Below are 57,671 nucleotides of genomic sequence, written 5' to 3'. Positions count from 1 at the left end.
CTGCTGGTGGGACTGTTCTGCGGGGCGCTGACGCTGCCGGTCGCGCGGCAACTCGAACTCGGCTTCGGTGACGGTTTCGCCGAGGCCGTCGCCGCCGCGGTCGGCATCTCCCTCTCGTTGTCGCTGGTGTTCCTGTTCGCCGCGATCTTCGGCGCGGTGGCGACGGGCAGCGAGTTCGCGCACCGAACGATCGTGACGACCTTCCTCACCGCGCGGGGACGCGACCGGGTCGTCGGCGTGAAGTTCGCGACCGTCGCCGTGATCGGGCTGCTGTACTGCATCGTCACGGAAGTCGCGGCGGCCGCGACGCTCGTGTTGTTCGGTGGGGGCTTCGACGGTGCCGACCTCGGATCGGTCGCAAAGGTGATGGGCATCGGTCTGTTCTGCGCGCTGATGTGGTCGCTCATCGGAGCGGGGCTGGGTCTGCTCACACGGTCGACGACGGGCAGTGTGCTCGCGATCTGCGCGTGGGTGCCGTTCGGGGAGCTGATGGTCTCGGTCGTCCTGCACGGTCTCGGTCTCGGCGCGATCGCGTCGTACCTGCCGGCGCAGGTGACCTGGTACGTGCTGTTCTCCGCGGTGTCGATGCCCGAGGACGTGACACTCGAGATGACGTGGCCGGCGGCCCCGCTGCTCCTGCTCCTCTGGACCGTGGTGCTGGGCGGCCTCGGCTGGTGGCGCGCCCGCACCGCCGACGTCGTCTGACACGTTCGATCACCTGCGCCTCCGGCCCTCCCCGAGCGGCTTCGACGTGCCCTGTCGTCGCTCGGCGCTAATGTCGGTTCGATGGCACACGACCCGATTCCGCGCTCGCCGGGATGGATTTCCCGGCTCGTCGCCGAATGCCTGAAACACCGCAGAACAGCCGTCGGGGCGCTGGCCGTCACCGTCGTCGCCGCCCTGATCGACATCGCCTTCCCACTGCTGACGAAGGTCGCGGTCGACAGCGCGACCGGGCAGGGCGACGTGCCCGCCGACGACCTGCGCCTGATCGGGCTGGCCGCGGCTGCGATCGCGGCAGGTGCGGTGATCCGGTTCGGCTGCCAGTACGGGCGCCGCATGCTCGCCGGACGCCTGTCGCTCGACGTGCAGCACGACCTGCGGTTGCGCCTGCTCGGCTCACTCCAACGTCTCGACGGCCACGGTCAGGACCGCATCCGCACGGGTCAGGTGGTCTCGCGGTCCATCACCGACCTGCAGCTCGTGCAAGGGCTGCTCGCGATGGTGCCGATGTCGGCAGGTGCGCTGCTGCAATTCGTGCTCGCGCTGGTGATCATGACGACCCTCTCGCCGCTGCTCACGCTGGTCGCGGTGGTCATCGTCCCGATCATCGCGGGTCTCGTGCGGGTCGTGCGCCCGAGGCTGTTCGCCGCGACCTGGTCGGCGCAGCAGCGCGCGGCCGATCTCGCCCAGCACGTCGAGGAGACGGTCACGGGCGTGCGGGTCGTGAAGGGATTCGGGCAGGAATCGCACGCGGTCGACCAACTCGAGGAGCACGGTCGCAGGCTGTACGCGGAGCGTCTGCGTGCCGCCCGGATCAACGCGTGGTTCTCGGCGCCGATGGGTGCGATCCCGCAGTTCGGGCTCGTCGCCACCATCGCTCTCGGCGGCTGGCTCGCCCTCGAGGGCGGAATCACCGTGGGCACCTTCGTGGCGTTCACCGCCTATGTGGCGACGATGACGGGGACGACCCGCACCCTCTCGCAGGTCGTGATCATGGCGCAGCTGTCCCGCGCCGCCGTCGAGCGGGTGTACGAGGTGATCGACACCGAACCCGACGTCGCCGATCCCCCGCATCCCGTCGAACTGCCCGACGGTCCGCTCGGGGTGCACCTGGAGGACGTGACGTTCGGCTTCGACGACGACCGGGACGTACTGCGCGGCCTCGACCTGGAGATCGCGCCCGGCGAGACCGTCGCGATCGTCGGCCCGGCCGGGTCGGGCAAGACCGTGCTGTCGCTGCTGCTCCCCCGCTTCTACGCGCCACACCGCGGGTCGGTGTGCCTGACCGCGGACGGCCGCGACATCGACGTCGCCACGCTCCGCGCCGACGATCTGCGCGGGGCGGTCGGCCTCGTCTTCGACGAGCCGTTCCTGTTCTCCGACACGGTCGCGTCCAACATCGCGCTCGGCCGGCCCGACGCGTCGGACGACGAGATCCGCACCGCGGCCGCGGCGGCACGCGCCGACGACTTCGTCGAGGCCCTCCCCGAGGGTTACGACACGGTCGTCGGTGAACGCGGCCTGACACTGTCCGGTGGGCAGCGGCAGCGGGTCGCGCTGGCGCGGGCACTGCTCGTCGATCCGCGGGTGCTGATCCTCGACGACGCGACCTCTGCGGTCGACGCCGAGACCGAGGCTGCGATCTACGGCGCGTTGCGGGCGGGTCGGCGCCGCACGACCCTCGTGCTCGCCCATCGGCGGTCGACGCTCGCACTCGCCGACCGGGTCGCCGTGCTCGACGAGGGACGCATCGTCGACATCGGGACGGTCGACGAACTCGAGGAGCGCAGTCCCGTCTTCCGGCGTCTGCTCTCGACCGACGACGACGCCGCACCGGCACCGGAACGCCCGGTTCCCGCCGGTGAGTTGTGGCCCGAGGAACCGGACGACGATGAGCCGTCCGGTACCGTTCGGAATCCTCCGGCGGTCGGTGGAGGTCGCGGCGGACCGGCGGGCAGTGGTGGCCGCGGCGGGCCGGTGTCCGGGGCGCTCGGCGCGGTGGCCCCGACCCCGGAACTGCGCGCGGCCGTCGACGCGCTTCCCCCGGCCACCGAGACCCCCGGACGCGATCCGGCCCTGCGGTCCGAGGCCCTGCGCCTGCCCGACCCGCAGTTCCGATTGTGGACGACGCTGCGCCCGGTGCGCGCACTGCTGGCGGTCGTCGTGCTGTGCCTGGCGGTGGAGTCGCTGACGAGCATCGCGTTCCCGTCGCTGGTGCGGTACGCCGTCGACCGCGGGGTGACCCCGGGCGATCCGTCCCGGCTGTGGCAGGCGACCGCCGCGGGTGTGGTGCTCGCGCTGCTCGGCTGGTTCGTGGTCGCGATCCTCACGGTGCTCACCGCGCGGGCGGGCGAACGGGTGTTGTTCGGGCTGCGCGTGCGCTCGTACGCGCACCTGCAACGGCTCGGGCTCGACTACTACGAACGCGAACTGTCGGGCCGGATCATGACGCGGATGACGACCGATGTGGACGCGCTGTCGCAGTTCATCCAGACCGGCCTGTCCACCGCGGTCGTGGCGGTGCTGACGCTCACCGGTATCTCGATCGCGCTGATCGCCACCGATCTGTCGCTGGCCCTGGTAGTGCTGGCGGTACTGCCCGTGCTGGTCGGCGCGACCCTGTGGTTCCGGAAGGTCTCCGGGACGGCGTACGCGCAGTCCCGCGAACGCATCTCCCTGGTGAACGCGGATTTCCAGGAGAACGTCACGGGTCTGCGCGCCGCCCAGGCCTACCGCAGGGAGGAGACCGCGGCGCGGCGGTTCGCCGAGCGCGCGGAGGCCTATCGGCGCAGTCGCCTGCGGTCGCAGCGGGCCATCTCGCTGTACTTCCCGTTCATCACTTTCCTGTCCGATCTGGCGCTCGCGGCGGTCGTCTTCGTCGGCGCCCGCGAGGTGGCGTCGGGCGCGGTCGGCCCCGGTGTGCTGATCGCGTTCGTGCTGTATCTGAACCTGTTGTTCGCACCCATCCAGCAGTTGTCGCAGGTCTTCGACGGTTACCAGCAGGCGCGCGTCGGTCTGCGCCGGATCGGCGACCTGCTGCGGACCGAGAGCTCGCTCGAGTCTGCCGAGGAGGGCACGGTCGCCATCACCGGGCACCTCCGCGGCGACGTCGACCTGCGGCAGGTGGGCTTCCGGTACAGCGAGGCCGACCGTGACGCGTTGAGCGATGTGGACCTGTCGATCCCGGCCGGGTCGACGGTCGCCCTGGTGGGCCGCACCGGTGCCGGGAAGTCGACGGTCGTCAAACTGCTCGCCCGGTTCTACGACCCGACCTCCGGTTCGGTGCGGGTGGACGACACCGATCTGCGCCGTTACCGTCTGCGCGACTATCGGGGCCGGCTCGGGGTGGTGCCGCAGGAGGCGCACCTGTTCACGGGCACGGTGGCGACCAACATCGCCTACGGCCGGCCCGAGGCGACGCGCGAGGAGATCGAATCGTCCGCGCGCGCCGTGGGGGCGCTGGACATGATCGCGGGACTCGCCGGCGGCATGAACCATCCGGTGGGTGAGCGCGGTCAGGGTCTGTCGGCAGGGCAGCGTCAGCTCATCGCACTCGCGCGCGCCGAACTGGTGGACCCCGATCTTCTGTTGCTCGACGAGGCCACCGCGACCCTCGATCCCGCCACCGAGAAGGCGGTGCTCGAGGCGGGTGCGCGGGTGGCCCGCTCGCGGACGGCCGTGGTGGTGGCGCACCGTCTCGCGACCGCCGCACGCGCCGATCTCGTGGTGGTCGTCGACGACGGCCGTATCGTCGAGTGCGGGCCCCACGACGAGCTCCGCCGAGCGGGAGGTCTGTACACCACTTTGTGGCAACTCGCTACCGGTGGTCTCGTTCCGGAGGAGCCCGAGGTCCTGCTCACTTCGACGACGGAAGGATCGAACATGAGATCGTCCTCACGTTTGTAACGGGGTGCGCGCTGCGCCGATGCACCTTAGAGGGAATAATCGGCTCTCGAGAACCGTCATCGATGGAGACCCCATCGCACCAGATTGTGAGGTAGCCCACCGACATGCGCGGTCAGTTCGGATCGTCACATGCCACGGGCTAGCCTCATATTCACAGGCGCTCCGATCGGGTACCGAAGAAAGAAACGAGGCGAACAACTGCCGTGAGCAGCAGCTCTACATCACAGTTCGGACAGAACCAGTGGTTGGTTGACGAGATGTACCAGCGCTTCCAGGACGACCCTTCGTCCGTGGACGCGAGTTGGCACGAATTCCTCACCGACTATTCGCCGGAAGCCGCGGTGGCCGGAGGCACCAACGGCTCCGACACCGCCACGACCGAGAAGCCCGCGCCGCGCACAGCATCTGCGCCGAGTTCCTCCGCTTCGGCCCCCACCAAGCCTGCACCGAAAACCGAGACCGCGTCGGCGAAGCCCGCACCGCAGGCCGAGGCCGCGCCGGCCAAGCCTGCACCGAAGGCGGAGACCAAGCCTGCGACGCAGCCGAAGGCCCAGGCAGCGCCCGCGAAGCCGGCTCCCAAGCCCGCCGCGGCCCCGTCGGGCCAGGCCACCGAGGAGAAGAAGGTTCTGCGCGGCGCCGCTGCTGCCGTTGCGAAGAACATGAACGCCTCGCTGTCGATCCCGACGGCCACCAGTGTTCGCGCGGTGCCCGCGAAGTTGATGTTCGACAACCGCATCGTCATCAACAACCACCTCGCCCGCACCCGGGGCGGCAAGGTCTCGTTCACCCACATCCTCGGTTACGCGATCGTCCAGGCGGTCAAGGCGTTCCCGAACATGAACAACCACTTCGCCGAGGTCGACGGCAAGCCGAACCTCGTCGTGCCCGCGCACACGAACCTCGGTCTCGCGATCGACCTGCCCGGCAAGAACGGCCAGCGTTCGCTGGTCGTGGCGGCCATCAAGAACTGCGAGACGATGAACTTCGCGCAGTTCTACTCGGCCTACGAGGACATCGTGCGCCGCGCCCGCGACGGCAAGCTCACCGGCGACGACTTCTCCGGCGTCACGATCTCGCTGACCAACCCGGGCGGTATCGGCACCGTGCACTCTGTCCCGCGTCTGATGCAGGGCCAGGGCGCGATCATCGGCGCCGGCGCCATGGAGTACCCGGCCGAGTTCCAGGGTGCGTCCGACGCGCGGCTCGCCGAGATCGGCATAGGCAAGCTGCTGACGCTCACCTCCACCTACGACCACCGCGTGATCCAGGGCGCGGAGTCGGGTGAGTTCCTGAAGAAGATCCACGAGCTGCTCATCAGCGACGACTTCTACGACGGCATCTTCCACACCCTGCACATCCCCTACGAGCCGGTCCGCTGGCGCAAGGACGTGCCGGAAGGTCTCGTCGACAAGCACACCCGTGTGCTCGAGCTCATCGCCGCCTACCGCAGCCGCGGCCACCTCATGGCCGACACCGATCCGCTGCAGTTCGTGCGCGACAAGTTCCGGTCGCATCCCGACCTCGACGTCACGACCCACGACCTGACGCTGTGGGATCTCGATCGCGAGTTCAATGTCGGTGGCTTCCACGGCCGCCAGAAGATGAAGCTGCGCGACGTGCTGTCGGTGCTACGCGACGCGTACTGCCGCCACGTCGGTGTCGAGTACACCCACATCCTCGAGCCCGAGCAGCAGCAGTGGCTGCAGGAGCGGGTCGAGGCGCACCACGTCAAGCCGACGGTCGCCCAGCAGAAGTACATCCTGAGCCGCCTCAACGCCGCCGAGGCGTTCGAGACGTTCCTGCAGACCAAGTACGTCGGTCAGAAGCGCTTCTCGCTCGAGGGCGCCGAGTCCGTCATCCCGATGATGGACGCGATCATCGACCAGGCCGCCGAGCACACGCTCGACGAGGTCGCCATCGCGATGCCGCACCGCGGTCGCCTGAACGTGCTCGCGAACATCGTCGGCAAGCCGTACTCGCAGATCTTCTCGGAGTTCGAGGGCAACCTGAACCCGGCCGCTGCGCACGGTTCCGGCGACGTGAAGTACCACCTCGGCGCCGAGGGCACCTACATCCAGATGTTCGGCGACAACGACATCAAGGTCTCGCTCACCGCGAACCCCTCGCACCTCGAGGCGGTCAACCCGGTGCTCGAGGGCCTCGTCCGCGCCAAGCAGGACATCCTCGACAAGGGCGAGGACGGCTTCACCGTCCTGCCCTTGCTCCTGCACGGCGACGCTGCGTTCGCCGGTCAGGGCGTCGTCGCGGAGACCCTCAACCTCGCGCTGCTGCGCGGCTACCGCACCGGCGGCACCGTGCACATCGTCGTCAACAACCAGGTCGGCTTCACCACCGCGCCGGAGCACTCGCGTTCGTCCGAGTACTGCACCGACGTGGCGAAGATGATCGGCGCGCCGATCTTCCACGTCAACGGCGACGACCCCGAGGCCTGCGTGTGGGTCGCGAAGCTCGCCGTGGACTTCCGCGAGAAGTTCCACAAGGACGTCGTCATCGACATGATCTGCTACCGCCGCCGCGGTCACAACGAGGGCGACGACCCGTCGATGACCCAGCCGGCGATGTACGACGTGATCGACACCAAGCGCAGCGTCCGCAAGAGCTACACCGAGGCCCTGATCGGCCGCGGCGACATCTCGCTCAAGGAAGCGGAAGACGCCCTGCGCGACTACCAGGGACAGCTCGAACGGGTCTTCAACGAGGTCCGCGAACTCGAGAAGTACCCGCCGGAGCCGTCGGAGTCGGTCGAGCTCGACCAGACCCCGCCGAAGCGTCTCGACACCTCCGTCGACCGGCCGGTGCTCGAGCGAATCGGCGACGCCTTCGCCGAGGCGCCCGAGGGCTTCACCGTCCACCCGCGCGTCAAGCCGGTGCTCGAGAAGCGTCGTGAGATGTCACGCAACGGCAAGATCGACTGGGCGTTCGCCGAGCTGCTCGCGTTCGGTTCGCTGGCCGAGGAAGGTGCCCTGGTGCGCCTGGCCGGTCAGGACTCGCGTCGCGGCACGTTCACGCAGCGCCACTCGGTCATCATCGACCGCAAGACGGGCGACGAGTACAACCCGCTCGCCTCGCTGGCCAACCAGGCCGGCAACGGCGGCCGCTTCATGGTCTACGACTCGGCGCTGACCGAGTTCGCGGGTCTGGGCTTCGAGTACGGCTACTCGGTGGGCAACCCCGACGCGCTCGTGCTGTGGGAGGCGCAGTTCGGCGACTTCGTCAACGGCGCGCAGCCCATCATCGACGAGTTCATCTCGTCCGGTGAGGCCAAGTGGGGTCAGCTTTCCGACGTCGTGCTGCTGCTGCCGCACGGCCACGAGGGCCAGGGTCCCGACCACACCTCGGGCCGCATCGAGCGCTGGCTGCAGCTGTGCGCCGAGGGTTCGATGACGGTCGCGGTTCCGTCGACCCCGGCGAGCTACTTCCACCTGCTGCGCCGCCATCACCTCGACGGCATCCGCCGCCCGCTGGTGGTGTTCACGCCCAAGTCGATGCTGCGCAACAAGGCCGCGGTCAGCAACATCGAGGACTTCACGCAGGGCAAGTTCCGCTCGCTGCTCGAAGAGGTTCCTTACGAGGAGGGCACGGCCGACCGGTCGAAGGCCACTCGTGTGCTGCTCACCTCCGGCAAGATCTACTGGGAACTGCTGGCGAAGAAGCAGAAGGAAGGTCGTGACGACGTCGCGATCGTGCGCATCGAGCAGCTGTACCCGGTGCCGCGTCGCCGCATCGCCGAGACGCTCGAGCAGTACCCGAACGCCACCGAGTTCTTCTGGGTCCAGGAGGAGCCGGCGAACCAGGGTGCCTGGCCGTTCCTCGGCCTCGCGCTGCCGGAACTGCTGCCCGACAAGCTCAGCGGTATCAAGCGCGTGTCGCGTCGCGCGATGTCGGCACCGTCGTCCGGCTCGAGCAAGGTCCACGCTGTCGAGCAGCAGGAGATCATCGAGAAGGCCTTCGGTCGCTAGAAGCTCCGTTTCGGATCCTTCGGGTCCTTGACGGTTCTCATGTGAGCCGGGTCGGTTCGTCCCCGCGAGGGGCGATCGACCCGGCTCACGCCTTTTTCCGGTGTGTTTCGGACCGGGCACGACGGGCACCCTCCGGAGGACCCCCGATCGTGTCCTGCGAGGAGCTACCGATGGCAAATCCGACCGTGGCCGACTACCTGTTGCACCGCCTGCGCGCGTGGGGGGTGGACCACGTCTTCGGATATCCCGGCGACGGCATCAACGGGATCCTCGCCGCCTGGACGCGCACCGGCAACGATCCGGTCTTCGTGCAGTCCCGGCACGAGGAGATGAGCGCCTTCGAAGCCGTGGGCTATGCGAAGTTCACGGGCCGGCCCGGGGTGTGCATGGCGACCTCCGGCCCGGGCGCGATCCATCTGCTCAACGGCCTGTACGACGCGAAACTCGACCACGTTCCGGTGGTGGCGATCGTGGGCCAGACCGACCGTTCAGCGATGGGCGGGTCGTACCAGCAGGAAGTAGACCTGCACACGCTGTACAAGGATGTGGCGTCGGCGTTCGTGGAGACGGTGACGGTGCCCGAGCAGTTGCCGAACGTCCTCGACCGGGCGATGCGCACCGCCATCGCGTACCGCACTCCCACGGCAGTCATCATCCACGGCGACGTGCAGGAACTCGAGTACTCCCCGCCTGGCCACGAGTTCAAGATGGTGCCGTCGAGCGTCGGCTTCGACCGTCCCCGGATCGCACCGGACGACGACGCGATCCGGCGGGCCGCGGAGATCCTCAACGCCGGGGACAAGGTGGCGATGCTCGTCGGCAGCGGCGCCCGCGGTGCGCGGGCGCAACTCGAGCAGGTCGCGGATCTGCTCGGCGCCGGGGTGGCGAAAGCCCTGCTGGGCAAGGACGTGCTGTCGGACGAGTTGCCGTGGGTCACCGGATCGATCGGGTTGCTGGGCACGCGGCCCACCCACGAGATGATGACCGGCTGCGACACGCTGCTCATCGTCGGTTCGTCCCTCCCCTACAGCCAGTTCCTGCCCGAATACGGCCAGGCCCGCTGCGTGCAGATCGACATCGACCCGAACATGATCGGGATGCGCTATCCGAACGAGGTCAACCTCGTCGCGGATGCCGCCGCCGCGCTCGACGCGCTCGTCCCGCTGCTGCAGCGCAAGGAGGACCGGTCGTGGCGTGAGGGCATCGAGCAGAACGTGCAGCGCTGGTGGCAGACCATGGGACAGCAGGCGGAGGTCGAGACGGAGTTCGTCAATCCGCTGCGGATGTTCGCCGAGGCCTCACCGCGACTGCCGGACGATGCGATCGTCACCGCCGACTCGGGTTCGGCCGCCAATTGGTATGCGCGCCAATTGCAGTTCCGCGGTGACATGCGCGGTTCGCTGTCGGGCACCCTCGCGACGATGGGTCCGGCGGTGCCGTACGGGATCGGCGCGAAGTTCGCGCATCCGGGTCGTCCGGTGGTCGCGTTCGCCGGCGACGGGGCGATGCAGATGAACGGCATGGCCGAGCTGATCACCATCCAGCGGTACTGGCAGCAGTGGACCGATCCGCGGCTCGTCGTCGCGATCATCCACAACAACGATCTCAACCAGGTCACCTGGGAGATGCGTGCGATGGGTGGGGCACCGAAATTCGCGGAGTCCCAGTCGCTTCCGGACGTCGACTACGCTGCCTTCGCGCGCAGTCTCGGGCTGGGCGGCGAAACCGTGAAGTCCTCGGACGAGATGGGCTCGGCCTGGGATCGCGCGCTGGCCGCGGACCGTCCGACGGTGCTCGACGTGTACACCGATCCGGACATGCCGCCGATCCCGCCGCACGCGACGTGGGAGCAGTTCACCGATGTCGCCAAGGCCGTGCTCGCCGGTGACGAGAACCGTTGGGGCTTCGTGAAACAGGGCGTCAAGACGAAGCTGCAGGAGTACCTTCCCGGAAACGATCGCTGAGAAACCCACCGGCCGGAGCAGCGTCACCGGCCGATGAGTGGAGCGAATGTGCCGCCAGCGCAACGCCGGACAGCGCCGCGATGGCCAGTTCGACGAACTCGTCGCGGGTGAGTTCGGGATCGCGTAGCCACGCGATGGTCGTGTCCTCGACGAAGGCCACCCAGCCGCGCACGGCGAGCCGCACGGCGGGCGTCGGCTCGATCCCGATGGCGGGCAGGTGCGCGACGGTCCGGTCGACGAGCGCTGTGCGGGTGTCCTCGAAGGCCGCCCGCATGTCGGGGTCGCCGCTGGTGGCGCCGCGCAGGATCGAGACGTACATGTCGCGGCGCCGGGTGACGTAGTCGACGTACGCGACGAGCGTGCCGCGCAGCATCTCGATCGGTTCGAGACCTTCGTCCGGTGCGGTGTACTCGACGAGATCCTGGCCGACGCATCGCACGAGCTCGACGTGGTAGTCGTGCTTCGAGGCGAAGTAGTGGAACAGCAGCCCCTTCGAGACCCCGGCCCGGTCGGCGACCTCGTCGACGGAGATCTGCTCGAGGGGCCGGTCGGCGAGCAGTTCGAGACCCTGTTCGATCAGCTGGGCCCGGCGTTGGGCGGGACCGAGGCGGGTCCGGCGGGGTCCGGGACTGTCGTCTGTCACGTCCACCATGCAAACACCGTTATTGAATTATGGTCAACAAGTGTTGACCAGGTCACTGGAACGCTCTAACCTCAAGTACATGAGTCTTCCGGTTACAGATACCGTCGCCGACGCGGAGATCCGTCAGGTCGACACGCTGATCATCGGCAGCGGGTTCGCCGGGCTCGGTGCGGCCATCCGACTGTCGCAGGCGGGCAAGGACTTCCTCGTGCTCGAACGCGCCTCCGAGGTGGGCGGCACCTGGCGCGACAACACCTACCCCGGCGCGGCGTGCGACGTGCCGTCGAACCTGTACTCCTACTCGTTCGCCCTCAACCCCGGCTGGACGCGCTCGTTCTCGCCGCAGCCGGAGATCCAGGAGTACATCCGCTCGGTCGCCGACCGGTACGACGTGCGGCGACGCACTGTCTTCGAGTGCGACGTGCAGACGGCCCGCTGGAACACCGCGACGCACCGCTGGGACGTGGCCACCACGCGCGGGAAGTACAGCGCCAAGGTCGTGATCTCCGCGGTGGGCGCCCTGTGCGAGCCGTCGCTCCCCGACATCGAGGGCATCTCCGGTTTCGAGGGCGAGATCTTCCACTCGGCACGGTGGAACCACGACGCCGACCTCGCCGGCAAGCGCGTCGCGGTCATCGGCACCGGCGCCTCCGCCATCCAGATCGTGCCGGCCATCGCCGGCACCGTGGGCCATCTCGACGTCTACCAGCGCACGGCACCGTGGATCCTCCCCCGCTTCGATCGCGAGTACACCGCTCCCGAGCGGTTCGCCTTCCGGTTCATCCCCGGCTTCCAGCGCCTTTCACGCGCCCTGCAGTACACCGCCCGCGAGACGCAGGTCGTGGGTCTGGCCAAGGCGCAGGCCTTCATGAAGCCGCTCGAGCTCGCCGCGCGTATCCAGGTCCGGCGGCAGATCCGCGACAAGGAACTGCGCCGGAAGGTCACGCCGAACTACGGTATCGGCTGCAAGCGCATGCTGATCTCGAACAACTACTACCCCGCGCTCGACCGGCCGAACGTCGACCTCGTCACCGACGGCATCGCCCGCGTCACCCCGCGCGGCATCGTCACGAAGGACGGCACCGAACGCGAGGTCGACGCGATCGTCGTCGCGACGGGCTTCCACGTCACCGACTCGCCGACCTTCGCCGGCATCTTCGGCAAGGAAGGCCGTTCGCTCGCCGAGGTCTTCGACGAGACCGGCATGCGGGGGTACAAGGGCAGCTCGGTCGCCGGATTCCCGAACCTGTTCTTCCTCGTCGGCCCGAACACCGGACTCGGGCACACCTCGATGGTGTACATGATCGAGTCGCAGCTCGAATACGTCGTCGACGCCATTCGCACGATCGATCGCAACCGCATCGGCACGGTCGAGGTCCGCGAGGACGTGCAGGACGAGTACAACCGCGACCTGCAGCGCGCGATGCGGTCGAGCGTGTGGAACAACGGCGGGTGCGCGAGCTGGTATCTCGACAAGCACGGCAACAACACCACGCTGTGGCCGGGATTCACCTTCGAATTCCGCCGTATCACCCGCAGGTTCGACCTCGAGGCGTACCGTAGCGTCGCCGAATCGGATCTCCCCGTCGCCACCGACCGTCCCGCGCAGGAGCGCACGTCCCGAGAGGCAGCAGTTCGATGAGTGATGTCGCAGGCCGGGTCGTCGTCGTCACGGGCGCGGGTTCCGGGATCGGCCGGGCCCTCGTCCTCGCCCTCGCGGCTCGAGGCGCCCGCCTGGCGATCTCGGATGTCGACACCACAGGGCTCGAGGAGACCGCGCGTCGCGCACGGGAACTCGGCGCCGAGGTGAAGGCCGACCATCTCGACGTCACCCAGCGCGAGAAGGTCCTCGAGTACGCTGAGCAGGTCGCCGCCCACTTCGGCGCGGTCCACCAGGTGTACAACAACGCGGGCATCGCCTATCACGGCGACCTCGAGCGCACCGAGTTCAAGGACATCGAGCGCGTGATGGACGTCGACTTCTGGGGAGTCGTCAACGGCACCAAGGCTTTCCTGCCGTATCTCATCGCGTCGGGCGAGGGCCACCTGATCAATGTCTCGAGCCTGTTCGGTCTGCTGAGCATCCCGGGTCAGGCGGCGTACAACTCGGCGAAGTTCGCCGTGCGCGGCTTCACCGAGGCGGTGCGGCAGGAGATGCTCGTCGCGCGGCATCCCGTACAGGTCACGTGCGTGCATCCCGGTGGTATCAAGACCGCGATCGCGCGCAACGCCGCCGTCCCCGACGGCGACGACCAGGCGACCTTCGCGGAGTTCTTCGACCGCAAGCTCGCACGCACGACCCCCGAGGACGCGGCGAAGACCATCCTCACCGGTGTGCGGAAGAACAAGGCGCGTGTACTGATCGGCGCCGATGCGAAGCTGCTCGACGCCTTCGTCCGCGTTGCCGGACCGGCCTATCAGCGTGTCGTCGCCACCGTGACCTCCCGGGTCGTGCCGAGGGGATAGGCTGCGGCATGCCTCCGACACCGCAGTTGTCACCGCGGGTGGCGCGTACCGCCCTGCGTCCTCTCTTCCGTGCCCTGCTGTCGCCGCGCTGGTCGTTCGCCACGCAGCGCCGGTTGCTCGACCTCGCGGCGCCGTTGCAGTTCCTCCCGAAGGACACCGTGGTGCGCCCGATCCGTCTGGCGGGACGCCCCGCCGAGCGGATCACGGTGGGCGCCACCGAGCGGACCACGGCGATCCTGTACCTGCACGGCGGGGCGTACACCGGCGGGTCGCTCGCCACGCACCGCTCGCTCGCGGCGCATCTCGCCGCCGCGTCCGGAGCGGCCGTGTACGTCCTCGACTACCGGCTCGCGCCCGAGCATCCCTATCCTGCGGCGTTGAACGACGCCGAGGCGGCCTATCTCGAACTCGTCAGCGAGCACGGCTTCGAGGTGTCGAGCATCGCGGTCGCCGGCGACTCGGCCGGCGGTGGCCTCGCCGCGGCCACCACACACCGGCTCGTCGACCGTCACGGGATCACCCCGCCGGCGCTCGGATTGTTGTCGCCGTGGACCGATCCGGCCGCCCGCGACCTGCCCGACGTGAACGACGTCGTTCTGAACAAGGGATGGGTGTATTCCTCGGCCGAGGCGTATCTCGCCGGAGGCGATCCCACCGATCCCGGTTACGCGCCCATCCACGCCGATCCCACGGGTCTGCCGCCGACGCTCATCCAGGTGGGCACCGCGGAGATGTTCCACCCACAGGTGCGGCAGTACGCCGAGAAGCTCCGGGAGGCGGGCGTCGAGGTCACCCTCGTCGAACAACCCGAGCTGTGGCACGTCGCGCCGTTGCAGGCGTCGCTCGTTCCCGAGGCCGCCGCGGCGATCTCCGACTTCGGTGTGTTCCTCCGCGACCGGATGGGCACCCGCGCGGGCTGAGTACTCGCGGGGTGCCGTTCACGCTCCGGCGTGTTCGTCGATCCATTCGCGGGCCACGGTCTCGGGATCATCTCCCTCCTCGACACGCGCACGCAGTTCGGTGAGATCGCTCGTGGTCAGTTCACCCGCGATGGTCCGCAACGCGTCGAGTTGTGCCTCGTCGAGGGTGCCCTTGCGGAAGACCGGGACGACGTTCTGGGCCGGCAGGACCGGGGCGGGCGCATCGTCGGCGTTCGTGTCGTCCTGCGGGCTGCGGTCGGGTGCGTCGGGCACGGTGCTCACGGGCGAATCCGCGTCGATCTCCGCGAGGGCGGACGACGTCGTGGTGGTTCCGACGACCGTGTCGGGTTCCGACGCGACGGCGACGGACTGTGCATCCTCGATCCGTCGCACCTCGCGCGGGCGGCAGTCGGCGCGTTCGAGGGCGGTGAGTCCACCGGCGGTGTCGAAGTCCTCGGTCACCGCGAAGGTCAGGTCGGCGCAGCGGCCGGCGAGGTCGGCCACGCGGCTCACCGACCATTGCGTGAGCCGTTCGCGGTCGGCGAGCAGCACCGCGCGGTCCTGCGCCGAGGCGTAATCGGAGATGGTCAGTTCGTCGGGCAGTGCGCGCGCCAGCGCTTCGAAGACGTCCTCGGCGTCGGTCGCGTCGGCACCGGGATCGTAGGACGCGAGCAGCCGTCCCGTGTAGCCGGGGATCAGTGTGAGATCGGCGGCGTCGAGCGCTGGGGTCGGATCGGCGACGCCGGAGCGGACCTGCACGTCGATCCCGCTACTGCGCAGCGCTCCCGCGTACAGCTGCGCGAGCAGTTCCTCGTCGGGCCGCTCCCCCGCCCCGACGATCACTGTCGTCGACGGTGCCGCCTCGTCGAGAACGGGCGACGCACACCCCTGGAGCACGGCCGCCGCCGCGCATGCGGTGAGCACCGTCGCCGCGACCGGCCGGATCCGTCTCGCTTCGTTCGCCACGGCGGTCATTGTCGCCCACCGGTGCGCCACGGTCCGCACGTGCCCGACCGTCCGGCCCGCCGAGGCGCCGAACGCCCCGGTCCGGAACCCTTGTGCGGTTCGGATCGGGGCGTTCGGTGCGATCTCGCCGGGAGCGAATCCCTAGTCGGTGACGCCTTCGGCCTTCGCCGCGGCCGCGACGGCCTCGGCGACGGCGGGCGCCACGCGCGGATCGAGCGGGCTCGGGACGATCTTGTCCGCGGCCAGTTCGTCACCGACGACCGAGAGGATGGCCTCGGCGGCGGCGAGCTTCATGCCCTCGGTGATGCGGCGGGCACCTGCGTCGAGAGCGCCCTTGAACACACCGGGGAAGGCCAGCACGTTGTTGATCTGGTTCGGGAAGTCGCTGCGACCGGTCGCCACGATCGCGGCGTGCTTGTGGGCGATGTCGGGGTGGATCTCCGGATCCGGGTTCGACATCGCGAAGATGATGGCGTCGTCGGCCATTGTCGCGACGATCTCCTCGGGCACGGTGCCCGACGACACGCCGAGGTAGACGTCGGCGCCGTCGAGCGCCTCGGCGATGCCGCCCTTGCGGCCCTCCGGGTTGGTGCGGGAGGCCAGATCGGCCTTGATCTCACCGAGGTCGGTGCGGTCGGAGGAGATGATGCCCTTCGAATCGAGCACCACCACATCGCGCGCACCGGCGGCGAGCAGGATGTTCGCGCACGCCACGCCGGCAGCTCCGGCGCCGGAGATCACGATACGCAGGTCGGCGATGTCGCGGCCCTGCACCTTCACCGCACCCTTGAGGGCGGCCAGGGCGACGATGGCGGTGCCGTGCTGGTCGTCGTGCATGACCGGGCAGTCGAGCGCCTCGATGACGCGCTTCTCGATCTCGAAGCAGCGCGGAGCCGAGATGTCCTCGAGGTTGACGGCGCCGAAGGACGGACGCAGCCGGATGAGGGTCTCGACGATCGCGTCGGGATCGGTGGTGTCGAGCACCAGCGGGATGGAGTTCAGGCCCGCGAACTTCTTGAACAGCGCGGACTTGCCCTCCATCACCGGCAGCGAGGCACGTGCGCCGATGTTGCCGAGACCGAGGACCGCGGTGCCGTCGGAGACGACGACGACCAGGCGGTTGGTCCAGGTGTAACGGTCGACGAGGGTCTCGTCGGCGGCGATGGCCCGGCAGACCTGGGCGACACCGGGGGTGTATGCAATGGACAGATCGCGCTGGTTCTCGAGCGGCGCGGTCAGTTCGACCGACAGCTTGCCGTCGACGTGACTCGAGAAGATCTCCTCGTCCGTCAACTCGAGCTTCTGAGGGGTAGGTGCATCAGACACAATTGACACGATGACACTCCTGCGTGTTCCGAGTCGACCTCTGGACTCGGTTGCTGCGAAAACACCGCAGTTCGATGCATCTCACACACGTGCATGCATCGAGTTGCAGCGCTTCGCCAAGGACATTGGATTGAAGCTTCCGGGCGCGATCACGACTGCCGCTGTACAACGCTGTACGGCTTCCGGAACGTGATGGAGCCGGGGCGGGTGGCCCTGGCATCGAGCCCTGGGTGATCTAGCCCTGGGTGGGTCTGCCATCCTTCGTCCGATTCCGGGGTATTCCGGCTTTCGGATTGCCGCAAGTTTGCCACCTTCGCAGACGAACAATCAAATCGGCATCGATTGCGAAGGTCTCACGGTTTTGTCGCCTCACCTGTGAGTTTACGTGCCGTGAACACCGCGCCGCGGGCGCACCGCGATGAATTTCCGCAGTTACACGATGGCTACCGACGGGTAGCCGAGATGGCACTCGAGGCCGTCATCCCCACCACTGAGTGATCATCAGAATCGATGCAGTGAAGATCACCACAAGGCTCGACAGGAGTGCTGTGCCACCCGAGCGTCGATCCGCCGTCACCTGGGCGATCACGGCCACGAGCGCGGCGACGACGTGCGCGGCGACCGAGGTGGCGCCCGGGCCGGGGAAACCGCGGTCGCCGGCGAGGTACTGGGCCCCGCACACCACGAACGTCAGGACCAGCACCGCCCCGCACACCACACCGGAGAGAGCGCGGAGGGCGCGGACGGGCAGACTCGCGCGGCGCGATGCGGGTTCGTACGGATCGGCGTAGTACCCCTCGTCCGGGTAATACGGTTCGTTGTAGTACTCACTGTCGTAGTAGTTTTCGTCGTTCGGCGACCCGTACTCCTCGTCCGGATACCGCGCACCCCGTCGCCTCATCCCTCGAGCACCTCCACACCGGTCGCGCAGTCGAGCAACGCCTCGTACGCCGCCGGAGCCGTGGTGAAGCTGCCGAGCCTGATGGTCTTGTTGTCGCCGTGATAGTCGGACGATCCCGTGACGACGACCCCGAGCGACCGCGCGAGATCGCGCATCGTCCGCACATCCTGCTCGTCGTGATCGGGATGATCGGCCTCGACACCGCCGAGTCCGAGTTCGGCGAGTTCCTCGATGTGGTCGAGGGCGAGGAGCCGCCCACGCGCACGTGCCCGGGCGTGCGCCACCACCGGCACACCGCCCGCGGCCGTCACCATCTTCACGGCGTCGGCGAGCGGGGTATCAGCCTTCGGTACGTAGTAACGGCCGCGCGGCGACAGCAGCTCGGTGAAGGCGTCGGCCACCGTGGGCACCACACCGGCGGCGACGAGCGCCCGCGCCAGATGGGGCCGGCCCGCGGCGGGGCCCGCCTCGGCGAGCACTGCGTCGATGTCGATCGGCAGACCGTCGTCCGCCATCCGCACACCCATCGCCCGGATCCGCGACACCCGTTCACCACGGAGCCGCTCGAGTTCGGCGACGAAGACCGGATCGTGCGGGTCGAACAGATAGGCCAGCAGGTGCACGGCGACCGGGGCGCCGTCCTCCCCGCGTCCCGTGCAGGACATCTCCATTCCCCGGACGAGACGCAGGCCCGTCGGCAGGGCCGCTGCGGCCTCGTCCCATCCCGCGGTCGTGTCGTGGTCGGTCAGGGCCACGACGTCGAGACCCGCCCGGGCAGCGGCACGGACCAGTTCCGCGGGACGGTCGGTGCCGTCCGATGCGGACGAGTGGGTGTGGAGATCGATACGCACGCCACCAGTCTGTCAGGTCGGCGGGCTAGCATGATTGGAGCTGCCCCGCCCGGTCCCCGTCGACGGGCGACCGCCGCGCCGCGGGCCTGCGACCGGGCCGCGTCCCAGCGGCATGCCGTGAGGAAGGACAACATGCCGCACCAGCCTTCTCGTGCCACCCGTCGCGGCCCCACTAGCCCGGTCCCCACCGAGCAAGCGGTGGTCGACTGCGCGGTCTACGTCGACGGGCACCGCCTGCCCGGCCGCTACAGCCACACCGAGGCGGTGGCAGAGGTCCGTCGGCGCGGTGCGGGATTCGTGTGGCTCGGGCTGCACCACCCCGACGAGAAGCAGATGACGAACGTCTCGCACACCTTCGGACTCCACGAGCTGATGGTCGAGGACGCCGTCCACGCCCACCAGCGCCCGAAGCTCGAGCGCTACGACGACGTGCTGTTCCTGGTGCTGCGCACCGTCAGTTACATCGAGCACGAGTCGGTGACGACCACCAAGGACATCGTCGAGACCGGCGAGATCATGTTGTTCACCGGCCCCGACTTCATCGTGAGCGTGCGGCACGGCGACCACTCCGAGCTCTCGCACGTGCGCAAGCGCCTCGAACGCGACCCCGATCATCTGTCCCGCGGTCCGGCGGCCGTGCTCCACGCGATCGCCGACCACGTGGTCGACTCCTATCTCGCCGTCACCACGGCCGTGCAACCCGACGTCGACGACATCGAGGAACTCGTGTTCACCCCCGACACGCGGATCGCGGTCGACCAGATCTACATGCTCAAGCGCGAGATCGTGCAGTTGCGCCGCGCCGTCGTGCCGCTCGCCGAACCACTGCAGCAACTCATCCGGGCGCCGGGCAACCCGATCCCGAAGGACGTCCGGCGCTACTTCCGCGACGTCGCCGACCACCACACCACGGTGTCCGACCGCATCGCGGCCTTCGACGAGACGCTCGGCACGCTGCTCGACGCGGCGATCGCGAAGGTCACCGTGCAGCAGAACACCGACATGCGCAAGATCTCCGCGTGGGTCGCGATCGCCGCCGTGCCGACGATGATCGCCGGGATCTACGGCATGAACTTCGATCGCATGCCCGAACTGCATTGGCAATACGGCTATTACGTCGTGCTCTCCGCGATCGTCGCGATCACCGTGGGATTGTTCGTCACCTTCAGGCGCAACAACTGGTTGTGACCACCGAACTCGACCGCCCCTCGACACGCGCTGCGCAGGCTGCGCGATCTCCTCGGCGCCACGTGCTCGCCGTCGCCCTCGCGCTGATCCTGCTGCAGACGATCCTCCGGACCGTGGTGGCCGCGACCGGCGAGTTCTACTGGGACGACCTGATCCTCGTCGGGCGCGCGGGGTCGTATCCGCTGCTGTCCGACGCCTTCCTGCGGTACGACCACGACGGTCACCTGATGCCCGCCGCCTTCCTCGTGGCGGGGATCGCCACGGCGATCGCGCCGCTGGAATGGTGGCCGGCGGCGGCCTCGCTCGTGATCGGTCAGTTGCTCGCCTCGCTGGCGGTGCTGCGGGTGCTCTGGTTGCTGCTCGGCCCGCGACGCGCTCTGTGGGGACCGTTGCTGTTCTATCTCCTCACGCCGCTGACGCTTCCGGCCTTCGCGTGGTGGTCGGCCGCGCTCAACGCGTTGCCGCTGCAGGCCGCACTGGCCTGGGTGGCGGGAGATGCGCTGCAGTACAGCAGGACCGGTCGGCGCCGTCATATCGTGAGCGCCCTCGTCGTCACCGCTGTGGCGCTGGTGTTCTTCGAGAAGTCGGTCCTCGTTCCGTTCGCCGCGTTCGCGACGGTCGCCCTCGCACACCACGTCGACGGACTCGTTCGGCCGATCCGCAGCACGTGGGCGCAGGCCCGGCCGTTGTGGCTCGGCTCGGCGGCCGTGCTGGTCGTGTGGGCGGTCTGTTACTCGACGATCGTCGAATCCCGGTTCGGGATCCCGCCGTGGTCGATGGTGGCCGGGTTGACCCATCACGGCATCTCCTACGGGCTGTTGCCGTCGCTGCTCGGGGGTCCCTGGGAATGGGAGCGGTGGAATCCGAGCCCGCCCTGGGCCGATCCCCCGCTCGTGCTCGTCGTGGTCGCGTGGCTCGCTGTCGCGGGCGCCGCAGCGTGGACGGTGCGCCGGCGACGGCGGACGGGGCCCGTGTGGTTCGCTGTGATCGCCTACATCCTGGCCTCGCTCGCGGCGATGATCAGCACCCGCTTCGGTCCGGAGACCACCTACGAACTCGCGCGCACTCTGCGCTACTTCGCCGACTCCGCCGTGGTCGTCGCGATCGCCGCGGCGCTGATCCTGCGCGCCCCGCGACGAGGCACGACGTCCCGTCCTCGTGCCGTGCGTGCGGCCGCCTGGACCTGCGCGGCCGTGTTCACCGTCGGCTCCCTGTGGTCGACCGTGACGTTCGCGCGCAGCTGGTCGGACAATCCGACGGGCGATTATCTCGGGGCGGCGAAGGCGGCGCTCACGGCCCGGCCCGACGAGCCCGTGCTCGATCACCCGGTGTCGGTATGGATCCTGCTGCCCGTCACCTACCCGCACAACCTGGTGGGGTCCGTCTTCTCCGCGCTGCCCGTCCGGTCCGACATCCGCGACCACGCGACCGACCTGTGGGTCCTCGACGATCTCGGTCACCGCACTCCTGCCGACCTGCTGCCGCTGCGCCTCGTCCCGCCCGGCCCCGAGCCCGACTGTGGCCATCGCGTCACCACCGACGCCGTCACGGCCGTGCCGCTCGATTCCCCCGCGGGCGACTGGGAGTGGACCGTGCAGGTGAACTACCGGGCCTCCGCCGACGGCACGATCGACCTCGGCTTCCCCGGCCGCGCATCCGTTCCGGTCCCCGTCACCGAAGGACTCGGGACGGTGTACGTCCGCGTCTCCGGGGACGGGTCGGCGTTGCAGGCGCGCTCGTCCACCCCCGGCACGACCGTGTGCCTCGGTGCCGGATCGCTCGGAGTGGTCGTGCCGCGGGGGTGACGGCGGGCCAGCGTGGCGCGTCCGAGCGCGCGGTCCGTGAGAACCGGGACGGTCACAGACGTGCTTGCGCCCGGCGCGGGTCGCTCAGGTCGATGCCCGCTTCCTCCCACGCCTCGCGCAGCGCTTCGGTTCCCTTCAGCCGCTTCCAGGCCGCTTCGGTACCGGTGATCGGGCGGGCCTCGAAGAAGTGGACCGGATCGGAGGGCTCGGGCAGTTCCAGCGACGGCACGTCGGCCGTCTCGAGCAACACCGCCGTGAACGGAGCGCCCGGCCACAGCGGCTCCCCGAGATCGAGCAGGGCGTCGTCGGTGAGGACCACGCCCTCCACGGCGGGCAGCGCAGCGAGCACCGCGAGGGTGCGGTGGACACCGGCGGTGACGCCCTCGTTGTCGCGCAGGCTGAGGACCAGTTCGGCCCGCGGCCCGCGCGTCGGGTCGGCCACCATGTCGGTCGGATCGCCCATCGGATGCCGTGAGCACCCCAGAGTGGCGTACCGCAGGAGCTCTGCACCACGGAAGCGGAGGACCTCGATCGGTTCGAGACCGAGGAAGGTCACCGACGCCGATTCCGGCTCCGGATCCCCCGGCACGGTCAGATGCTCGGTGAGGTGGCTGCGGACGGTGGCGAGAACTGCGTCGGTCACCCCTGCAATGTAGTCCCCGTCCCCGCACGTGCGGTTCACACCCGGACCTGTGCACCGCGCGGTACCGTCGAAGCGTGGCTCGCGACACCGGTTTTCCGGTCTCCGATGCCGGCGACGATTTCGCCCGGCAACGCCGGCGCGCCGAGTACGCCCGGCTGATCGCATGGCTGCGCCGCGAACCGGCCGACGTCAACACGGTGCTGCCCTTCGACGACGTCGTCGCAGCCCTCGGACGCCTCGGTGAACGGCGACTCGGGTTGCAGATCATCGAGGTCGCCTCGATCGTCGGCAGCGTCGACCGTGCCGACGACTTCGACCGCCGTTTCCGCCCCACCTCGGCACGCCTGCGCGCCAGGTGGGAACGCATCGCGGCCGCGCGGCGGCGCGGCGAGGCCATGCCCCCGATCTCCGTGTACCGGGTGGGACCGATGCATTTCGTGCAGGACGGGCACCACCGTGTGTCCATCGCCTACGCGCAGGGCGACCGCACCATCGACGCCTACGTCACCGAGATCACCACGAAGGTGCCCGCGGAGGGAATCAGGGCCCGTCCCGATCTCGTGCGCAAGGACCACTTCAGGATGTTTCTCGGCCGCGTTCCCCTGCACGGCGCGGCCCAGGACACGATCCGCGTGTCCGACCCGTGGGGATACGCCGAACTGGCCGAGGCCGTCGAGGCGTGGGGTTTCCGCTTGATGCAGGATCTCGGCGAGTACCTCACCCGCGAGGAGGTCGCGCGGCGCTGGTACGAGGAGGAATTCGTCCCCGTCGTCGCGATGGCCCGCGAAGCGGGGATGTTGCGCTCACGCACCGACGCCGAGGTGTATCTGTGGATCGCGAGCGAGCGGTACCGGCTCGTGCGGCGGCACGTGTGGAGCGAGGAGATCGTCGACGAGCTCCGTAGCCGCGCACCCCGCTGACGGCTTCGGTGGATCCGGACCCGTTTTCCGGGGTCGGATCCACCGAAGCCGGTTTGTCAGAGGGTGACGTTCGCGCCGGTCTCCTGATCGAACAAGGCGATCTTCGCCCTGTCGAACCACAACTGCACGGTCCCGCCCTTGGTGGCCTGCGATTCCACCGACAATCGCGCGACCAGCGATTCGGCCGACATGTCGGCGCCGGCGTCGGCGGCGAGTTCGTCGAGGTCCTTCGAGTGCACGCCCGGCCCCTCGGCCGTGAAGTACGCGAACTTGTCGGAGCCCATCGACTCGAGCACGTCGACCTCGGCGGAGAAGGTCACGCCCGTCTCCCGTTGGGTCGGGTCGAGCAGGTCGGTGTCCTCGAAGTGCTCCGGACGGATACCGACGACCACCTCGCGCGACGGATTGTTGCGACGCACGGTCTCCCACCGCTCGTCGGGCAACCGGAACTCGCCGAACGAGGTGCGGATCGAACCGTTCTCGATCTGCCCCGGAACGAAGTTCATCGACGGCGATCCGATGAAGCCGGCGACGAACAGGTTCCGCGGATGGTCGTACAACTCCTGCGGCGCCCCGACCTGCTGCACGATCCCACCGCGCATCACGACGACGCGGTCGCCGAGCGTCATCGCCTCGGTCTGGTCGTGCGTGACGTACACCGTCGTGGTCCCGAGACGCTTCTGCAGGCGCGCGATCTCGGTGCGCATCTGCACGCGCAGCTTCGCGTCGAGATTCGACAGCGGCTCGTCCATGAGGAACGCCTTGGGGCTGCGCACGATCGCACGACCCATGGCCACGCGTTGCCGCTGACCGCCCGACAGGTTGGCGGGCTTGCGGTCGAGATGCTGTGTGAGATCGAGGATCCGGGCCGCCTCGTCGACCTTGCGGGCGATCTCGTCCTTGGACACCTTCGCGAGGGTGAGCGGGAACGCGATGTTGTCGCGCACCGACATGTGCGGGTACAGCGCGTAGGACTGGAAGACCATCGCGATGTCGCGGTCCTTCGGTGCCCGCTCGTTGACACGCTCACCCGCGATGCGCAGCTCGCCGTCGGAGATGTCCTCGAGACCGGCGATCATGTTGAGCGTCGTGGATTTTCCGCACCCGGACGGGCCGACGAGGATGATGAACTCGCCGTCGGCGATCTCGAGATCCACGTCGCTGACGGCCTTCGCTCCGTCCGGATACTCCTTCGTCACCTTGTCGAGCACGATCTCGGCCACGATAGTTATCCCTTCACTGCGCCGGAGGTCAGTCCGGCGACGATTCGACGTTGGAAGATCAGGACGAACACGATGATCGGGATCGTGATGACGACGGCCGCCGCCGCGATCGAGCCGGTCGGTTCCTCGAACTGCGATGCACCCGTGAAGTTCGCGATCGCGGCGGGTGCGGTGATGGACCGCTCGGTGGAGGTCAGCGAGATCGCGAACAGCAGGTCGTTCCAGCAGAAGATGAACACCAGGATCGCCGCCGTGATGATGCCGGGAGCGGCGAGTGGGGCCACGACCTTCCGGAACGCCTGACCCGGTGTCGCGCCGTCCATCTTCGCGGCCTTCTCGAGTTCCCACGGGATCTCCTTGAAGAAGGCCGACAGGGTGTAGATCGCGAGCGGTAGCGAGAAGGTGATGTACGGCAGGATCAGCGCCGCCCACGTGTCGAACAGTCCGAGGCCGCGCATGATCTCGAACAGCGGGCTGACGAGGGAGATCTGGGGGAACATCGCGATGAGCAGCGCCACGCCCACCAGAATCTTCTTACCGGGGAAGTCGAGCCGGGCGATCGCGTAGGCGGCCATCGTCCCGAGGATCACCGCGATGACCGTGGCGATCAGGCCGATGCCGATGGAGTTGATCAGCGCGCTCGTGAACGCGTCGGTGCGGAAGATGCCGCGGTAGTTGTCGAGCGTCCACTGCTGCGGGATGAACCGGCCGTCCTGGATGGTGCCGGGCGGCTTGAACGACAGGCTCGCGATCCACAGCACCGGGACGAGTGCGTAGAGCAGGACGATCAGGTTCACCGCCGACCACGACAGGGTCCGTTTCCTGGTCTCGGCCATCATCGGCCCCCTTCGTCCGAGCCGGGCGCGGATGCACCGAACAACTTGATGAACACGAACGCGATGACCGCGACGCACAGGAAGATCAGGACGCTGATCGCCGACCCGATGCCGAGGTTGAAGGCCCGGAACAGATTGTCGTAACCGAGGATCGACACCGATCCGGTGCCGTTGGCACCGCGGGTGAGGACATAGATGTTGTCGAAGATGCGGAAGGCGTCGAGCGTGCGGAAGAGCAGGGCGACGAGGATCGCCGGTTTCATCAGCGGCACGATGATCCGCACCAGACGTGTCCACGCTCCGGCGCCGTCGACCTGCGCCGCCTTGAGCAGATCGTCGGGGACGAGTGCGAGGCCGGCGAGGAGCAGCAGCGCCATGAACGGCGTGGTCTTCCACACCTCGGCGAGCACGATGATCGCCAGGGACGGGATCTGGTCGGTGAGCGGGGCGCTGCCGTCGGGCAGCAGGTTCGCGAGATAGCCCGTGCCCGGGGTCCACGCGTAGTACCAGCTGTAGGCGGCGGCGACGGTGACGATGCCGTACGGGATCAGCACCACCGTGCGCACGATGCCCTTGCCGACGATGGTGCGGTGCATGACGAGTGCGATCGCAAGGCCGAGCACGAACTCGATCGCGACGGAGACCAGGGTGACGAGCGAGGTGACGATGAAGGCCTGCCACCAGAATCCGTCGCTGAGCACCGCGACATAGTTCGACAGTCCGACGAAGCGCCGTTCGTCGGGGAAGCGCAGATCGTAACGCTGCAGACTGAGCCAGACGGCGTATCCCACCGGATAGGCCGTGACGGCGAGCATCACGATCGCGGCGGGTGCGACGAGCAGCAGACCGAGTCGCCGTTCGGCCTTCTTCCCCTCGGACAGCGCTGCTTTCGTCTTCGTCGACGGTTCCTTCGGGGTCTCGTCGGTCGGTGTCGATTCGACGGCGGTCACGGGATCAGTCCTTCCGAATTGACCGCCTTGCGCACCTGCTCGGCGAGTTCCTCGACGGTGCGGGGCGGATCGATCTGGTCGACCGGGTTGAGGGTGGCCGTCACCAGTGTCGAAATGCTCTGGTAGGCCGGTGAAGCGGGACGCACCGCGGCGTTCTCGAGACCGGCGCGGACCTCACGCCAGGCCGGATAGGCCTCCTGGAAATCGGGGTCGTCGTACAGCGCCGCGAGCGTCGGCGGCACGCCGCCACCGATGGCGTTGTTGCGCTGGTTCTCCTCGTTGCGCAGGCACTGCATCGCTTCGAACGCGAGATCCGGGTGGGTGCTCGTGCGGGCGACGGCGATGTTGAACCCGCCGATGGTGACCTGGGCGGGCTCGCCGGGGATCACCGAGGGGTATGGCGCGGGAAGGAAATTCTGCTCACCGTCGACGGTGAGGACCGTGTTGCCGGTGTTCTCCGAGGTGACGTTGCCGTTTTCGTCGATGAAGGGCAGGGCCCCCTCGTTCTCCATGATGCCCGGCAGGACGAACGGCCAGTTGACCTGGAACGCGGTGCGCCCGCTCTCCATACCGAGACGGACGGCCGCCTCGTCGGCCTGGTTCAGGGAGGGATCGGCGCCGGGCGCGGTCGCAACGCGCTTCATGATGTCGAGCGCGGTCACCGCCGCGTCGTTGTCGGTGAGGGTGACGGTGACACCGTCCTCCCCCACCACCGAGCCTCCGGCGCTCGAGAGCAAGGTGTTGAACCACACCATCAGCCCCTCGTACTGCCGGCCCTGCACACCGATCCACGACGGCCGGCCCTCCTCGGCGAGGCCGCTCGCAATCTCGATCATCTCGTCCCAGGTCTCCGGAGGTTGCCCGTCCGGCATGAGATCCTTTCGGTACCAGAGCAACTGGGTGTTGGTGTTGAGCGGTGCGGCGTACAGCCGGTCCTGCCAGGTCGCCGATTCGAGGGGACCTTCGAGGGTGCCCTCGGAGACCGCGGCTGCAACATCGTCGGGCAGCGGCAGCGCCCACCCGGCCTCGGCGAACTCGGCCGTCCACACGACGTCGAGGGTCATGAGGTCGAGCCCCGGGTCGTTACCCGTCAGCCGCCGCGCCAACTGCAGTCGCTGGTCGTCGGCGTTCTTCGGAAGTGTCCTCTGCTGCACGCGATATCGGCCGCCCGCCTCCGCGGTGCACACCTCCGCGGCCTGCGCGTACTGCTCGGCACCGTCGGCGGCCGTGTAGAAGGACAGGACGACACCCTCGTCGTCGCTGCCGCACGCGGCCAGCCCCGACGCCAAGAGCACAGCAGCCGCGGAAGCTGTGACCGCTCGGCTCGTCCGCCGACTCTTGCCCGACCGTCTCATGCGCGACTCCGCTCGCATCGGGGACCTCGTGATCCGACGATAACGCCCGTACCGGCCAGCCGTAGCAAAACGAGCAGGGCGTACATCCGGAACGGAATCGGCACGACGACGAGGTCAGAAGGAGGTCCCCGAGAAGGGCGCCTGGGGCCAGGAGAACAGCAGGTCAGCGGTGTCGACGGCCTCGGGCCGGTGCACCCGGGCGCGCCCCGCGTCGACCATCCGGTGCCAGCCCTGCCGGCCGAGCAGGAGCGCACCGAGGTCGGCGATGTCGATCGTCAGGTCGGCCGGTCCCGCGGTGCGCGCCACGCCGTCGGCGGAGATCTCGAAGACACCGGCGTTGTCGGTCAGCACCGGATCGGTCACCTCCACGGTCACCGAGCCGAAGCCTCGGTAACTCCGCGCCGACAGCGCCCGATCGAGGTCGAGGATGCGCAACCACGTCTCGTCCGAGACCGAGCGGAAGTGCACGGCACGCGCGTCGCCGAGCATGAGCGGGAGTTGGTCGTCCTGCGGAAGTGCCGCGAACCGCAAGGTGTCGACCAGGTCGAGGTCGAGCAGGAACCGGATCAGGCCGGCGTACGCCGCGGGCGAGGGGGCGAAGAAGTCGTCGACCACGACGGTGCGGTTGCGACTGGTGAACCACCCCTGCGTGTCGACGGGGTGGTACCGGACGAAACCGTCCTCCTGTCCCGGTTCGCCGTGCACCGCCACGTACATCGGATCGGTGAGCGAGTCGGCCCGCCACCGGCGTGAGTTCCACCAGTACTCCGACCGATCGATCATGCCGGGGCGCGGCGGCAGATGACGGGAATGGATCTGCGCCAGCACGTCCCACGCCTCCGGATAGGTCAGCAGACGCACCGCTCCGGACTCGGGCACGTCGGGACGCAGTGCGGCACCACGCACGTCGACGTCGACGGACACCGAAGTCGAGGCGACGCCGTAGCCGAACCGGCCGTAGATGGTCGCTTCGGAGGCACGCAGCGTCGCGAGGATCTCACCGCGGTCGCGCGCGTCGCTCAACTGCCGGTGCACGAGTCCGGAGATCACGCCGCGACGCGTGTGGGTGGGCAGCACACCGATGTGGGTGACCGCCGCGTGCGGCACCCGGGCGCCGCCGGGCAGGGTGAGATTTCCGCTCGTGGCGTCGACTGTCCCGACGAGCATGCCGTCGAGGAAAGCACCCCACGTGCGGCCGGCCTCGAGGTAGCGGCTCACCGTCCCGTCGGGAACCTCGGGCCACGAGGGCAGACCCACCATCGCCGTGCGGAACAGCGCGGACGCCTCCCGCAGTTCGGCTTCCGACTCCAGAACTCTGATCTCCGGTTCCGTTCGCTCACCCATGGAACGACACTATCGACCGCGAACTTGCACCGCGGGTGAACGGCCGTGACGTTCGGTACACCGGCTCCGGGCGGGTAGGTTTCCAGCGTGCGACGCGAGTGGGATCCAGCAGACACCGGGGTGCTGCAGCTGCCCTCCGGCCGACTCGTGCGGGGACGCGGGATGCGCAGACCGGTGTTCGACGAGCCGTTTCCCGACTTCGGGGTGTATCTCCTCGGCCGCCCCCCGGCAGCACCGTTCGAGTGGGAGTCGCGGTGGATCCACTGGCCCGACTTCCGCACGCCACGCGACCCGGAGGACGCTCTCGCCATCCTGTACGAGGCGTGGATCCGCGCGGGAAGACAGCGGGTGGAGATCGCGTGCGGGCGTGGACGCGGCCGCACCGGCACCGCACTGGCGTGCCTCGCCGTCCTCGACGGGCTCTCCCCGGAGGAGGCGGTCGACTTCGTTCGGCGGCACTACCATCCGCGCGCGGTCGAGACGCCCTGGCAGCGCAAATTCGTCGCGCACGCGAAGGCGCATACCTGACAGCTCAGTTCTTCGTCCGGGCGAGGTCGACCTCGGCGGCCGAGACGGCACGTTCGGCGGCGACCACCCGCTTCTTCGCCTCGGCGGCGGCGCGGCGCGCGAAGGTGCGTTGCTGCTCTGCGTGTTCGAGCTTCGCCCGCAGCTCGGCGACCTCCTCCTCGTGACGGGCCAGCTCCTGCTCTGCCGCCGACGCGGCTTCGCGCGCTTCCTCGGCCGCGCTGTGCGCCGAGTCGAGAGCGGCAGCGGCCTCGTCGATCTCCGCCTCGCGAGCCGCCTGGTCCGCCTTCTCGCGCTCCGTGGGTTCGCGCTCGCCCTTGCTCTTGCGTGCAGACTTGTCCGCTGCCGTCCGGTCGTCCTCGTCGTCCTCCTCCGACCCTCCGCGGACGACGGTGAGCGGCATGGCCGACAGGTCGCCGAAACCGTCGGACTCGACGATCGCGTCGAGCCGGCCCTGCCGGACCTGCTCCCCGATGTCGGGATCCGACAACGCGGCGTTGAGGGTGCGCCCCACCTCTCGCAGTGCGCTCTCCGAGACGGTGCGGCCGCGGTCGGCGGCGAGCCGACCCGCGTCGCGCTCGAGCGCGGCGACCACCCGGCGACGCTGCTCCGACAGTTTCCGCATCTCGCTGCCGGACAGTCGTCGTTGCGCGGTGCGCAGGGCGGATCCGATGTCGAGCAACGCCGCGAATTCGTCGGCCCGTTCGCGGGCGAGCAGGTTGACCATCCAGGCCGCGACCGTCGGTTTGCGCAGTCTGCCGATGGCCGCCGTCAGCTCGCGGTCGCCCGCTTCGCGTGCCTGCGCCGCGAATTCGGAGCGGGCCGCCACGAAGTCTCCTGGGTCGAGGCCGTAGAGGGCATCGGCCACCGAATCGAGGTCGGGCATGGGATCGACAGTAGTGGCGCGAGGCCGATCACGACGAGTGCCGTTCTCGGCGAACGCGCGACCGCGAGACGATCAGATGGCGAGCTTGGCGAGGATGTCGCGCGCCTTCTCGGCGGTGGGCGGCTGGCACAGCACGTCGTAGCGGCCGGCGACGAGCTGCATGGTGGACGAGAAGTCGCGCTGACCGCGGGTCGCGGCGTACGGGATGCTCGCCGAGATGAGGCCGAAGATGATGCCGCCGACGAGGCCGACGAGCAGCGGGCCGAGGAAGTCGGTGGAGAAGATGCCGAGCAGGAGACCGAAGAACACGCCGAGCCATGCGCCCGAGACGATGCCGCCGCCGATCACCTTCGGCCACGTGAGCCGACCGGTGACCCGTTCGACCTGCATGAGATCGACACCGACGATGGTGACGTCCTCGACGGAGAAGTTCTGATCGGCCAGGTGGTCGACCGCCCGTTGCGCCTCGGCGTAGGTCGGGTACGAACCGACGGGCCAGCCCGTGGGAGGTGTCGGCAGACCGGGTACCTGGCGACCGGGTCCGAGGGGATTCGTCATGTCGTTTCGGCTCCTTCGCGATGCGCGCCGACGGTCGCGGCGCCGGTCTCCATTCTGCCTCGACGGGGACCGGCACGCCGCGACGGTTCGCCCGATATGTTCTTTTTCCTGGTCGTTCCCATCAGGAGGCCGGCGGCTCGAACCTCTGGGTGCGCTGCAACCCCGCGGCCCGGCCCTTCGCGGAGATCACGAGGGCCATCTTCCGGCTCGCCTCGTCGATCATCTCGTCGCCGAGCATCGCGGCACCGCGGGCGCCGCCCTCGGCCGAGGTGTGCCACTCGTAGGCGTCGAGGATCATCTCGGCCTTGTCGTAGTCCTCCTGCCGGGGGCTGAAGACCTCGTTGGCCGCGTCGATCTGGCTCGGGTGCAGCACCCACTTGCCGTCGAAGCCCAGGGCGGCGGTGCGCTGCGCCGACCGGCGGAAGGCGTCGACGTCGCGGATCTGGAGGTAGGGACCGTCGATGGCCTGCAGCCCGTGCGCACGCGCAGCCATGAGGATCGTCATGAGGATGTGGTGGTAGGCGTCGCCGACGTCGTAACCCTCGGGCTGCTCACCGACGACGAGGGTGCGCATGTTGATGCTCGCCATGAAGTCTGCCGGACCGAACACGAGCGTCTGCACGCGCGGGCTCGCCGTCGCGATCTCGTTGATGTTCGTCAACCCGATGGCGTTCTCGATCTGCGGTTCGATACCGATCCGTCCCACCTCGAGACCGTGGGCCTTCTCGACCTGCGTGAGGAGCAGGTCGAGCGCCTTCACGTGGCTCGCGTCGGGCACCTTCGGCAGCAGGATCGCGTCGAGATTCGCGCCGGCACCACCGACGACCGTCGCGACGTCGAGATAGGTCGCGTCCGTGGTCCAGTCGTTGACGCGCACGACCTTGATCTGGTCGCCCCAGCCGTCCTCGTTCAGAGCTTCGACGATGGTGCTGCGGGCCTGCTCCTTGGCCAGCGGCGACACCGCGTCCTCGAGATCGAGGAAGATCTCGTCGGCGGGAAGGCCCTTGGCCTTGTCGATCATCTTCCGGCTGCTGCCGGGAACCGCGAGTACCGATCTTCGGGGCCTGAACGAAAACGACATGACCTGACCAGACCTCCGAGTTCCGGGAACAGCGCGGGCACGCTCTAGCCTGGCAATCATGGCAGCAGTGAGCAAGGTCTTCGTCGCGCGGCTGGCCGGACTGGTCGTTCTCGGCCCCGACGGCGAGTCCATCGGCCGCGTCCGCGATGTCGTGCTGACCATACGAGTGGGACGTCAGCCGCCTCGTGCGCTGGGGCTCGTCGTCGAACTGCCCACCCGCAAGCGGATCTTCGTCCCGATGCTGCGCGTGACCGCGATCGAACCCGGCGCGGTCACCCTCGTCACCGGCAACGTCAGTCTGCGCCGGTTCACGCAGCGACCCTCGGAGGTGCTCGCCCTCGGTCAGGTCCTCGATTCGCGTGTGCGCGTCGACGACCCGGAGCTGCCGGACCTGATGGGTGTCGACGCCGTCGTGGTGGATCTGGGGCTCGAGCTCATGCGCACCCGCGACTGGGTCGTCGCCCGCGTGGCGGTGCGTCGCCATCGCGGCCGGCTCGCGCGCCGCTCCCCCATCCACATCGTGGAATGGCCGCACGTGCACGGACTCACCCAGCAGGCACTGTCGATGCCCGGACAGGGTGTCGCGCAGTTGCTCCTGCAGTTCGAGGACATGCGCCCGCCGGACGTCGCGAACGCCCTGCGCGACCTGCCGATCAAGAGACGCACCGAGGTCGCCGCGGCGCTCGACGACGAACGCCTCGCCGACATCGTGCAGGAGCTACCCTCCGACGACCAGACCGACCTGCTCACCCAGCTCGGCCTCGACCGGGCGGTCGCGGTGCTCGAGGCGATGGATCCCGACGACGTCGCCGACCTCCTCGGTGAGCTGCCCGCAACGGACGCCGAGTCGTTCCTGCAACGCATGGACCCCGAGGACTCCGAGCCGGTGCGCCGCCTGCTCGAGCACTCCCCCGACACCGCCGGCGGTCTGATGACCCCCGAGCCGGTCGTGCTGACGCCGGCGACCACGGTGGCCGAAGCGCTCGCCCGCGCCCGCAATCCGGATCTGAGTCCGGCCCTGGCGTCGATGGTCTTCGTCGTGCGGCCGCCCACCGCGACACCCACCGGCAAGTACCTCGGCTGTGTCCATCTGCAACGATTGCTCCGGGAACCGCCTGCGAGCCTGGTGGGAGGGGTCGTCGACGACGACCTGCCGCGCCTGGCCCCCGACGACGCCCTGACCACCGTCACCCGGTACTTCGCGACGTACAACCTGGTCTGCGGTCCGGTGGTGGACGACGAGGGGCACCTGCTCGGCGCGGTGAGCGTCGACGACGTGCTCGACCATCTGCTGCCGGAGGACTGGCGCGAGGAGGACATCGAGGATGAGTGACCGCAGCACGCAGGGCCGCTCGCGCCTCGAGACCCCACAGGCGTCGAGGTTCCGCTTCAACTTCGACGCCGAGGCGGTGGGCCGGGTCAGCGAGTCGATCGCCCGGTTCCTCGGAACGGGCCGTTATCTCGCCATCCAGACGATCGTCGTCATCGTGTGGATCGCCCTCAACATCGCCGCGGTCGGACTGCAGTGGGATCCCTATCCCTTCATCCTTCTCAACCTGGCCTTCTCGACGCAGGCCGCCTATGCGGCGCCGTTGATCCTGCTGGCGCAGAACCGGCAGGAGAACCGCGACCGCGTGTCGCTCGAGGAGGATCGCGCCCGCGCCGAGCAGACCAAGGCCGACACCGAGTTCCTGGCACGCGAACTCGCGGCTCTGCGACTCGCGGTGGGTGAGGTCGCGACCCGCGACTATCTGCGTCGCGAACTCGACGATCTGCGCGCCCTGCTGATCGACGACGAGAACGAGGACGACGCCGGCACTCCGCGCACCCGCGGGCCCCGTCGCTGAGGGACCCCGTCCTGTTGTCCGGCACGCCCGGTTGCACACAACCCGACATCCTTCTGTAACCTTCGTCACATCAGTCGGACGGACGATCGGAGGAGGGTGATCGCGTGCGGTGGAGGGTCGCGCTGGCGATGCCGGTGATCGTCGCTGCCGGACTCGCGGCGACAGCGTCGTCGGCGACGGTGGTGGCGGAGACGACGTCCGCCGAGACCGAGCCGAGCGCCGCTCCGGCGGTGGGCGTGCTCCCCGGCGAGGTGCGCGAGGCGCAACCGCTGCGCAGCCCGAGCGACCCGCTCACCCAGCTTCCGCCCGAAGCCGTGGCCGCGGCAGGGGGTGCGGCGGCCCTCGGCGACGGGCCGCTCGCGATCCCCGAACTCGTCTTCTACGCCTATCGCGCGGCCGAGATGCAGCTGGCCATCGACTCTCCCGAGTGCGGCCTGCCGTGGAATCTGCTCGCCGCCGTCGGGCGCCTGAACTCCGGACACGCGGACGGGGGACGCACCGACATCCTGGGCACGCTGACCGCGCCGGTCGTCACCCCGGAGGGGCTGCTCGGGCCGATGCGCCTGGCCCCCGCGGTGTGGGAGCAGTACTCGGCGGACGGCAACGCGGACGGCACCGCCGATCCACAGAACATCTTCGACGCGACCCTGGCCGCCGGCGCCCGGATGTGCGCGGAGGGCGGAAACCTGCGCGAGCCGGACGGGGAGGCGCGGGCGGTGGCGTCGGTCGATCCGTCACCGGACTATCTGGCGAATGTCCGGCACTGGTCCGGTGCGTATTCGAAGGCCGCCGAGGTGGCTCCCGCCGATCTCGCTCCGATCCCGGCGCGGCCCGTTCCGAACGCCGCGGATGTCGCGGCCCCCGCGCCGGCTCCGGCGGTCACCGCGCCCGCTCCGGAGGCGACACATCAGCCGGCCCAGCAAGCGCCCGCCGACACTCCGGCTCAGCAGGCACCCGAACAGAACATCCCGGCTCCGCCGCCGATGCCGGAGTTGCCCGAACTCCCCTGCCTGGTGCCCGCCTTCTGCGAATAACTCCCGGCACACACGTGAGGTGACGCCACGCGCGACACGCGTGTCGTCATCTTTTTCTTTCACCCCACCCGACCCACCGGACCAGCACGGACGGGCCACAGCAGTACGCATACACCCCCGTTACATCACGTTTGAGTAACGGAAAGGCATCGAATGCTGTAGCCTCGGCCCGGCACGTAACGAAGGTGTCTCGTTCCGAGGCACCCGAGGGAGGGTTATCCATTGGGCCGCCACGCCAAACCGTCGGATTCGAAGCTTCGGCGAAATTCCGTCATCGCGATGACCGGACTCGTTCCGGTCGGACTGGTCGCCGCAGCCGCGACCACCGCGGGTGCGTCGCCGCGAGCGCTGATGGGTGCAGCTCACCACGAGACCGAGCCGACGGCGTCGTCGACCGACTCGGCCGACCTCGCGAACGCGATTCCCGAAGCGGTCGCCGCCGTGCAGACGATCATGCTCGAGCCCGAACCGGCACCCGTGCGCACCTTCAAGGCCGCCCCCCAGCCGGAACCCGAGCCCGAGGTCCTCCACGAGGGCCCCCTCGGCATCCCCGGCATCAACTACGCCGCCTACCGCAACGCCGAGCGCATCCTCGCCGAGGAGAATCCCGCCTGCGGCATGCACTGGACGCTCCTCGCCGGCATCGGCCGCGTCGAGTCCGGACACGCCAACGGTGGTCATGCCGACGCCAAGGGCAACCTGCTCGAGCCCGTCATCGGACTGCCGCTCAACGGCAGCCTGCCCGGCCAGGCCGTCATCCACGACACCGACGGCGGCGCCCTCGACGGCGACACCGTCTACGACCGCGCGGTCGGGCCGATGCAATTCATCCCCACCACGTGGAACCAGTACGCGGGCGACGGCAACGGCGACGGGGTCTCCGATCCCCAGAACCTGTACGATTCGACGCTCACCACCGCGAAGTACCTGTGCGACGGTGGCCTCGACATGCGCAACCTCGCGCACTCGACGAAGGCGATCCACCGCTACAACAACTCGATGGCCTACGTGGCGAACGTGCTCGCCTGGTCGACGGCCTACTCCACCGGCATCGACCCGAGCCCCGCGGATCTCCCCCGCATCCACTGAGGTCCGGAGAGGGTCGTCGGGTCACCCCGGACCGAAGGCCGTCGTCGGGTCACCCCGGACCGGAGGCCGTCGTCGGGTCACCGTCGACCCGTATCCGGTCGCGAGCGGCGTGCCGCCTACCATGGGCGTCATGGCAGTCAGTGAGTCCGACGTCCGCAGTGCGCTCGCACGGGTCCAGGACCCGGAGATCCGCAAGCCCATCACCGATCTCGGAATGGTCAAGAGCATCGAGATCGGCGCCGACAGCAGCGTCGATGTGGCGATCTATCTGACCACCGCCGGGTGCCCCATGCGCACCGAGATCTCGGAGCGCGTCACCAAGGCCGTCGCCGACGTCGCCGGCGTGGGCGAGGTCCGGGTGACCCTCGACGTGATGAGCGACGAGCAGCGCACCGAGCTCCGCAAGTCGCTGCGCGGCGACTCCACCGAGCCCGTCATCCCGTTCGCCCAGCCCGGTTCGCTCACGCGCGTCTACGCGGTGGCCTCCGGCAAGGGTGGTGTCGGCAAGTCGTCGGTCACCGTCAATCTCGCCGCGGCGATGGCCGCGCGCGGACTGTCGGTGGGTGTGCTCGACGCCGACATCTACGGTCACTCGATCCCCCGCATGCTCGGCACGTCCGCCAAGCCCACGCAGGTCGAGCGGATGATCATGCCGCCGATCGCGCACGACGTGAAGACGATCTCCATCGCCCAGTTCACCGAGGGCAACACCCCGGTGGTGTGGCGTGGCCCGATGCTGCACCGCGCGCTGCAGCAGTTCCTCGCCGACGTCTTCTGGGGCGACCTCGACGTCCTGCTCCTCGACCTGCCGCCCGGCACGGGTGACGTCGCCATCTCCGTCGCGCAGCTGATCCCCAACGCCGAGATCCTCGTCGTGACGACGCCGCAGCAGGCAGCCGCCGAGGTCGCCGAGCGCGCCGGTTCCATCGCGCTGCAGACGCGTCAGCGCATCGCCGGCGTGGTGGAGAACATGTCGTGGCTCGAGCTGCCCGACGGCACCCGAATGGACGTCTTCGGCAGCGGCGGCGGTCAGGCCGTCGCCGAGCGGCTCACCCGCGCGGTGGGCGCGACGGTGCCGCTGCTCGGCCAGATCCCGCTCGACCCGGCAGTGCGCGAGGCCGGCGACTCCGGTACCCCGATCGTCCTCGCGGCGCCCGACTCGGCGCCCGCGGTGGCGCTCGAGGAGATCTCCGACAAGCTCGCCGTGCGCAGGCGCGGACTGGCCGGCATGTCGCTGGGAATCGACACCACGCGTCACCTGTAAGAACCCGATATCGATCGAGCCCCCGCCGTGCTTCACGGCGGGGGCTCGATCGTAGGAAAGCTGTCAGGTGGCGTCGGGATCGATCGGCGGCTTCTCGTCCGGAGCGAGCGGCTTCGACAGGTTCGGCCGGGCCGCGCCGTTGGTGGGCGTTCCCGGAGCCGCCGAGGACGGCTTGTCGAAATTGCCGGTGAGAATCGAGTCGTCGCCGTCGAGCAGATGCTTCGTGATCACGGCCCGCGGTGTCATGCCGCGCAGCTGGTTCAGCTCGGACAGCGGTTGCCGCAGGTCGTCGAACTCCGGTCCGAATTCCTGCTCGAGCTGGTCGCGCGCACCCGTGGCGTAGTCGCGTACCTGACGCAGCGACTTGGCCACCCACGAGACGGCGCCGGGGAGGCGCTCCGGGCCGAGGACCACGAGGGCCGCCACGATGAGTACCAGGAACTCGCCCCAACCGATGTTGCCGAACACGCATCCAGGGTACGTGGTCTCGTCCGGATCGCAGCACCTACGTGGAAGGTCACATCACACGGCTGGGACGTTCTGTCCGAGACAGGGGCCGCTCAGTCGGAGACGGGGGTGACCTCGACGTCGACGAGGCGGCCGTTGCGCACGAGCTGGACGGTGATCGGTTCGTCGATCTCCTGCTGCTGGACCGCCACGACGAGCTCGTCGGCGCTGGTGACTTCGCGGGCGCCGACCTTGACGATGACGTCGCCCTCGACGATGCCGGCGCGCTGGGCCGGGCTGTCCTGACGAACGTTGGCGACCTCCGCGCCGCTCGCGACGTCGTTGACCACCGAGCGTGCGTTCACGCCGATGTCCGGGTGCCGCATCTCGCCGGTGCGGATCAGCTCCTGCGCCACCTCGGTGACGTCGTCGATGGGGATCGCGAAGCCCAGGCCCACCGAACCGCCGGTCTCCGACTTGATCGCGGAATTGATACCGATCACGCGACCCTCCATGTCGATGAGGGGGCCGCCGGAGTTGCCGGGGTTGATCGAGGCGTCGGTCTGGACGGCGTCGATCACCGCGTCGGTGTCGGTGCCCTGCCCGCTGAGCCGCATGGGCCGGTGCAGCGCGCTGACGATGCCGCGGGTGACGGTCTTGCTCAGGCCGAGCGGCGAACCGACCGCGACGACGTCCTCGCCCACCTGGACGTCCTCGGAGCGGCCCAGCTCGGCGACGACCAGGTTGTCGACGTTCTCGACGGCGAGCACGGCCAAGTCGGTCTTGATGTCGCGTCCGACGATCGAGGCGGGCACCTTCGTGCCGTCATCGAAGGTGACCTGTACCTTCGCATCGGGATTGCCGGCGGCCATCGAAACGACGTGGTTGTTGGTGACGATGTAACCGGCACCGTCGATCACCACGCCCGAGCCGGTGCCGGCGTCGCCGCCGACGGTGGTCTGGATGGAGACGACCGCGGGCAGCACGGTGTCGGCGACACGCGCGACCGCGCCGGTGGGCAGTTCCTCGTCGGGACCCGACTGGCTCAGCGTCACTCCGCGACTGGTCAGCGAACCGTTGTCGGCGGTCGCGAGCGCGACGACGAGTCCGCCGACCATGCCGATCACGACAGCCACAGCGGCCAGGGTCGCGAGTGCGCGGGGTTGGACGCGGCGGTCGAACAACACCTCACGCAGGGTCAGTCCGGGAGCCGGAGGAAGTTCCTTCTCCTCGGTCTGCCCGGCCAGGGGCGGACCGAGCCGCACCGCTGAGTCGGGGTCGCGCCAGGGATCGGGTTCGGTGTCGTCCTCGGTCTCGGCCGCGGGCTGCGAAGGGGGACGCTGGAGCGTCTCGTCGACGTCGGACGGCCGTCCGTAGGCCTCGGCCAGGATCGCATCGGTCGGAGGTGCCTGCTGGACGCGCGGGTCGACGACGCGGGGATGGGCCGAGGAGTCGAACGATCCCTCGGCGCCGGCCGGGCGCCCGAAGACACGGGCCGATACCGGGTCGACGGTGGGCCGGTAGACGGGCCGCGGTTCGAGACGGGGAGCGTCGTCGGGGCGCGCGATCGCTCCGTCGGGGAGACCCGACGAGGCGTTGCCGGACGAGCCTCTGCCGGACGAGTCTTCGCCCGAGGAGTCCTTACCCGACGAGGCATGGGGCAGCTCGTCGTCGCGACGACGATCGTCGCCGCCCCGCCGTCCGGTGTGCTGCGCAGATTCGGCCGTCACGCGTGCCCGTCTCCCCCGTCTAGGTCCGTCACGCAGCCCAGTATCACCGATGGCATCGGATCACCTGTTACCGCCCGTCCGGTCACCGGCGCCGGAGAATCGACCAGCGGCGCGCGGCGAAGCCTTCCTCCGCCTGAGGGCGGGGGGTCGGGTCGCACAGGTGGGACGGGATGTTGCTGAGCGTACCGCGCAGTGAACTCGGCATACGCGGTATGTGATCGGCAGCGGACCGCAGTGCGTGGCGGGCCTGCTGCTGGGCTTCGACCTCGGCGGCACACTCCGGACACATCGACAGATGCTGGGCGGCCCGCATGTAGGCCGCCATGCGCAGTTCGCCGTCGACGAATGCGGCAATTGCCTCGCTGGCGAGGTGTTCCGTGGAGCCGAACCTGCGAGGTGGTTGCACCATCGTCATCACTACCTCCCGGCGGCTACCCCGCATCGACGCGACCGTTTTCGACCTTTCCATGCTCGCGCAGGTACTCGCGGAGTGCCTGGCGGCCTCGGTGGATACGACTACGCACCGTACCGAGTTTCACCCCCAGTGTGGCACCGATCTCCTCGTAGGACAGACCTTCGATGTCACAGAGCACCACCGCGGCACGGTACTCGGGTCCGAGCGAGTCCAGAGCGGACTGCAGGTCGGCGCCGAGACGCGCGTCGTGGTAGATCTCCTCGGGGTTCGGCCCTGCGGCCGGTACACGATCGTAGTCCTCCGGGAGCGCTTCCATCCGGATGCGGTTCCGGCGGCGCACCATGTCCAGGAAGAGGTTCGTGGTGATGCGATGCAACCAACCCTCGAAAGTGCCGGGCTGGTAGTTCTGCAACGACCGGAAGACGCGGATGAAGGTCTCCTGCGTGAGATCCTCGGCGTCCTGGGCGTTGCCGGAAAGACGGTAGGCGAGGCGGTAGACGCGGTCGCCGTGCTCACGAACGAGTTCGTCCCACGACGGCATGGCCGCGTGGTCCCCGGTGGCGTCGAACGCCGCGGTGCCGCTCAGGTCCGCCTCGAGCGCCGCGGTGCCGCTCAGGTCCGCCTCGAGCGCCGAGGCGTCGTTCTCGGGAACAGTGTGGGCTCGGGTCATGTGGATCGGTGGATCCTCCTCGTCGGGACCGCAGTGGTACTGGCTTCGGGGCCTACAACACTCGATCTGCAGGGAATATTCCTTCACAGGAGCGTTCCCCGAGAGCGGTGCGTCCTCGAAGTCGTGAACCGGTGCGATCGTCCGGTTCGCCGATTGTCAGTTTTCCTCGCGGCGATGTGGCCGCCGTATGAGTAACCTGAAACGTCCCTGAGAAAATCGGTTCGGGCGTGGTCATCCGCCTGAATCACACAACTGGCGGCACCACTCCGTGCGCGCCTGCCTGCGCGAACGAATCGCCGAGGATAGCCTCAGTGAGGTGCAGACCAACGCCGATCGCATCCTGACCCACGCCGAGAACATCGTCGTCGAGGACGACGAGCTCGCCGCGGCGCGTGACCGTGCCGAAGATCTGGGCGCCGACCCGGTGTCCCCCTCCGTCGGAGCCGCCCTCGCGATGTTCGCCCGCATGCTCGACGCCAGGACGGTAGTGGAGATCGGGACCGGTGCGGGTGTGAGCGGACTGTGGTTGCTGCACGGCCTCCGCGAGGACGGCGTGCTCACCACCATCGACAGCGAGCCGGAGCATCAGCGGGCCGCGAAGATCGCCTTCCGCGAGGCGGGTGTCGTGGCGTCGCGCACCCGGCTCATCAACGGCCGCGCGCTGGACGTGCTGCCGCGACTCGCCGACTCCGGCTACGACATGGTCTTCGTCGATGCGACCCCGGCCGACCATCCGCACTTCGTGCGCGAAGGGGTGCGTCTGCTCCGGCCGGGTGGGGTGATCGTGCTGCACAACGCCCTGCTCGACGGACGCGTCGCCGACCCCGCTGCCCGCGACGCAACGGTGCTCGCGGTGCGCGAGGCGACCCGCGCGGTGTCCGACGACGAGCGTCTCGCTCCGGTGGTCCTGCCGCTCGGCGACGGCCTGCTCTGCGCGGTGCGCCTCAACTGATCCGCGCAGCCGCCTCCGGGCGGGCAGCACGCTCTCAGATCCAGATGCCCTTGCCGATGGCGACGACACCGCCGTTGCTCACCGCGAACCGCTGACGGTCGCGCTCGAGGTCGACGCCGATGATCTCGCCGTCGCCGACGACGACGTTCTTGTCGAGGATCGCGCGTCGCACGACCGCACCCTTGCCGATGCGCACACCGGGCATGAGCACGCTGCCCTCGACGGTCGCGCCGTCGTCGACCATGACGTTCGAGCTGAGCACCGAGTTGCGGACCGTGGCGGCCGACAGGATGCTGCCGGCGCCGACGATCGACTCCTGCGCCAGACCGCCCTGCACGAACTTCGCGGGCGGCAGGTTCTCGGCGGCACCGCGGATGGGCCAGCGCCGGTTGTAGAGATTGAAGATCGGGTGGACCGACACGAGGTCCATGTGAGCGTCGTAGAAGGCGTCGAGCGTACCGACGTCGCGCCAGTAGGCACGATCGCGTTCGGTCGCGCCCGGGACGACGTTGTCGTTGAAGTCGTAGACGTGAGCCTCGCCCCGCTCGACGAGCGCGGGGATGATGTCGCCCCCCATGTCGTGGTCGGAGTCGGGATTCTCCGAGTCGGCCCGCAGCGCCTCGACGAGGACCTTCGTGGTGAAGACGTAGTTACCCATGGACGCGAACGTGACGTTGGGGTCGTCGGGTGTCCCGGGCGGATGAGCGGGCTTCTCGAGGAACTGGGTGATCCTGCCGCTCTCGTCGCTGTCGATGCAGCCGAACGCGAATGCCTCGCTGCGCGGGACGCGGATACCGGCGACGGTGACACCGGCGCCCGACTCGATGTGCTGGCGCACCATCTGCTCGGGGTCCATCCGGTACACGTGGTCGGCGCCGAAGACCACGATGTACTCGGGATCCTCGTCGTAGACCAGGTTGAGCGACTGCAGGATCGCGTCGGCGCTGCCGGTGTACCAGCGTGGACCGAGCCGCTGCTGGGCCGGCACCGGGGTGATGTACTCACCGGTGAAGCCGGAGAGGCGCCAGGTCTGCGAGATGTGCCGGTCGAGGGAGTGCGACTTGTACTGCGTGAGAACGCAGATGCGCAGGTAACCGGCATTCACGAGATTGCTGAGCACGAAATCGATGAGGCGGTATGCGCCCCCGAACGGCACTGCCGGCTTGGCTCTGTCCGCGGTCAGCGGATACAGACGTTTGCCCTCGCCGCCGGCGAGAACGATTCCAAGCACATGGGGCTGGCTCCTCACACGCTTCAACCTATCCCCCGACCCAGGCCGCCGCCAGCGAAGCGCGATCTCGACGCCCTTCGGAGTGTCGGGGCCGGGTGGCCGGAACCTGCGCGGCCCGCTACTTTGAGGCGGTGAGGGTGGCAATGATGACGCGGGAGTATCCGCCTGAGGTGTACGGCGGGGCCGGGGTCCACGTCACCGAACTCGTCGAACAACTGCGTCGACTGGTCGAGGTCGACGTGCACTGCACGGGCGCACCGCGCGATACCGCGTTCGTGCACTCCCCCGACCCGGCACTGCGCGATGCCAATCCTGCCCTGACGACCCTGTCGGCCGGGTTGCGCATGGCGCACGCCGCGGCCGGAGTCGACGTGGTGCACTCGCACACCTGGTACACCGGGCTGGCCGGTCATCTGGCCGCCGAACTCCACGACGTCCCGCACATCCTCACCGCGCACTCCCTCGAGCCCCGACGGCCGTGGAAGGCCGAGCAGCTCGGGGGCGGTTATCGCATCTCCTCCTGGTCCGAGCGCAACGCCGTCCGGTACGCCGACGCGATCATCGCGGTCAGCGACGGGATGCGCCTCGACGTGCTCGACGCCTATCCGTTCGTCGATCCCGCTCGGGTCCACGTGGTGCGCAACGGGATCGACACCACCGTCTGGCATCCGGGCCCGGCCGAGCCCGGCCACGAGTCCGTCGTCACCCGCATCGGTCTCGATCCGGATCGTCCGATCGTCGTGTTCGTCGGCCGCATCACCCGGCAGAAGGGCGTCGGGCACCTGATCGCCGCGGCGCACCATCTCGACCCCGACATCCAGCTCGTCCTGTGTGCCGGCGCGCCCGACACCCCCGAGATCGCCGCGGAGACCGAACGGGCGGTGACCGCCCTGCAGGACGCCCGTGACGGGGTGCACTGGGTACGCGAGATGCTGCCCACCGAATCGGTCCGCGAACTGCTCTCGGCGGCGACGGTTTTCGTCTGTCCGTCGGTGTACGAGCCGCTGGGGATCGTCAACCTCGAGGCGATGGCCTGCGAGACCGCCGTGGTGGCGTCCGACGTCGGAGGCATCCCGGAGGTCGTGCAGGACGGGGTCACCGGGCGACTGGTGCACTACGACGCCTTCGACACCGAGACCTACGAGCGTGCGCTCGCCGATGCGATCGACGACGTCGCGCGCGACCGCGACCGTGCCGCCCGGTGGGGCCGGGCCGGACGCGACCGCGCTGTCAACGAGTTCTCGTGGGCGCAGATCGCCCGCCAGACCGTCGCCGTCTACCAGCAGGTGCTCACGACGCGCTAGGTTCGTCGGCCGTCTCGACCCGTCGCCACGAGGTGACGGTGACCGAGACCGTCACCTCGAACGGATCGGGCAGGGGGGCCAGCAACTCCGCACGCCGGTCGGACGTCACATGATGGGCGGACGGTCCCATCCCCGCGACGAGACCGAGCGCCTCGCACGGGAGTGCGGCCGTGAAGCGCACGTCCGTCCGTCCCGTTCGCTCGAAACGTCCCGACAGCGCGGACGAGAGCCGCTCCGTCTTCCGGTCGTCCACACTCACCATGCCGGGCAACGTGACCAGTTCGCGCAGATGCTCCGAGGTGGGTGTAGCAACGACGAGCGTGCCTCCGGGGACGAGCACGCGATGACTCTCGGCGGCGTTGCGGGGCGCGAACACCGACAGCACGTGGGTGAGCGATGCCGACTTCACAGGCAGTCGTTGCCACGCATCGGCGAGGATCGCTCCGGTCCGGGGATGACTGCGGGCGATGCGCCGCACCGCGGGCTTGGAGACGTCGAGCCCGATGCCGCGCGCCGCCGGCAGGGCGTCGAGCACGGACGCGAGGTACTGCCCCGTACCGGCCCCGACCTCGAGGATCGCAGCGTCGGCGGCTGCGACTACCGCATCGGTGTCCACCGTATCGGCGGTGTCGAGGCATGCGTCGGCCACCGCGCGCCGGATCGGGTCGTAGTGCCCGGCACCGAGGAAATCGGCGCGGGCCGCGATCATGTCGGCGGTGTCGCCGGTGAACGGCGTCGAACCGCCGGCGAGCAGCGACACGTAGCCCTGGCGTGCGACGTCGAAGCTGTGCCCGCGATCGCACACCACGACGTTGTCGTCGAGGTCGAGCGCGGACTCGCAGTGAGGGCACGCGAGAAGATCGATCACGTCGGCGAGCATCGCGCCTCCGATCCTGCTCTCAGGACGACACCGGGCCCCGCGCGCCGAGGAGCGCGGGGCCCGGAGTGCCCTGAGAGGGGCCGATCAGCTGGTGACACTCTTGAGTTCGTCGCCGAGTGCCGCAGCCTCTTCCGGCGTGAGCTCGACGACCAGACGTCCGCCGCCCTCGAGTGGAACCCTCATGACGATTCCTCGTCCCTCTTTGGTTGCTTCGAGGGGACCGTCCCCGGTCCGGGGCTTCATGGCCGCCATCCTCTGCTCCCTCCAAATCTGCACCCGACCGCCGGGCGCGTGGGTTACCGTGTGGTTGCATCGCCGGTCGCGGCGACGCGCACCTTCTCATTCTTCCCTATCCGGAATACGTGCGCGTAGCTGACTCCTGGGTAAGACACTCCTCCGGGTTCTACGAGTCGAGTGACACCCAGCACGATTCGAGGTGATCGTCGACCATTCCGGTAGCTTGCATCAGCGCATACGCAGTGGTAGGGCCCACAAAACGGAAGCCGTGGCGCTTCAGCTCACGGGCCATCGCCGTGGACTCCGGCGTCACCGCCGGAATCTCCTCGACCGTTACCGAACGTCGCGCGCGTCGCGGCGGTGCGAACGACCACAGCAGCTCGTCGAGATCGGTGGACAGTTCGAGCACGGCCCGCGCGTTGGCGATCACCGCCTCGATCTTGCGGCGGTTGCGCACGATGCCGGAGTCGGCAAGCAACCTCTCGACGTCGGCCTCCGTGAAGCGGGCGACCGCCTCGACGTCGAAGCCGTGGAAAGCCGCGCGGAAGGCCTCCCGCTTGCGCAGGATCGTCAGCCACGACAGTCCCGACTGGAATGCCTCGAGGGAGAGCCGCTCGAACATCTCGTCGCGGCCGTGGAGCGGCCGACCCCACTCGTAGTCGTGATAGTCGCGGTAGAGCGACGAACCGGGACCGTCGACGGCCCACGGGCACCGCACGCGGTCGTCGGTATCGGTTACGGGCCCCTGCCCGTCGGTATCGACCACGGGACCCTGCCCGTCGGTATCGACCACGGGACCCTGCCCGTCTGCCGTCATCGTGACTCCCCCGTCGACTCCGACGAAGCCCGCTCGGCGACGTTCTCCCCATCGACGTCGGCTGCTCCGACGTCCTCTGCTCCGACGTCTTCTGCCCCGCCGCCCTTTCCGGTGCCGTCGACCTTTCCGGTGCCGTCGACCGGCGGCTCCTCTGCGCGGGCCTCGGCGTCGGCGAGGCGGACCCGCAGATCGTCGACCTCGCGGGCGAGACGATCGAGCGCCCAGTCGACCTCGCTCATCTTGTAACCCCGCACGGTCTGTTGGAACCGCAGGTCGCGGATGTCGGTGCCGGTGACGTCGGTGGCCGGCAACACCGTGACGGTGGTGCCCGGAGGCAGCGGCGCCAACGTCTCGCCCCGGCCGAAGACGGCGCTCGCGACGAAGAACAGCACCGCGGCGACGCCCGCCATCACGAGCACGTACAGCAGAACCGTGAGCATGCTCCGATCTTGGCACGAGCGGCCGACACCGGCCGGGACCGGTGCCGGACGGTCGGGTCAGCCGGTGACCGTCACCATCGGGGGGCGGTCGGTGAGATCGACGGAGGTGTCGAACGGCACGAACGCATCGCCCTCCACCAGGAACTGGGTGAGCGGCGCACCCGAATCGGGGATCCCGCAGCGCGCGAGCATCGTGCCCACGATCTGCCGGCTCATCGCCCCGAGTTCGGACAGCGGCCGGTTGCGGTGCTTGCGGACCCCGAGGTTGACCTGCGCGATCGCGTGGAGACCGAACCGGTCGTAGGTGTCGAGCAGCAACCCGATCTCCACCCCGTAACCCGGTGCGAACGGGACCGACTCGAGCAGTTCCCGCGTCCCCGCGTACTCACCGCCGAGCGGTTGCAGCACGCAGGTCAGCTCCGGTCGCAGTGCCGCGAGCAGCGGCCGTGCGACAAGCTCGGTGACGCGGCCACCGCCGTGGGCGTCCTCGCCCCCACCGGTGCGCAGCGGGCGCCGGTAGTACCCCTTGACGAGGTGCACACCGTCGCCGAGCAGCAGGGGTCCGAGCAGTTTCGGCACGAAGGCCGGATCGGGATCGATCAGATCGGAGTCGACGAAGGCGATGATGTCGCCGGAGGTCGCCGCGAGCGACCGCCACAGCACCTCCCCCTTGCCGGGGACCGGTTCGATGCCCGGCACCGCTTCCTCCCTGGACATGACACGGGCACCCGCCGCCCGCGCCCGGGTGGCGGTCTCGTCGGTGGAACCCGAATCGAGGACCACCAGTTCGTCCACGAGACCACCGAGCAGCGGGTGGATCGTGTCGATCACACTCGCGACGGTCTCCTCCTCGTTGAGGGCGGGCAGCACCACGGTCACTGTGCGGCCGGCCTTGGCCGCGATCAGCTCGTCGATCGCCCAGGCGGGCCGATCCCAGCTGTTGGCTTCGTTCCACGTGCGTGCAGGTGCACTCATGCCAACCCCCTCACCGTGCGCGCCGGCGGGCGTGTGCCCGCGATCGCCGCGACCATGTCGACCACCCGACGTGTGGCTGCCACCTCGTGTACCCGGAACATTCGTGCGCCGGCCGCTGCCGCCAGAGCTGTCGCTGCCAATGTGCCCTCCAACCGGTCGGCGAGTTCGACTCCCAGAGTCTCCCCCACGAAGTCCTTGTTGCTCAGCGCCATAAGCACAGGCCACCCGGTTTTTACAAGAACGTCCACGTGCCGCAACAGAGCGAGTCCGTGATGGGTGTTCTTTCCGAAATCGTGGGTCGGGTCGATGAGGATCGAGTCGCTCGCGACGCCGGCGCGAGCGGCGGCATCCGCGGCCGCGACGACCTCCCGCACCACCTCCCCGACGACGTCGGTGTACCGCACACGGTGCGGGCGGGTGCGCGGGACGGCGCCGCCCGTGTGGGAGCAGACGATGCCGGCCCCGAGTTCCGCGGCGACCGCGACGAGCTCGGGATCGGCACCGGCCCACGTGTCGTTGATCAGATCGGCGCCTTCGCCCACAGCGCGACGCGCGACCTCGCTGCGCCAGGTGTCGACGCTGATGAGCACATCCGGATAGCGCTCGCGGATCGCGGCGACGAACGGCACGACGCGCCGGATCTCCTCGTCGCTGTCGACGACCTCACCCGGCCCGGCCTTCACCCCGCCGATGTCGACGAGGTCGGCACCCTCGGCCACTGCGCGGTCGACGGCCGCGAGCGCCATGTCGTCCTCGAAGGTCGCTCCCCGGTCGTAGAACGAGTCCGGGGTGCGGTTGACGATCGCCATGACGAGCGCCCTGTCGGTGGCGACGGGGCGCCCGCACAGGGTGGACGGTGCCGGACCGGGACGGGTCACGGGGGTCTGCTCGTCGACATCGGTCGCGGGGCCGCTCATGATCCCATCCTGACATGCTCAGCGACCGGGCAATTCTCCTCGCGCGACGCCGTCGACGAAGCCGTCGAAGATCGGCCGGTAACCCTCGCTGCGACTCGCGAGGACGTACACCTCGTCCTCACCGGTCTCGCTGTAGCCCTGCTTGCGCAGATCGACCTTCCTGCTCTTGAAGGTCGTCGTGTACTCGAGCTCGTCGACGATGCGGACGAACAGCGGAACCGCGTAGTCCGGCAACGCGTCGTGCAGCGACTTCGCGAGCGCCGCTCCGTCGAGCTCGGCGCCCTCCTTCAAGGTGATCGCGGCCATCCCGGTGCGGCCGTCGGCCCCGTCGACCTCGACGCCGTAGACGACGGCCTCGGCGATCGTCTCGTGCGACGACACCGCGGCCTCGACCTGCGTGGTCGCGACGTTCTCGCCCTTCCACCGGAAGGTGTCGCCGAGCCGGTCGACGAACGCGACGTGCATCCATCCCTGGTTGCGGACGAGGTCGCCGGTGTCGAACCAGACGTCGCCGTCGGAGAACGCGTCGCGGAGCAGCTTCTTCTCGGTGGCCTCGGGATCGGTGTACCCGTCGAAGGGTGCGCGGGAGGTGACCTTCGCGAGGAGCAGTCCGACCTCGCCCTTGCCGACCTTCTTCAACCGGCCGTCGTCGCCGCGACGTGCCTGGCCCGAATCGGAGTCGTACTCGACGACGGCGTAGGGCAGCGGGCAGATGCCGGCGGTGCGCTTCTGGTCGAGCGCGTTGATGAAGGCGATGTTGCATTCGCTCGCACCGTAGAACTCCGCGACGCGGTCGATACCGAAGCGTTCGGTGAACTCGTCCCACAGTTCTGCGCGCAGACCGTTGCCGACGGCGAGGCGGATCCCGTGGTCGGCGTCGTCCTCCCGCGGCGGCTGGTTGAGCAGGTAGCGGCAGATCTCGCCGATGTAGATGAAGGCCGTGGCGCCGTTGCGCTCCGCGTCGTTCCAGAAGTTGGACGCCGAGAACTTCCGGCCGAGCCCGAGCGTGGCGCCGGCGGCGAGCACCGAGGACAACGCGACCGTGAGGGCGTTGTTGTGATAGAGCGGCAGGCAGGAGTACAGGACGTCGGTCCGGCGCAGGCGCACGCCGAGGCTGCCCAGGCCCGACATCGACTTCAGCCACCGGAAGTGCGTCATGCGGCTGGCCTTCGGCAGTCCTGTCGTGCCGGAGGTGAAGATGTAGTAGGCCGTCTCGGACGCTTGCAGCTCCTCGGTGACTGCGGGATTCGACGCGTCGGCGTCGCGGGCGGCGGTGTCGAGATCGTCGAAGCGCAGCACGGTGCGGGCCTGCGGCTCGCCACCGAGAGAGTCGACGGCCTCCTCGCACTCCTCCCCGATCACGAGGGCGGCGCTGTCGAGCAGCGACAGGCTGTGCTCGAGCACCTCACCACGCTGGTTGATGTTGAGCATGCCGGCGGCCGCACCGAGCTTGACCGCGGCCAGCGCGACCAGCAGGTTCTCGGGCCGGTTGCCCATGAGGATGCCCACGACGTCGCCCATGCCGACACCGCGATCGGCGAGCACCGCTGCGTACCGGTTGACCTGCGCGTTGGCCTCGCCGTACCCGATGGAGGCTCCCCCGAACCGGATGAAGGGCCGCTCCGGGTGACGCTCGGCGAGCTTCTGGAAGACCGACCCGATCGTCTCGCGGGCGGTCGGCTTCCGGGTCATCCCGGCTGCTCCGCGCAGCACGATGGGGAGATCGGTAGCCATCCGGGGCAGTTTCGAGACGAGTCCGGGCAGGGACACGACGGGGACATTGCCTCGATCGGATCGAGTGGTCACGACAGATTTCCTCACGGCGACGTCGGGGACGGGCGGGCTCGCTCGGGCGACACCCACGGCGTTCCCCCGAACTTACCGAAGAGTAGATAAGCGCGCGGCGAAGTGGAACACCTCAGACCGTCGCGTACGGCGCAGCGCAACGGTCGAGCGCGTCGGCGAGGTCGGTGGTGACCGCGAGACCGTCGAGTGCGCGTTGCGCGACGAAGCCGGTGTCGACCATCGACCCGAGCCAGCTGAGCAGGCCGTCGAAGTGGCCCGTGGGATCGAGCAGGACGACCGGCTTGTCATGCATACCGAGATACCCCGCGGTCCACGTCTCGAACAGTTCCTCGAGGGTTCCGATGCCGCCGGGCAGGGTCAGGAAGGCGTTGGCGCGGTCCTCCATGATGCGTTTGCGCTCGCGCATCGTCTCGGTGACGATCAACTCGTCGGCGTCGACGTCCGCGACCTCGCGGTGCACGAGTGCCTTCGGAATGACCCCGATCGTGTGCGCGCCGGCCGCGCGGGCCGCGTCGGCGACCGCGCCCATCATCGATACGTTGCCGCCGCCGGAGACCAGCTGCCAGCCCCGTCGGCCTATCTCGGTGCCGACAGCGGCGGCGAGTTCGAGGAACTTCTGGTCGACAGGGCCCGACGCGCAGTACACACAGACCGACAGAGCTTCGGTTACCATCCACTCCCGTTTCCGTACAGTTCGTTCTCGTCCTCGCCGCGATGCGCCTCGAGGATGATGTCCACCGTCTCCTCGACGCTGTCGGTGACGAAGAGGAGGTCGAGGTCGGCGGGCGAGATCTTGCCGCCGCGGACCAGGGTCTCGCGCAGCCAGCCCACCAGACCGTTCCAGTACTCCGAACCGAACAGCACGATCGGGAACTGCGTGATCTTGCGGGTCTGCACGAGGGTCAGTGCCTCGAACAGCTCGTCGAGCGTCCCGAAACCCCCGGGCAGGCACACGAACGCCTGCGAGTACTTCACGAACATCGTCTTGCGCGCGAAGAAGTACCGGAAGTTCAGGCCGAGATCGACCCACTCGTTGAGGCCCTGCTCGAAGGGCAGCTCGATCCCCAGTCCGATCGACAGTCCCCCGGCCTCGCTGGCACCGCGGTTGGCCGCCTCCATCGCGCCCGGACCGCCACCGGTGACGACGGCGTATCCGGCGTGGACGAGTGCGGCGCCGAGCTCGCGGCCGATCTCGTACTCCTCGTGACCGGCCGGGGTGCGCGCCGATCCGAAGACGGTGACGGCGCGGGGCACCTCGGCGAGCGCACCGAAGCCTTCGACGAACTCGCTCTGGATCCGCAGCACACGCCACGGATCGGTGTGCACCCAGTCGGACGGGCCGCGGCGATCGAGCAGCCGCTGGTCCATCGTCGTCGCCTCGCGGGCGAGAGAGCCGCGCAGTTGCACCGGGCCCTGGTGCACGACCTCGCGCCGGGAGCCGCGTTCGGAGGAGGAATTATCGCCGGACATGGCGGCCACGTTATCGGGTGAGATAGGAGCGCAGAACGGAGGTCACCTCGGTGATCCGCCCGACTTCGACGTGCTCGTCGCGCTTGTGCGCGAGGTTCGGGTCGCCCGGCCCGTAGTTGACGGCCGGAATCCCCAGCGCGGCGAACCGCGAGACGTCGGTCCAGCCGTACTTGGCCCGGAACTTCCCGCCCGCGGCCTCGACGAGCGCCGCCGCGGCCGGGTTCGACAGTCCGGGCAGCGCGCCGGGTGACATGTCGGTGAGTTCCATCGAGATCGCGAGACCGTCGAAGACCTCCCGGACGTGCGCGAGTGCGCTGTCGGGGCTGCGATCCGGGGCGAACCGGAAGTTCACGTCGAGCGCAGCGGCGTCGGGCACCACGTTGCCGGCGACACCGCCCTCGATGTGCACGGCCGACAGTCCTTCCCGGTACACACAACCGTCGATGTCGACCGACCGTGCCTCGTAGCGGGCCAGACGGTCGAGCACGGGAGCGAGCTTGTGGATCGCGTTGTCGCCGAGCCAGGAGCGCGCCGAATGCGCCCGCACACCGTCGGTCGTGATGCGCACCCGCAGGGTGCCCTGGCAACCGGCCTCGATCTCACCCGAGGTGGGTTCGCCGAGGATCGCGACGTCCGCGTCGAGCCAGTCGCGCAGTTCGGTCTCGATCCGTCCGAGCCCGTTGTACGCGGCCGCGATCTCCTCGCAGTCGTACATCACGATCGTCAGGTCGTGAGCGAGATCGGTGACGGTCGCGGCGAGGTGCAGGAAGACGGCGTCGCCGGCCTTCATGTCGGAGGTGCCGCAGCCCCACATCAGGTCGCCGTCGCGCCGCGACGGCACGTTGTCGGCGATCGGGACGGTGTCGAGGTGGCCGGCGAGCATCACACGGCTGCCGAGTCCGCGGTTCGTCCGCGCCAGGACACAGTTGCCGTTGCGCACGACCTCGAAGCCGTCGGTCTGCTCGCGCAGGGCCGTCTCCACGGCGTCGGCGATGAGCGTCTCGTTCTGCGACACGCTCGGGATGTCGACGAGCGCGGCGGTCAGTTCGACGGGGTCGGCGTGCAGGTCCAGCTGCGGTACGGGCATACCTGCACGATACGAAACGCGCCTGCTCCTCAGACCCCGCACACGATTTTCTCAGGGGGGACACAGGCGCAGGACCGCCTCGCGTACGCTTCTCACCCGTGAGTGCACACGGAGCATCAGCAGTAGGCATCGCGAACATCACGGAGGACGGGACCGTCCTCGACACGTGGTACCCGGCACCCGCCCTCGGCGAGCCGAGCGAAACCGGAACGACGCGACTCGAGGGCACGGACATCCCGTCCGATCTCGCCCTGCTCGCCGGTCACGACGAGGCGCGCGAGGTCCAGCAGGTCGTGGTGCGCACCGACATCGCGGACCTGTCGAAGCCGCCCGTCGACACTCACGACGTCTACCTGCGCCTGCACCTGCTGTCGCACCGTCTCGTCCAGCCGCACGGGCTCAGCCTCGACGGCATCTTCGGCATGCTCGCGAACGTCGTGTGGACCAACTACGGCCCGTGCTCGCTCGAGAACTTCGAGACCGTGCGCTCCCGTCTGCGCATCCGCGGACCGGTGACGGTCTTCGGTGTCGACAAGTTCCCCCGCATGGTCGACTACGTCGTTCCGGCCGGTGTCCGCATCGCCGACGCCGACCGCGTCCGCCTCGGTGCGCACCTCGCGTCCGGCACCACCGTGATGCACGAGGGCTTCGTAAACTTCAACGCCGGCACGCTCGGCAACTCGATGGTCGAGGGCCGCATCTCCGCGGGTGTCGTCGTCGACGACGGTTCCGACGTCGGTGGAGGCGCCTCGATCATGGGCACCCTCTCCGGTGGCGGCAAGGAGGTCATCTCCGTCGGCAAGCGCTGCCTGCTCGGTGCGAACGCGGGCGTGGGCATCTCGCTCGGCGACGACTGCATCGTCGAGGCCGGCCTGTACGTCACCGCCGGTACCAAGGTCACCGGCCCTGACGGCACCGTCGTCAAGGCCGCGACCCTCAGCGGCGCGTCCAACCTCCTGCTGCGACGCAACTCGGTGAGCGGCGCGGTCGAGGTCGTGCCGAACAAGGGCAGCGGAGTCGAACTGAACGCGGCTCTGCACGCCAACGACTGACTCTGCACCCACAACAGATTCGGAACCGAGAAACTGTGAGTGAAACCCAGCGGCCCGCGTCCGAGGCCGAACATCTCGGGAGCGGCCTGAAGGTCCGCCATCTGACCATGATGGGACTCGGCTCCGCCATCGGCGCGGGCCTGTTCCTCGGTTCCGGAGTGGGTATCGCCGCAGCCGGTCCGGCCATCATCGTCTCGTACCTGCTCGCCGGCGTGATGATCATCTTCGTGATGCGCATGCTCGGCGAGATGGGTGCCGCGCTGCCGGTGAGCGGTTCGTTCTCGCACTACGCGCGCATCGGAATCGGCCGCTGGGCCGGATTCAGCATGGGGTGGCTGTACTGGTTCATGCTGATCATGGTGCTCGGTGTCGAGATCACCGGTGCCTCCGCGATCGTGCAGTCGTGGCTGCCGGGCGTACCCCAATGGGTGGTCGCGCTGGTGTTCGTCACCTTCTTCGCGGTGGTCAATCTGGCGAGGGTCGCCAACTTCGGTGAGTTCGAGTTCTGGTTCGCGGCACTGAAGGTCGCGGTCATCCTCGGGTTCCTGGTGATCGGCATCCTGCTCGTGTTCGGTCTGCTTCCGGGCACCGAACCCGTCGGCACCACGCACCTGCTCGGCGACGGCGACGGTTTCGCGCCCAACGGGATCGCCGGTGTCGCGGCCGGTCTGCTCGCGGTGGCCTTCGCGTTCGGCGGCATCGAGATCGTCACGATCGCCGCGGCCGAATCGAAGGATCCGGAACGGTCCATCGCGACGGCCGTGCGCAGTGTCGTCTGGCGGATCTCGGTCTTCTACCTCGGGTCGATCTCGATCATGGTGCTCGTGCTGCCGTGGACCGCGGCGAGCGGTGAGACCTCCCCGTTCGTCTCGGTGCTCGACATCGCCGGCATCCCCTACGTGTCCGGCTTCATGGAACTCGTCGTGGTGATCGCGCTGCTGTCGGCGTTCAACGCCAACGTCTACGGCACCTCCCGCATGGCCTACTCGCTGGCACGCGGCGGCGACGGACCGGCCTGGCTCAGTAAGCTCACCCACCACGGAGTGCCCCGCAACGCGGTGCTCGTCTCGGTGTTCTTCGGCTTCGTCAGCGTGTGGCTCAACTGGCTGCTGCCCGACACCATCCTCGGGATCCTGCTCAACGCGGTCGGATCGGCGCTCATCGCGATCTGGTTGTTCATCGTCGTCTCGCATCTGCGGCTGCGCCGCAAGTTCGAGCGCGAAGGCACCATCCGCCTGCGCATGTGGCTGTTCCCCTATCTCAGCTGGTTCACGCTCGCGATGCTCATCGGCTTCATCGTGCTGATGCTGTCCGACAGCGCGGCCCGGGTCCAGCTCGCGTCGACCTTCGTGCTGTTCCTGATCATCACGGCGCTCGGCTTGCTCTGGCACCGCACCCACGACGACAAGACGGTCAGCCACCCGTCCGATCGGCCAGCGCAGTGAGCACGAGCTCGGTGATGTCGAGCGGATCGCTCGTCCGGTAGCTCACCCCTCCGGTCGCCGCGGCGATCTGCTCGAGGGTTGCGGTGTCCACGTCCTCACCGAGTCCGATCGTCACGATCCGTACCGGCCTGGACGGATCGTTCTCGTTCGAGAGGACCGCGAGCAGTCCGTCCTTCGACATCGCGGAACCGTTGTCGGCGCCGTCGGTCACCACGACGACACTGTTGGCCGCGCGCGGATCGTAGCTGTCCTGCACGTACCGGAAGGCCGCGAGGATCGTGTCGTAGAGCGCGGTGGTCTCGTCGGCCGTACCGGCCATCTGCGCGACGAGCGAGGTGAGCAGGTCGCGTTGGGTACCGTCGTCCACCACCGCATCGAAGCGCCGGATCGGTGCCGCCACGATGTAGTCCCCCGTTGCCTCGGCGCGGTCGTTCGGCAATGTGGCGTAGTCGCTCACTCCCCCACCGAAGAACCACAGGCCCGCTGAGACGTTCCCGGGCAGGACCTCGTTGGCGGCGGTCGCGGCGCGCCGGACCAGTTCGATCCGACTCTCGTCGCCGAGGTTACGGTTCATCGACGCGGAGACGTCCACCGCGAACACGGTGCGCACGGGAAGCGCCTGCAACGCCCACACGTTCATCGCCTCCTCGGCGACGGTCTCGTCGTCGAGTTCGAGCACCGGCACCGCTCCCGCACCGCGGCCGTCGGGCAGGGGTCGTCCGCCTCCGTCCCGGAAGCCGTGACGGGTCAGCCTGTCGAGTCCTTCGGACGTGTGCAGCGCGTCGGTCAGCGCCGTGGCGGCCGCCGCCGCGGCGTCGTGCCGTTCTCCGCGCGCCGTCACGACCACCGGATAGTCCACGAGCAGCGTCCCGGTGGCGGGTACCTCGATGCCCAGTTCGCGCTTGTGGACGCTGCGATAGGTCTCGACCTGCTGTTCGGTGCTCACCACCGTCCCACCATCGGCGACGGTCTCCTCGAGCAAGGTCGATCCGGTAGGTACCTCCTCGTCGCGAACCCCCTCCCGCTCGGCGAGCGGCGCCATGACGGGACGGACCGTGCCCATCGCGACGGGATCGTCGGCGGCCTCGGCCAGCACGGCGCGGATGGCACCTGCCGCGGGACCGGAGCGCAATGGATTGCCGAAGACGAGACCGGGATCGGACAGGGCCTCCTGCCAGTCGGCCGCCGGTTCGACGGTGCCCGGCGCACCCGCGATCACGAGCGGCGTGGTGGCCAGCGGTGTCGACACCGTGCGCACCGGGCCCGTGGCGGTCTCACCCGCCCACGACGCCCACCAACTGCCCGCCGGGAGCCACAGGTCGGGGACGTCGTCGGTCGCCAGTCGCGCCGACACCTCCCCCGGTTCCTGTTCGACGACCTCGAACTCCGTACATCCGGATACCGAGGTCCCCTCGATCACCGGTGCGAGGTCGGCGGTGACCGCCACGGTGTAGCGCTCGGAGTCGTCGCACCCACTCCGCCGCTCCACGAACAGGAAGGCGACGGATCCGGCCGCGAGGACGAGGATCACGGCGACGACGAACCAGCGCGCCCGACCCCCGCCCGGCCGTGCATCCCCACTCACGCCGCCACGACGGCTCGGCGGATCCGACTCGGACGGTCCGGACTCCCCCGCCATGCGTCGGCCCCCTCGTGCTCACTCCGGGTGACGACCCTCGGTCGCCCGAGACCGATGATATAGACCGGCACGCCTCGGGAAGCCGAATCCGACGCGATATCAGCCCTGTTCGGAGCTCTCCAGTTCGAGTCGTCGAGCGATCAGCGCCGCCTGTAGCTGGCGCAGTCCGGAGGGCCGGGTGGGGTCGAATCCGGTGAGTTGCGCGACCCGCTTGAGGCGGTAGTCGACAGTGTTCGCGTGGACGTGCAGGGTCTTGGCCGTGAGCTGGCGGCTCAGGTCGTGGGCGATGTGCGTTTCCAGCGTCTCGACGAGTTCGGGTGATTCGTCGAGCGGGTCGAGGACGCGTGCGAGGTGACGGCGCGCCGGTCCGGGCCGCGTGAGCTGGTATTCGAGGGCCAGATCCTGCATACCGTAGGCCCCGACCGCACGGCCGAGCCGTCGCACCAGATCGAGCAGTTCGTGGGCCTGCTTCGCCGCGGTGGGCACCTCCCGGACGGGGGCGTGGACGAGAGCGATCGTGACGGACACGCCCGCGACGGTCTCGATGCGCTGCCGGAATTCCTCGATCGCCTCGGTCGAGGGCGATTCGGGGAGCAGGACGGTGCCGCCCTCGGGGCCGAGCATCGCGAGGTGGCGGCCCTCGCAGATCGCCTCGAGTTCGGTCTCGACCCGGCGCAGGGTGCGCCGCGCGACGACCTCCGGCCGCACGTGCGGATTGCGTTCGTCGGGATGTCGGGTGAGCGAGACCGCGAGCACGGTGTAGGTGTCGGCGAGCACCAGCCCGGAGCGTTGCGCCACGGCCGCGGCGTCCTGCCCGCTCAGCAGCGCGGCGACCAGTTCCTGCGCGGCGACGTCGCGTTCACGGCGGATGGCGTCGAGTTCGGCGACGAAACCGGTGGTCGCGGCGACGGTGACCTTCTCGAGCAGCGCCATCCACAGGCGGGACGCGTCGGCGACGGAGGA

Annotated in this window: 51 protein-coding genes (2 of these 51 only partly in view); 20 read left to right on the top strand and 31 right to left on the bottom strand. The window is 69.0% G+C overall.

Features of this window, described 5'->3' with window-relative positions:
- The 4 genes from NVV99_RS13095 to NVV99_RS13080 form a co-directional block, all read left to right on the top strand.
- Positions 1-705, top strand: the 3' portion of a protein-coding gene (locus tag NVV99_RS13095; protein ID WP_024103462.1) for an ABC transporter permease. Its footprint begins 75 nt before the window's first position; 705 of the gene's 780 nt are visible here — the last part of the coding sequence; the start codon falls outside the window, past its left edge; it ends in the stop codon at positions 703-705.
- An 81-nt stretch (positions 706-786) separates the two neighbouring features.
- Positions 787-4,629: an ABC transporter ATP-binding protein gene (locus NVV99_RS13090; protein ID WP_024103461.1), complete on the top strand. Its 3,843-nt coding sequence runs from the start codon at positions 787-789 to the stop codon at positions 4,627-4,629.
- A 203-nt stretch (positions 4,630-4,832) separates the two neighbouring features.
- Positions 4,833-8,609: a multifunctional oxoglutarate decarboxylase/oxoglutarate dehydrogenase thiamine pyrophosphate-binding subunit/dihydrolipoyllysine-residue succinyltransferase subunit gene (locus NVV99_RS13085; RefSeq protein WP_080678554.1), complete on the top strand. Its 3,777-nt coding sequence runs from the start codon at positions 4,833-4,835 to the stop codon at positions 8,607-8,609.
- Between the two features lie 170 nt (positions 8,610-8,779).
- Positions 8,780-10,573, top strand: a complete 1,794-nt coding sequence (locus NVV99_RS13080; RefSeq protein ID WP_024103459.1) for a thiamine pyrophosphate-requiring protein — start codon at positions 8,780-8,782, stop codon at positions 10,571-10,573.
- On the opposite strand, the gene NVV99_RS13075 is transcribed toward NVV99_RS13080, so the two are convergent.
- A complete protein-coding gene (locus NVV99_RS13075; protein ID WP_033097304.1) occupies positions 10,530-11,225 on the bottom strand; it encodes a TetR/AcrR family transcriptional regulator in 696 nt (231 codons plus the stop codon). The two genes, NVV99_RS13080 and NVV99_RS13075, sit on opposite strands and share 44 nt — an antisense overlap.
- A 70-nt stretch (positions 11,226-11,295) precedes the next feature.
- Here NVV99_RS13075 and NVV99_RS13070 point away from each other — a divergent pair, with 70 nt between their 5' ends.
- The 3 genes from NVV99_RS13070 to NVV99_RS13060 are packed head-to-tail and all read left to right on the top strand — an operon-like array spanning position 11,296 to position 14,602.
- Complete coding sequence (locus NVV99_RS13070) at positions 11,296-12,858, top strand: NAD(P)/FAD-dependent oxidoreductase (protein ID WP_024103458.1); 1,563 nt, start codon at positions 11,296-11,298, stop codon at positions 12,856-12,858.
- Positions 12,855-13,682, top strand: a complete 828-nt coding sequence (locus NVV99_RS13065) for an SDR family oxidoreductase (RefSeq protein WP_024103457.1) — start codon at positions 12,855-12,857, stop codon at positions 13,680-13,682. The genes NVV99_RS13070 and NVV99_RS13065 overlap by 4 nt, the downstream gene beginning before the upstream one ends.
- 8 nt (positions 13,683-13,690) lie before the next feature.
- Positions 13,691-14,602, top strand: coding sequence for an alpha/beta hydrolase (locus NVV99_RS13060; RefSeq protein WP_024103456.1), 912 nt, complete (start codon positions 13,691-13,693; stop codon positions 14,600-14,602).
- Positions 14,603-14,620: 18 nt separating this feature from the next.
- On the opposite strand, the gene NVV99_RS13055 is transcribed toward NVV99_RS13060, so the two are convergent.
- The 4 genes from NVV99_RS13055 to NVV99_RS13040 all read right to left on the bottom strand — a co-directional run bounded on the left by NVV99_RS13055 (position 14,621) and on the right by NVV99_RS13040 (position 18,646).
- Complete coding sequence (locus NVV99_RS13055; protein ID WP_019288076.1) at positions 14,621-15,577, bottom strand: glycine betaine ABC transporter substrate-binding protein; 957 nt, start codon at positions 15,575-15,577, stop codon at positions 14,621-14,623.
- 132 nt (positions 15,578-15,709) lie between these two features.
- Positions 15,710-16,903: an NADP-dependent malic enzyme gene (locus tag NVV99_RS13050; RefSeq protein WP_024103455.1), complete on the bottom strand. Its 1,194-nt coding sequence runs from the start codon at positions 16,901-16,903 to the stop codon at positions 15,710-15,712.
- A gap of 469 nt (positions 16,904-17,372) precedes the next feature.
- Entirely contained in the window at positions 17,373-17,795 is a 423-nt protein-coding gene (locus NVV99_RS13045) for a hypothetical protein (RefSeq protein WP_006554312.1), read from the bottom strand.
- On the bottom strand, positions 17,792-18,646 hold the full coding sequence (locus NVV99_RS13040) for a PHP domain-containing protein (protein ID WP_006554311.1): 855 nt from the start codon (positions 18,644-18,646) through the stop codon (positions 17,792-17,794). The genes NVV99_RS13045 and NVV99_RS13040 overlap by 4 nt, the downstream gene beginning before the upstream one ends.
- A 132-nt stretch (positions 18,647-18,778) precedes the next feature.
- Here NVV99_RS13040 and NVV99_RS13035 point away from each other — a divergent pair, with 132 nt between their 5' ends.
- A complete protein-coding gene (locus tag NVV99_RS13035; protein WP_197539110.1) occupies positions 18,779-19,834 on the top strand; it encodes a magnesium and cobalt transport protein CorA in 1,056 nt (351 codons plus the stop codon).
- Positions 19,831-21,639, top strand: a complete 1,809-nt coding sequence (locus NVV99_RS13030) for a hypothetical protein (RefSeq protein ID WP_006554309.1) — start codon at positions 19,831-19,833, stop codon at positions 21,637-21,639. The genes NVV99_RS13035 and NVV99_RS13030 overlap by 4 nt, the downstream gene beginning before the upstream one ends.
- A 52-nt stretch (positions 21,640-21,691) precedes the next feature.
- Here the strand turns inward: NVV99_RS13030 and NVV99_RS13025 are convergent, their stop codons facing one another.
- A complete protein-coding gene (locus tag NVV99_RS13025) occupies positions 21,692-22,282 on the bottom strand; it encodes a suppressor of fused domain protein (RefSeq protein WP_024103453.1) in 591 nt (196 codons plus the stop codon).
- Between the two features lie 74 nt (positions 22,283-22,356).
- On the opposite strand from NVV99_RS13025, the gene NVV99_RS13020 reads away from it, so the two are divergent.
- Positions 22,357-23,202: a hypothetical protein gene (locus NVV99_RS13020; protein ID WP_024103452.1), complete on the top strand. Its 846-nt coding sequence runs from the start codon at positions 22,357-22,359 to the stop codon at positions 23,200-23,202.
- A gap of 56 nt (positions 23,203-23,258) precedes the next feature.
- Here the strand turns inward: NVV99_RS13020 and NVV99_RS13015 are convergent, their stop codons facing one another.
- The 5 genes from NVV99_RS13015 to NVV99_RS12995 form a co-directional block, all read right to left on the bottom strand.
- Positions 23,259-24,425 (bottom strand): ABC transporter ATP-binding protein, encoded by a 1,167-nt coding sequence (locus NVV99_RS13015; RefSeq protein WP_024103451.1) that lies wholly within the window; start codon positions 24,423-24,425, stop codon positions 23,259-23,261.
- Between the two features lie 5 nt (positions 24,426-24,430).
- Positions 24,431-25,261: a carbohydrate ABC transporter permease gene (locus NVV99_RS13010; protein ID WP_006554305.1), complete on the bottom strand. Its 831-nt coding sequence runs from the start codon at positions 25,259-25,261 to the stop codon at positions 24,431-24,433.
- Positions 25,261-26,142, bottom strand: coding sequence for a carbohydrate ABC transporter permease (locus tag NVV99_RS13005; RefSeq protein ID WP_144377008.1), 882 nt, complete (start codon positions 26,140-26,142; stop codon positions 25,261-25,263). The genes NVV99_RS13010 and NVV99_RS13005 overlap by 1 nt, the downstream gene beginning before the upstream one ends.
- 65 nt (positions 26,143-26,207) lie before the next feature.
- Positions 26,208-27,566 carry an ABC transporter substrate-binding protein gene (locus tag NVV99_RS13000; protein ID WP_051121679.1) on the bottom strand — a complete coding sequence of 453 codons (1,359 nt, stop codon included), beginning with the start codon at positions 27,564-27,566 and terminating at the stop codon, positions 26,208-26,210.
- Positions 27,567-27,680: 114 nt separating this feature from the next.
- A complete protein-coding gene (locus NVV99_RS12995) occupies positions 27,681-28,910 on the bottom strand; it encodes a GNAT family N-acetyltransferase (RefSeq protein ID WP_006554302.1) in 1,230 nt (409 codons plus the stop codon).
- Positions 28,911-28,997: 87 nt separating this feature from the next.
- On the opposite strand from NVV99_RS12995, the gene NVV99_RS12990 reads away from it, so the two are divergent.
- The gene (locus NVV99_RS12990; protein ID WP_024103447.1) at positions 28,998-29,438 is read left to right on the top strand and encodes a protein-tyrosine phosphatase family protein; all 441 of its coding nucleotides are present in this window, start codon (positions 28,998-29,000) and stop codon (positions 29,436-29,438) included.
- A 4-nt stretch (positions 29,439-29,442) separates the two neighbouring features.
- Here the strand turns inward: NVV99_RS12990 and NVV99_RS12985 are convergent, their stop codons facing one another.
- From NVV99_RS12985 to NVV99_RS12975, 3 genes are all read right to left on the bottom strand, one after another.
- Positions 29,443-30,321: a hypothetical protein gene (locus tag NVV99_RS12985; RefSeq protein ID WP_024103446.1), complete on the bottom strand. Its 879-nt coding sequence runs from the start codon at positions 30,319-30,321 to the stop codon at positions 29,443-29,445.
- A 72-nt stretch (positions 30,322-30,393) separates the two neighbouring features.
- Entirely contained in the window at positions 30,394-30,879 is a 486-nt protein-coding gene (locus NVV99_RS12980; protein ID WP_006554299.1) for a general stress protein, read from the bottom strand.
- 121 nt (positions 30,880-31,000) lie between these two features.
- Positions 31,001-31,960, bottom strand: coding sequence for a CoA ester lyase (locus NVV99_RS12975; RefSeq protein WP_024103445.1), 960 nt, complete (start codon positions 31,958-31,960; stop codon positions 31,001-31,003).
- A 58-nt stretch (positions 31,961-32,018) separates the two neighbouring features.
- Between NVV99_RS12975 and NVV99_RS12970 the strand changes: the two genes are divergently transcribed.
- The 5 genes from NVV99_RS12970 to NVV99_RS12950 all read left to right on the top strand — a co-directional run bounded on the left by NVV99_RS12970 (position 32,019) and on the right by NVV99_RS12950 (position 37,194).
- A complete protein-coding gene (locus tag NVV99_RS12970; protein WP_006554297.1) occupies positions 32,019-33,293 on the top strand; it encodes a CBS domain-containing protein in 1,275 nt (424 codons plus the stop codon).
- The gene (locus NVV99_RS12965) at positions 33,286-33,807 is read left to right on the top strand and encodes a DUF1003 domain-containing protein (protein WP_024103444.1); all 522 of its coding nucleotides are present in this window, start codon (positions 33,286-33,288) and stop codon (positions 33,805-33,807) included. Before NVV99_RS12970 ends, NVV99_RS12965 begins: the two co-directional genes overlap by 8 nt.
- A gap of 104 nt (positions 33,808-33,911) precedes the next feature.
- Complete coding sequence (locus NVV99_RS12960) at positions 33,912-34,841, top strand: hypothetical protein (protein ID WP_024103443.1); 930 nt, start codon at positions 33,912-33,914, stop codon at positions 34,839-34,841.
- Between the two features lie 222 nt (positions 34,842-35,063).
- Positions 35,064-35,930: a lytic transglycosylase domain-containing protein gene (locus NVV99_RS12955; protein ID WP_006554294.1), complete on the top strand. Its 867-nt coding sequence runs from the start codon at positions 35,064-35,066 to the stop codon at positions 35,928-35,930.
- 130 nt (positions 35,931-36,060) lie between these two features.
- A complete protein-coding gene (locus NVV99_RS12950; protein WP_024103442.1) occupies positions 36,061-37,194 on the top strand; it encodes an Mrp/NBP35 family ATP-binding protein in 1,134 nt (377 codons plus the stop codon).
- Positions 37,195-37,257: 63 nt separating this feature from the next.
- Here the strand turns inward: NVV99_RS12950 and tatB are convergent, their stop codons facing one another.
- The 4 genes from tatB to sigE form a co-directional block, all read right to left on the bottom strand.
- Positions 37,258-37,662, bottom strand: coding sequence for a Sec-independent protein translocase protein TatB (gene tatB / locus NVV99_RS12945; protein ID WP_006554292.1), 405 nt, complete (start codon positions 37,660-37,662; stop codon positions 37,258-37,260).
- A 92-nt stretch (positions 37,663-37,754) separates the two neighbouring features.
- A complete protein-coding gene (locus NVV99_RS12940; RefSeq protein WP_051424959.1) occupies positions 37,755-39,209 on the bottom strand; it encodes a S1C family serine protease in 1,455 nt (484 codons plus the stop codon).
- A gap of 244 nt (positions 39,210-39,453) precedes the next feature.
- Positions 39,454-39,786, bottom strand: coding sequence for an anti-sigma factor (locus NVV99_RS12935; protein ID WP_019288062.1), 333 nt, complete (start codon positions 39,784-39,786; stop codon positions 39,454-39,456).
- A gap of 16 nt (positions 39,787-39,802) precedes the next feature.
- Entirely contained in the window at positions 39,803-40,456 is a 654-nt protein-coding gene (gene sigE / locus NVV99_RS12930) for an RNA polymerase sigma factor SigE (protein WP_006554289.1), read from the bottom strand.
- Between the two features lie 316 nt (positions 40,457-40,772).
- On the opposite strand from sigE, the gene NVV99_RS12925 reads away from it, so the two are divergent.
- Entirely contained in the window at positions 40,773-41,408 is a 636-nt protein-coding gene (locus NVV99_RS12925; protein ID WP_024103440.1) for an O-methyltransferase, read from the top strand.
- A gap of 34 nt (positions 41,409-41,442) precedes the next feature.
- Here the strand turns inward: NVV99_RS12925 and glgC are convergent, their stop codons facing one another.
- The gene (gene glgC / locus NVV99_RS12920) at positions 41,443-42,657 is read right to left on the bottom strand and encodes a glucose-1-phosphate adenylyltransferase (protein ID WP_006554287.1); all 1,215 of its coding nucleotides are present in this window, start codon (positions 42,655-42,657) and stop codon (positions 41,443-41,445) included.
- Positions 42,658-42,770: 113 nt separating this feature from the next.
- Between glgC and glgA the strand changes: the two genes are divergently transcribed.
- Positions 42,771-43,943 (top strand): glycogen synthase, encoded by a 1,173-nt coding sequence (gene glgA, locus NVV99_RS12915; RefSeq protein WP_024103439.1) that lies wholly within the window; start codon positions 42,771-42,773, stop codon positions 43,941-43,943.
- On the opposite strand, the gene NVV99_RS12910 is transcribed toward glgA, so the two are convergent.
- The 10 genes from NVV99_RS12910 to dapE all read right to left on the bottom strand — a co-directional run bounded on the left by NVV99_RS12910 (position 43,930) and on the right by dapE (position 52,572).
- Positions 43,930-44,823 carry a putative RNA methyltransferase gene (locus NVV99_RS12910; RefSeq protein ID WP_024103438.1) on the bottom strand — a complete coding sequence of 298 codons (894 nt, stop codon included), beginning with the start codon at positions 44,821-44,823 and terminating at the stop codon, positions 43,930-43,932. The genes glgA and NVV99_RS12910 overlap by 14 nt on opposite strands.
- Before the next feature lie 84 nt (positions 44,824-44,907).
- Entirely contained in the window at positions 44,908-45,075 is a 168-nt protein-coding gene (locus NVV99_RS12905; RefSeq protein ID WP_006554284.1) for a DUF3117 domain-containing protein, read from the bottom strand.
- Positions 45,076-45,226: 151 nt separating this feature from the next.
- Positions 45,227-45,877 carry a DNA-3-methyladenine glycosylase I gene (locus tag NVV99_RS12900; RefSeq protein WP_242411698.1) on the bottom strand — a complete coding sequence of 217 codons (651 nt, stop codon included), beginning with the start codon at positions 45,875-45,877 and terminating at the stop codon, positions 45,227-45,229.
- Entirely contained in the window at positions 45,874-46,317 is a 444-nt protein-coding gene (locus NVV99_RS12895; protein WP_024103436.1) for a DivIVA domain-containing protein, read from the bottom strand. The genes NVV99_RS12900 and NVV99_RS12895 overlap by 4 nt, the downstream gene beginning before the upstream one ends.
- Before the next feature lie 57 nt (positions 46,318-46,374).
- Positions 46,375-47,292 carry a glucosyl-3-phosphoglycerate synthase gene (locus NVV99_RS12890; RefSeq protein ID WP_024103435.1) on the bottom strand — a complete coding sequence of 306 codons (918 nt, stop codon included), beginning with the start codon at positions 47,290-47,292 and terminating at the stop codon, positions 46,375-46,377.
- A complete protein-coding gene (folP, locus tag NVV99_RS12885; protein WP_019288055.1) occupies positions 47,289-48,209 on the bottom strand; it encodes a dihydropteroate synthase in 921 nt (306 codons plus the stop codon). The genes NVV99_RS12890 and folP overlap by 4 nt, the downstream gene beginning before the upstream one ends.
- Before the next feature lie 18 nt (positions 48,210-48,227).
- Entirely contained in the window at positions 48,228-49,979 is a 1,752-nt protein-coding gene (locus tag NVV99_RS12880; protein ID WP_024103434.1) for a long-chain-acyl-CoA synthetase, read from the bottom strand.
- A 148-nt stretch (positions 49,980-50,127) separates the two neighbouring features.
- Complete coding sequence (locus NVV99_RS12875) at positions 50,128-50,688, bottom strand: TIGR00730 family Rossman fold protein (RefSeq protein ID WP_024103433.1); 561 nt, start codon at positions 50,686-50,688, stop codon at positions 50,128-50,130.
- Positions 50,682-51,485, bottom strand: a complete 804-nt coding sequence (locus tag NVV99_RS12870) for a TIGR00730 family Rossman fold protein (protein ID WP_006550564.1) — start codon at positions 51,483-51,485, stop codon at positions 50,682-50,684. The genes NVV99_RS12875 and NVV99_RS12870 overlap by 7 nt, the downstream gene beginning before the upstream one ends.
- A 10-nt stretch (positions 51,486-51,495) precedes the next feature.
- A complete protein-coding gene (gene dapE / locus NVV99_RS12865) occupies positions 51,496-52,572 on the bottom strand; it encodes a succinyl-diaminopimelate desuccinylase (RefSeq protein ID WP_041803593.1) in 1,077 nt (358 codons plus the stop codon).
- A gap of 98 nt (positions 52,573-52,670) precedes the next feature.
- Between dapE and dapD the strand changes: the two genes are divergently transcribed.
- Positions 52,671-53,624, top strand: a complete 954-nt coding sequence (dapD, locus tag NVV99_RS12860; protein WP_006550566.1) for a 2,3,4,5-tetrahydropyridine-2,6-dicarboxylate N-succinyltransferase — start codon at positions 52,671-52,673, stop codon at positions 53,622-53,624.
- A gap of 35 nt (positions 53,625-53,659) precedes the next feature.
- Complete coding sequence (locus NVV99_RS12855; protein WP_006550567.1) at positions 53,660-55,069, top strand: amino acid permease; 1,410 nt, start codon at positions 53,660-53,662, stop codon at positions 55,067-55,069.
- Here the strand turns inward: NVV99_RS12855 and NVV99_RS12850 are convergent.
- A complete protein-coding gene (locus NVV99_RS12850; protein ID WP_242411697.1) occupies positions 55,038-56,654 on the bottom strand; it encodes a substrate-binding domain-containing protein in 1,617 nt (538 codons plus the stop codon). The genes NVV99_RS12855 and NVV99_RS12850 overlap by 32 nt on opposite strands.
- A 153-nt stretch (positions 56,655-56,807) precedes the next feature.
- A protein-coding gene (locus NVV99_RS12845; protein ID WP_006550569.1) for a CdaR family transcriptional regulator crosses the window boundary here: on the bottom strand, positions 56,808-57,671 show its 3' portion. The gene runs 390 nt beyond the window's last position; the window shows 864 of its 1,254 coding nt (coding positions 391-1,254); the start codon falls outside the window, past its right edge; the stop codon is at positions 56,808-56,810.

Origin of the sequence: Rhodococcus sp. PAE-6 (assembly GCF_025290685.1) — a bacterium.
Classification (GTDB): domain Bacteria; phylum Actinomycetota; class Actinomycetes; order Mycobacteriales; family Mycobacteriaceae; genus Rhodococcus; species Rhodococcus pyridinivorans.
Note: the sequence above shows the minus strand (reverse complement) of the source record. Positions and strands in the feature narration are given on the sequence as shown.

Coding starts and splice junctions, on each gene's coding strand:
- NVV99_RS13080 (WP_024103459.1), top strand. CDS start 8,780: ATGGCAAATCCGACCGTGGCCGACTACCTGTTGCACCGCCTGCGCGCG.
- NVV99_RS12905 (WP_006554284.1), bottom strand. CDS start 45,075: ATGGCGGCCATGAAGCCCCGGACCGGGGACGGTCCCCTCGAAGCAACC.
- NVV99_RS12985 (WP_024103446.1), bottom strand. CDS start 30,321: ATGCCCGACCTCGATTCGGTGGCCGATGCCCTCTACGGCCTCGACCCA.
- NVV99_RS12975 (WP_024103445.1), bottom strand. CDS start 31,960: ATGTCGTTTTCGTTCAGGCCCCGAAGATCGGTACTCGCGGTTCCCGGC.
- dapE (WP_041803593.1), bottom strand. CDS start 52,572: ATGCCCGTACCGCAGCTGGACCTGCACGCCGACCCCGTCGAACTGACC.
- NVV99_RS12875 (WP_024103433.1), bottom strand. CDS start 50,688: ATGGTAACCGAAGCTCTGTCGGTCTGTGTGTACTGCGCGTCGGGCCCT.
- NVV99_RS12870 (WP_006550564.1), bottom strand. CDS start 51,485: ATGTCCGGCGATAATTCCTCCTCCGAACGCGGCTCCCGGCGCGAGGTC.
- NVV99_RS12910 (WP_024103438.1), bottom strand. CDS start 44,823: ATGCTCGCCGACGTGATCGATCTTCTCGCGTGCCCTCACTGCGAGTCC.
- folP (WP_019288055.1), bottom strand. CDS start 48,209: ATGAGCGGCCCCGCGACCGATGTCGACGAGCAGACCCCCGTGACCCGT.
- NVV99_RS13010 (WP_006554305.1), bottom strand. CDS start 25,261: ATGGCCGAGACCAGGAAACGGACCCTGTCGTGGTCGGCGGTGAACCTG.
- NVV99_RS13065 (WP_024103457.1), top strand. CDS start 12,855: ATGAGTGATGTCGCAGGCCGGGTCGTCGTCGTCACGGGCGCGGGTTCC.
- NVV99_RS12900 (WP_242411698.1), bottom strand. CDS start 45,877: ATGACGGCAGACGGGCAGGGTCCCGTGGTCGATACCGACGGGCAGGGT.
- NVV99_RS12980 (WP_006554299.1), bottom strand. CDS start 30,879: ATGACGAATCCCCTCGGACCCGGTCGCCAGGTACCCGGTCTGCCGACA.
- NVV99_RS12965 (WP_024103444.1), top strand. CDS start 33,286: ATGAGTGACCGCAGCACGCAGGGCCGCTCGCGCCTCGAGACCCCACAG.
- NVV99_RS12890 (WP_024103435.1), bottom strand. CDS start 47,292: ATGAGTGCACCTGCACGCACGTGGAACGAAGCCAACAGCTGGGATCGG.
- NVV99_RS13045 (WP_006554312.1), bottom strand. CDS start 17,795: ATGAGGCGACGGGGTGCGCGGTATCCGGACGAGGAGTACGGGTCGCCG.
- NVV99_RS13035 (WP_197539110.1), top strand. CDS start 18,779: ATGCCGCACCAGCCTTCTCGTGCCACCCGTCGCGGCCCCACTAGCCCG.
- NVV99_RS13075 (WP_033097304.1), bottom strand. CDS start 11,225: ATGGTGGACGTGACAGACGACAGTCCCGGACCCCGCCGGACCCGCCTC.
- NVV99_RS13000 (WP_051121679.1), bottom strand. CDS start 27,566: ATGAGACGGTCGGGCAAGAGTCGGCGGACGAGCCGAGCGGTCACAGCT.
- NVV99_RS12895 (WP_024103436.1), bottom strand. CDS start 46,317: ATGCTCACGGTTCTGCTGTACGTGCTCGTGATGGCGGGCGTCGCCGCG.
- NVV99_RS13090 (WP_024103461.1), top strand. CDS start 787: ATGGCACACGACCCGATTCCGCGCTCGCCGGGATGGATTTCCCGGCTC.
- NVV99_RS12995 (WP_006554302.1), bottom strand. CDS start 28,910: ATGGGTGAGCGAACGGAACCGGAGATCAGAGTTCTGGAGTCGGAAGCC.
- NVV99_RS13055 (WP_019288076.1), bottom strand. CDS start 15,577: ATGACCGCCGTGGCGAACGAAGCGAGACGGATCCGGCCGGTCGCGGCG.
- sigE (WP_006554289.1), bottom strand. CDS start 40,456: ATGACCCGAGCCCACACTGTTCCCGAGAACGACGCCTCGGCGCTCGAG.
- NVV99_RS13060 (WP_024103456.1), top strand. CDS start 13,691: ATGCCTCCGACACCGCAGTTGTCACCGCGGGTGGCGCGTACCGCCCTG.
- NVV99_RS12970 (WP_006554297.1), top strand. CDS start 32,019: ATGGCAGCAGTGAGCAAGGTCTTCGTCGCGCGGCTGGCCGGACTGGTC.
- NVV99_RS12950 (WP_024103442.1), top strand. CDS start 36,061: ATGGCAGTCAGTGAGTCCGACGTCCGCAGTGCGCTCGCACGGGTCCAG.
- NVV99_RS13070 (WP_024103458.1), top strand. CDS start 11,296: ATGAGTCTTCCGGTTACAGATACCGTCGCCGACGCGGAGATCCGTCAG.
- NVV99_RS12935 (WP_019288062.1), bottom strand. CDS start 39,786: ATGACGATGGTGCAACCACCTCGCAGGTTCGGCTCCACGGAACACCTC.